Annotated in this window: 49 protein-coding genes, 1 tRNA gene and 2 pseudogenes (1 of these 52 only partly in view); 24 read left to right on the forward strand and 28 right to left on the reverse strand. The window is 41.9% G+C overall.

What is annotated here, in order from left to right; all coding sequences use genetic code 11:
• Window positions 1-258: 258 nt before the first annotated feature.
• Window positions 259-1,773 (reverse strand): thioredoxin-like domain-containing protein, encoded by a 1,515-nt coding sequence (locus V7K46_RS04695; RefSeq protein WP_335111470.1) that lies wholly within the window; start codon window positions 1,771-1,773, stop codon window positions 259-261.
• Between the two features lie 591 nt (window positions 1,774-2,364).
• Between V7K46_RS04695 and glsA the strand changes: the two genes are divergently transcribed.
• The gene (gene glsA, locus V7K46_RS04700; protein ID WP_335111471.1) at window positions 2,365-3,279 is read left to right on the forward strand and encodes a glutaminase A; all 915 of its coding nucleotides are present in this window, start codon (window positions 2,365-2,367) and stop codon (window positions 3,277-3,279) included.
• A 16-nt stretch (window positions 3,280-3,295) separates the two neighbouring features.
• Here glsA and V7K46_RS04705 read toward each other — a convergent pair whose 3' ends face one another.
• Window positions 3,296-5,083 carry a hypothetical protein gene (locus V7K46_RS04705; RefSeq protein ID WP_335111472.1) on the reverse strand — a complete coding sequence of 596 codons (1,788 nt, stop codon included), beginning with the start codon at window positions 5,081-5,083 and terminating at the stop codon, window positions 3,296-3,298.
• 1,168 nt (window positions 5,084-6,251) lie between these two features.
• On the opposite strand from V7K46_RS04705, the gene psaA reads away from it, so the two are divergent.
• The 5 genes from psaA (at window position 6,252) to V7K46_RS04730 (ending at window position 13,465) form a co-directional block, all read left to right on the forward strand.
• On the forward strand, window positions 6,252-8,510 hold the full coding sequence (gene psaA / locus V7K46_RS04710) for a photosystem I core protein PsaA (RefSeq protein ID WP_335111473.1): 2,259 nt from the start codon (window positions 6,252-6,254) through the stop codon (window positions 8,508-8,510).
• 167 nt (window positions 8,511-8,677) lie between these two features.
• A complete protein-coding gene (gene psaB, locus V7K46_RS04715) occupies window positions 8,678-10,909 on the forward strand; it encodes a photosystem I core protein PsaB (RefSeq protein WP_335111474.1) in 2,232 nt (743 codons plus the stop codon).
• A gap of 137 nt (window positions 10,910-11,046) precedes the next feature.
• Window positions 11,047-11,811 carry a hypothetical protein gene (locus V7K46_RS04720; RefSeq protein WP_335111475.1) on the forward strand — a complete coding sequence of 255 codons (765 nt, stop codon included), beginning with the start codon at window positions 11,047-11,049 and terminating at the stop codon, window positions 11,809-11,811.
• A 40-nt stretch (window positions 11,812-11,851) separates the two neighbouring features.
• The gene (locus V7K46_RS04725) at window positions 11,852-12,166 is read left to right on the forward strand and encodes a hypothetical protein (protein WP_335111476.1); all 315 of its coding nucleotides are present in this window, start codon (window positions 11,852-11,854) and stop codon (window positions 12,164-12,166) included.
• 393 nt (window positions 12,167-12,559) lie between these two features.
• Window positions 12,560-13,465, forward strand: coding sequence for a DNA-methyltransferase (locus V7K46_RS04730; protein ID WP_335111477.1), 906 nt, complete (start codon window positions 12,560-12,562; stop codon window positions 13,463-13,465).
• 73 nt (window positions 13,466-13,538) lie between these two features.
• Here the strand turns inward: V7K46_RS04730 and V7K46_RS04735 are convergent, their stop codons facing one another.
• Both V7K46_RS04735 and V7K46_RS04740 read right to left on the reverse strand, forming a co-directional pair.
• Window positions 13,539-13,751 (reverse strand): hypothetical protein, encoded by a 213-nt coding sequence (locus tag V7K46_RS04735; RefSeq protein ID WP_190728355.1) that lies wholly within the window; start codon window positions 13,749-13,751, stop codon window positions 13,539-13,541.
• A gap of 514 nt (window positions 13,752-14,265) precedes the next feature.
• Window positions 14,266-14,472 (reverse strand): helix-turn-helix domain-containing protein, encoded by a 207-nt coding sequence (locus V7K46_RS04740; RefSeq protein WP_335111478.1) that lies wholly within the window; start codon window positions 14,470-14,472, stop codon window positions 14,266-14,268.
• A gap of 515 nt (window positions 14,473-14,987) precedes the next feature.
• Here V7K46_RS04740 and V7K46_RS04745 point away from each other — a divergent pair.
• Both V7K46_RS04745 and V7K46_RS04750 read left to right on the forward strand, forming a co-directional pair.
• Window positions 14,988-16,055, forward strand: coding sequence for an SGNH/GDSL hydrolase family protein (locus tag V7K46_RS04745; protein WP_335111479.1), 1,068 nt, complete (start codon window positions 14,988-14,990; stop codon window positions 16,053-16,055).
• Between the two features lie 69 nt (window positions 16,056-16,124).
• On the forward strand, window positions 16,125-16,487 hold the full coding sequence (locus V7K46_RS04750) for a DUF4864 domain-containing protein (protein ID WP_335111560.1): 363 nt from the start codon (window positions 16,125-16,127) through the stop codon (window positions 16,485-16,487).
• 25 nt (window positions 16,488-16,512) lie between these two features.
• Here the strand turns inward: V7K46_RS04750 and larE are convergent, their stop codons facing one another.
• Both larE and hrmK read right to left on the reverse strand, forming a co-directional pair.
• On the reverse strand, window positions 16,513-17,343 hold the full coding sequence (gene larE, locus V7K46_RS04755; RefSeq protein WP_335111480.1) for an ATP-dependent sacrificial sulfur transferase LarE: 831 nt from the start codon (window positions 17,341-17,343) through the stop codon (window positions 16,513-16,515).
• A gap of 133 nt (window positions 17,344-17,476) precedes the next feature.
• Window positions 17,477-19,336, reverse strand: coding sequence for a hybrid histidine kinase/response regulator HrmK (gene hrmK / locus V7K46_RS04760; RefSeq protein WP_335111481.1), 1,860 nt, complete (start codon window positions 19,334-19,336; stop codon window positions 17,477-17,479).
• Window positions 19,337-19,551: 215 nt separating this feature from the next.
• Here hrmK and V7K46_RS04765 point away from each other — a divergent pair, with 215 nt between their 5' ends.
• Entirely contained in the window at window positions 19,552-20,418 is an 867-nt protein-coding gene (locus V7K46_RS04765; protein WP_335111482.1) for a branched-chain amino acid ABC transporter permease, read from the forward strand.
• Between the two features lie 21 nt (window positions 20,419-20,439).
• Here the strand turns inward: V7K46_RS04765 and V7K46_RS04770 are convergent, their stop codons facing one another.
• Entirely contained in the window at window positions 20,440-20,577 is a 138-nt protein-coding gene (locus V7K46_RS04770) for a photosystem I protein PsaX (RefSeq protein ID WP_104907558.1), read from the reverse strand.
• 199 nt (window positions 20,578-20,776) lie between these two features.
• On the reverse strand, window positions 20,777-21,697 hold the full coding sequence (gene lipA / locus V7K46_RS04775) for a lipoyl synthase (RefSeq protein WP_335111483.1): 921 nt from the start codon (window positions 21,695-21,697) through the stop codon (window positions 20,777-20,779).
• A gap of 358 nt (window positions 21,698-22,055) precedes the next feature.
• Here lipA and V7K46_RS04780 point away from each other — a divergent pair, with 358 nt between their 5' ends.
• From V7K46_RS04780 to V7K46_RS04795, 4 genes are all read left to right on the forward strand, one after another.
• Window positions 22,056-22,757: a response regulator gene (locus V7K46_RS04780; RefSeq protein WP_335111561.1), complete on the forward strand. Its 702-nt coding sequence runs from the start codon at window positions 22,056-22,058 to the stop codon at window positions 22,755-22,757.
• A gap of 1,311 nt (window positions 22,758-24,068) precedes the next feature.
• Window positions 24,069-25,364: a hybrid sensor histidine kinase/response regulator gene (locus tag V7K46_RS04785; RefSeq protein WP_335111484.1), complete on the forward strand. Its 1,296-nt coding sequence runs from the start codon at window positions 24,069-24,071 to the stop codon at window positions 25,362-25,364.
• A gap of 42 nt (window positions 25,365-25,406) precedes the next feature.
• The gene (locus V7K46_RS04790; protein WP_335111485.1) at window positions 25,407-25,559 is read left to right on the forward strand and encodes a hypothetical protein; all 153 of its coding nucleotides are present in this window, start codon (window positions 25,407-25,409) and stop codon (window positions 25,557-25,559) included.
• A 20-nt stretch (window positions 25,560-25,579) separates the two neighbouring features.
• Window positions 25,580-25,804 (forward strand): ATP-binding protein, encoded by a 225-nt coding sequence (locus V7K46_RS04795; RefSeq protein WP_335111486.1) that lies wholly within the window; start codon window positions 25,580-25,582, stop codon window positions 25,802-25,804.
• Window positions 25,805-26,339: 535 nt separating this feature from the next.
• Here V7K46_RS04795 and V7K46_RS04800 read toward each other — a convergent pair.
• Both V7K46_RS04800 and V7K46_RS04805 read right to left on the reverse strand, forming a co-directional pair.
• Entirely contained in the window at window positions 26,340-27,773 is a 1,434-nt protein-coding gene (locus V7K46_RS04800; RefSeq protein ID WP_335111487.1) for an oligosaccharide flippase family protein, read from the reverse strand.
• A gap of 53 nt (window positions 27,774-27,826) precedes the next feature.
• Window positions 27,827-28,138 (reverse strand): hypothetical protein, encoded by a 312-nt coding sequence (locus V7K46_RS04805; RefSeq protein WP_335111488.1) that lies wholly within the window; start codon window positions 28,136-28,138, stop codon window positions 27,827-27,829.
• Window positions 28,139-29,402: 1,264 nt separating this feature from the next.
• On the opposite strand from V7K46_RS04805, the pseudogene V7K46_RS04810 reads away from it, so the two are divergent.
• Window positions 29,403-29,549, forward strand: a pseudogene (locus V7K46_RS04810) (transposase); the annotation flags it as partial.
• A gap of 315 nt (window positions 29,550-29,864) precedes the next feature.
• Here V7K46_RS04810 and V7K46_RS04815 read toward each other — a convergent pair.
• Window positions 29,865-30,574: pseudogene (locus tag V7K46_RS04815) on the reverse strand (IS1 family transposase).
• A gap of 72 nt (window positions 30,575-30,646) precedes the next feature.
• Between V7K46_RS04815 and V7K46_RS04820 the strand changes: the two are divergent.
• On the forward strand, window positions 30,647-31,591 hold the full coding sequence (locus V7K46_RS04820; RefSeq protein WP_334959439.1) for a glycosyltransferase family 2 protein: 945 nt from the start codon (window positions 30,647-30,649) through the stop codon (window positions 31,589-31,591).
• A gap of 145 nt (window positions 31,592-31,736) precedes the next feature.
• On the opposite strand, the gene V7K46_RS04825 is transcribed toward V7K46_RS04820, so the two are convergent.
• The 9 genes from V7K46_RS04825 to prfC form a co-directional block, all read right to left on the reverse strand.
• A complete protein-coding gene (locus V7K46_RS04825) occupies window positions 31,737-33,341 on the reverse strand; it encodes an NAD(P)H-quinone oxidoreductase subunit N (protein ID WP_334873926.1) in 1,605 nt (534 codons plus the stop codon).
• A 329-nt stretch (window positions 33,342-33,670) separates the two neighbouring features.
• Window positions 33,671-33,943 (reverse strand): hypothetical protein, encoded by a 273-nt coding sequence (locus tag V7K46_RS04830; protein ID WP_335111489.1) that lies wholly within the window; start codon window positions 33,941-33,943, stop codon window positions 33,671-33,673.
• A 79-nt stretch (window positions 33,944-34,022) separates the two neighbouring features.
• Window positions 34,023-35,084 (reverse strand): WD40 repeat domain-containing protein, encoded by a 1,062-nt coding sequence (locus V7K46_RS04835; RefSeq protein ID WP_335111490.1) that lies wholly within the window; start codon window positions 35,082-35,084, stop codon window positions 34,023-34,025.
• A 71-nt stretch (window positions 35,085-35,155) separates the two neighbouring features.
• A complete protein-coding gene (locus V7K46_RS04840; protein ID WP_335111491.1) occupies window positions 35,156-36,127 on the reverse strand; it encodes a CobW family GTP-binding protein in 972 nt (323 codons plus the stop codon).
• A gap of 449 nt (window positions 36,128-36,576) precedes the next feature.
• Entirely contained in the window at window positions 36,577-37,488 is a 912-nt protein-coding gene (locus V7K46_RS04845) for an alpha/beta fold hydrolase (RefSeq protein ID WP_335111492.1), read from the reverse strand.
• Between the two features lie 171 nt (window positions 37,489-37,659).
• On the reverse strand, window positions 37,660-38,100 hold the full coding sequence (locus tag V7K46_RS04850; RefSeq protein ID WP_335111493.1) for a SufE family protein: 441 nt from the start codon (window positions 38,098-38,100) through the stop codon (window positions 37,660-37,662).
• A 469-nt stretch (window positions 38,101-38,569) separates the two neighbouring features.
• Window positions 38,570-39,082: an RNA recognition motif domain-containing protein gene (locus V7K46_RS04855; protein ID WP_335027918.1), complete on the reverse strand. Its 513-nt coding sequence runs from the start codon at window positions 39,080-39,082 to the stop codon at window positions 38,570-38,572.
• A gap of 634 nt (window positions 39,083-39,716) precedes the next feature.
• Complete coding sequence (locus tag V7K46_RS04860; RefSeq protein WP_335111494.1) at window positions 39,717-41,981, reverse strand: M48 family metalloprotease; 2,265 nt, start codon at window positions 41,979-41,981, stop codon at window positions 39,717-39,719.
• Window positions 41,982-42,088: 107 nt separating this feature from the next.
• The gene (gene prfC / locus V7K46_RS04865; protein WP_335111495.1) at window positions 42,089-43,738 is read right to left on the reverse strand and encodes a peptide chain release factor 3; all 1,650 of its coding nucleotides are present in this window, start codon (window positions 43,736-43,738) and stop codon (window positions 42,089-42,091) included.
• 124 nt (window positions 43,739-43,862) lie between these two features.
• On the opposite strand from prfC, the gene V7K46_RS04870 reads away from it, so the two are divergent.
• Together V7K46_RS04870 and hemB are read left to right on the forward strand one after the other, a co-directional pair.
• Window positions 43,863-44,222 (forward strand): DUF4870 domain-containing protein, encoded by a 360-nt coding sequence (locus V7K46_RS04870; RefSeq protein WP_335111496.1) that lies wholly within the window; start codon window positions 43,863-43,865, stop codon window positions 44,220-44,222.
• Window positions 44,223-44,584: 362 nt separating this feature from the next.
• Window positions 44,585-45,565, forward strand: a complete 981-nt coding sequence (hemB, locus tag V7K46_RS04875; protein WP_335111497.1) for a porphobilinogen synthase — start codon at window positions 44,585-44,587, stop codon at window positions 45,563-45,565.
• A gap of 295 nt (window positions 45,566-45,860) precedes the next feature.
• Here hemB and V7K46_RS31935 read toward each other — a convergent pair whose 3' ends face one another.
• Both V7K46_RS31935 and V7K46_RS04880 read right to left on the reverse strand, forming a co-directional pair.
• Window positions 45,861-46,004 carry a type II toxin-antitoxin system HicA family toxin gene (locus V7K46_RS31935; RefSeq protein ID WP_442939801.1) on the reverse strand — a complete coding sequence of 48 codons (144 nt, stop codon included), beginning with the start codon at window positions 46,002-46,004 and terminating at the stop codon, window positions 45,861-45,863.
• A complete protein-coding gene (locus V7K46_RS04880) occupies window positions 45,997-46,224 on the reverse strand; it encodes a type II toxin-antitoxin system HicB family antitoxin (protein WP_335111498.1) in 228 nt (75 codons plus the stop codon). The genes V7K46_RS31935 and V7K46_RS04880 overlap by 8 nt, the downstream gene beginning before the upstream one ends.
• A gap of 46 nt (window positions 46,225-46,270) precedes the next feature.
• On the opposite strand from V7K46_RS04880, the gene V7K46_RS04885 reads away from it, so the two are divergent.
• The 6 genes from V7K46_RS04885 (at window position 46,271) to V7K46_RS04910 (ending at window position 51,592) form a co-directional block, all read left to right on the forward strand.
• A complete protein-coding gene (locus V7K46_RS04885) occupies window positions 46,271-46,417 on the forward strand; it encodes a hypothetical protein (RefSeq protein WP_335111499.1) in 147 nt (48 codons plus the stop codon).
• Between the two features lie 549 nt (window positions 46,418-46,966).
• Complete coding sequence (locus tag V7K46_RS04890) at window positions 46,967-47,950, forward strand: alpha-ketoacid dehydrogenase subunit beta (protein ID WP_012410204.1); 984 nt, start codon at window positions 46,967-46,969, stop codon at window positions 47,948-47,950.
• A gap of 198 nt (window positions 47,951-48,148) precedes the next feature.
• A complete protein-coding gene (secD, locus tag V7K46_RS04895) occupies window positions 48,149-49,567 on the forward strand; it encodes a protein translocase subunit SecD (RefSeq protein ID WP_335111500.1) in 1,419 nt (472 codons plus the stop codon).
• Window positions 49,564-50,541 (forward strand): protein translocase subunit SecF, encoded by a 978-nt coding sequence (gene secF / locus V7K46_RS04900; RefSeq protein WP_335111501.1) that lies wholly within the window; start codon window positions 49,564-49,566, stop codon window positions 50,539-50,541. The genes secD and secF overlap by 4 nt, the downstream gene beginning before the upstream one ends.
• 72 nt (window positions 50,542-50,613) lie before the next feature.
• Window positions 50,614-51,024 carry a hypothetical protein gene (locus tag V7K46_RS04905; RefSeq protein ID WP_335111502.1) on the forward strand — a complete coding sequence of 137 codons (411 nt, stop codon included), beginning with the start codon at window positions 50,614-50,616 and terminating at the stop codon, window positions 51,022-51,024.
• Window positions 51,025-51,121: 97 nt separating this feature from the next.
• Complete coding sequence (locus tag V7K46_RS04910) at window positions 51,122-51,592, forward strand: GNAT family N-acetyltransferase (RefSeq protein WP_335111503.1); 471 nt, start codon at window positions 51,122-51,124, stop codon at window positions 51,590-51,592.
• On the opposite strand, the gene V7K46_RS04915 is transcribed toward V7K46_RS04910, so the two are convergent.
• The 6 genes from V7K46_RS04915 to V7K46_RS04940 form a co-directional block, all read right to left on the reverse strand.
• Window positions 51,555-52,496 carry a sensor histidine kinase gene (locus tag V7K46_RS04915; RefSeq protein WP_335111504.1) on the reverse strand — a complete coding sequence of 314 codons (942 nt, stop codon included), beginning with the start codon at window positions 52,494-52,496 and terminating at the stop codon, window positions 51,555-51,557. The two genes, V7K46_RS04910 and V7K46_RS04915, sit on opposite strands and share 38 nt — an antisense overlap.
• A 98-nt stretch (window positions 52,497-52,594) precedes the next feature.
• Window positions 52,595-53,200 carry an L-threonylcarbamoyladenylate synthase gene (locus V7K46_RS04920; protein WP_335111505.1) on the reverse strand — a complete coding sequence of 202 codons (606 nt, stop codon included), beginning with the start codon at window positions 53,198-53,200 and terminating at the stop codon, window positions 52,595-52,597.
• Window positions 53,201-53,284: 84 nt separating this feature from the next.
• Window positions 53,285-54,172, reverse strand: coding sequence for a peptide chain release factor N(5)-glutamine methyltransferase (prmC, locus tag V7K46_RS04925; RefSeq protein ID WP_335111506.1), 888 nt, complete (start codon window positions 54,170-54,172; stop codon window positions 53,285-53,287).
• 25 nt (window positions 54,173-54,197) lie between these two features.
• Entirely contained in the window at window positions 54,198-55,016 is an 819-nt protein-coding gene (locus V7K46_RS04930; RefSeq protein WP_335111507.1) for a Tic22 family protein, read from the reverse strand.
• A 615-nt stretch (window positions 55,017-55,631) separates the two neighbouring features.
• Window positions 55,632-55,705 (reverse strand) — tRNA-Pro (locus V7K46_RS04935).
• Window positions 55,706-56,010: 305 nt separating this feature from the next.
• Window positions 56,011-56,562 carry a GNAT family N-acetyltransferase gene (locus V7K46_RS04940; protein ID WP_273763853.1) on the reverse strand — a complete coding sequence of 184 codons (552 nt, stop codon included), beginning with the start codon at window positions 56,560-56,562 and terminating at the stop codon, window positions 56,011-56,013.
• A 435-nt stretch (window positions 56,563-56,997) separates the two neighbouring features.
• On the opposite strand from V7K46_RS04940, the gene V7K46_RS04945 reads away from it, so the two are divergent.
• Window positions 56,998-57,671 carry the 5' portion of a hypothetical protein gene (locus V7K46_RS04945; RefSeq protein WP_012410214.1) on the forward strand. It continues 46 nt past the right edge of the window, so 674 of the gene's 720 nt are visible here — the first part of the coding sequence; the start codon lies at window positions 56,998-57,000; the stop codon falls past the right edge of the window.

The following is a 57,671-nucleotide window of genomic DNA, read 5'->3' on the forward strand; positions in this document are numbered from 1 at the left end:
GTATTCAAGCCATTAAAGATAGTTTATATAACGATCCTAAATAAATTACGAACAAAAAGATCCCCGACTTATTCAATAAATCGAGGATCTGAGCCTCTTGGTGGAAAGAAAATCAAATAGGATTGCTATAGTCCATCTGTAACCTTTGACTGGCTTGGTTGATTCTCAAAATTTAGTAGCACTATTTAATTAGTTCTCTTTTAAATCTCACGCAGAGACACACAGCTTTTCTTTACACCTTTGCGTGAGGTAATCATTCTATAAATTCGGCGGAATACAAACATCTGGCGCACATAAACCAGGAAATTGCAACGTCGTCACCTCAAGAGTATTCAAATCTACACGGCGGATGGCATGATTATTGGTATCGGCAATATATAAAAAAGAAGCGATCGCACTCAATCCCGAAGGTTCAAAAAAGCGGTTATTCTTACCCTGGCCATCTTGTAAGCCACTAGTACCATCTCCTAAAACTGTTTGGCAATTCCCACTGGGACTCACTAATTTAATTTTGTGATTGTAGGTATCTGCTACCCACAGGTAATTCTGGACGTATTCCACCCCTAGACAGTGTTGTAAACGAACATCTTCACCTTGTCCATCAACATCGCCGAAACCAAATAAACTTCCATTACCACAAACGGTTCGGACTTGGTACGGTTCTACAATTCCAATACTACGAATTGAACTAACTTCACTGTCAGCAATATATAATTCTTGCCCATCTGTGGTGATACCGCTGGGTTGAGCAAAGGCAGATTCAGCAAGTGAACCATCAATGCAAGCTTCTGCACCAGTACCAGCATAAGTTTTAATGATGCTAGTTTCTAAATCCATTTCCCAAATCTGATGGGGCCCAGCCATTGCAATAAACAGGGTATGTCCCACTTTCACTAAATCCCAAGGGGAATTCAGCGCAGTTTCTAAACCAGCACCGCCATGAGGACGGATATTGCGGCTTTGTTCACCAGTTCCGGCTATAGTTTCGACTACTTGGCGCTTCAAGTCAACTCGCCGCAGGGCATGATTTTCTGTATCAGCAACATAAAGAATCTGATTTTCTGCATCAAATGCCATTCCCTGTGGTGCAAAAAATTGCGCTTCGCTGAACGAACCATCGGTTAAGCCAGATTTTCCAGTACCAATCAAATGCAAAATTTCCCCGTCAAAGCTACTCATAATCAGGCGGTGATGTCCAGAGTCAGCAATGAATAAACCTGCTTGCGTAGCTAGAACTTTACCAGGAAAGGCTAGAGGTGTGATTAATGGTTGGCGCTGTTTTTCTAAAGTCAAGCTGATTTCTTGGAAATTAATTGTGCCTTTTTCGTGGTGTTGCTGAATTAACTTTTGAATCAATTCGTCTAATGTGTCACGGTTTCCTTCACCAGAAATCTGGCCAATCACATAACCTTCTGGATCAATAATTATTAACGTAGGCCAAGCACGCACAGTATACTCTTGCCAAATCTGAAAACCTCTGTCAACGACAACTGCATGTTCAATGTCGTAGCGCAGGATAGCTTGGCGAATATTTTCTATTTCTTTTTCGTTATCAAATTTGGCGGAGTGAACGCCGATAATGGTAAGGCTATCTTTATATTTTTGTTCTAAATATTTTAAATTTGGCAGAATATGCAGACAATTGATGCAACAATATGTCCAAAAGTCTAAAATTATGACTCTACCCTTAAGTTGTTTGAGAGACAAAGGTTTATCGGTATTGAGCCAAGAGTAATTTTGCGCTAATTCTGGCGCTCTGACACGGGGAATCATAAAGTCTACTTTGCTCTTAAAGAATGTTTATACTAATTTTCTGAAATAAGCCGATGAAAAATAATCATACATATATTACCGTGTGTTGCTACTAGGGGCTTAGACAAAACCAAATCTAAGTTTAATTGCAGGAGAGTTAAATATTTAACCAGTCAATATGAAGTCAGAAACCCGCAATCTATTATTACAAGTTACGCACAATTACAAAAAATCATTGATGAGTTGTACGAAGCTGATGACAGAGCGATAGCAAACAATGATTTTAATGATACTAGCTTGCTGGCTAGTAGAGCAGATATACTTTATGAAGAAGCCGAAAATTTGGAAATTGTGATTTCAGAACAAAAGCAAAGATAAAAACAATTGAAGAATTAAAGACTCGGATTCATGAACTCAGTAAGCAAGCTGTTGAACTCAGACAAAAAGCATCTGAAGTATATTTAACTAACCAAGAGCAAGCTAAACAGTTCAGGCAACAGGCAAGAGAAGCCAGTAAGCGCTGCCAAGTATTGATACAAGAGTTAAAACGCCAACAAGGTTAAAGCTAAAGTAATTGCTATTTAATAAATAAACTTTTAGAAAACTTAAACTTTGAAAGGACTTGAAAAACTAACTACTACGAAGTTATCAGCGTGGGTGCAACTAGCCAAAACCCAAGCTGAACGAGGACAAGTTGCCGATCGCATTCCGCAATTAGCTTTGGCTGATCCTGGTTGGTTTGCAGTTGACATCTGCTGTGAATCGGGGAAAACTATCAGCTTTGGGGATACAGCTTGTGTGTTCCCACTAATGAGCGTTATTAAGACATTTTCTCTACTTTATCTACTAGAACATTTTGGCGTAGAAACAGTTTTTGGGTGGGTTGGGGTTGAACCATCGGATACACCTTTTAATTCTTTAGAACAACTCATTGCCGATCGCGGCCGCCCCCGCAACCCGATGATTAATAGTGGGGCAATTACCCTCGCTGATAAATTACCAGGAAAGGACGCAAGCGTTCGCACTCTTTTATTTTGTCAATGGCTTAACCAATTAGCAGGTTGCCAACTCAGGTTAGATGAGGTAATGCTGGCTTCAGTGCGATCAACCCGCTCAACAGCCAATGAAGCGATCGCTAATTATCTCGCCCAAGCTGGCCATCTAGAAAATCTGGAAACAGCACTTGACACTTATGAGCAAATATGCTGTATATCTGGGCGAGTTGAAGATTTAGCCCTTTTGGGAAAACTCCTAGCTTGTGAAAATAGCTATTTGTCAGCACAAAACCGTCAGATGGTCAATGCTGTAATGTTAACTTGTGGACTGTACGAAGCTTCTGCCCAGTTTGCGGTCAGAATTGGTCTACCGATGAAATCAGGGATTGGTGGTGGACTTATAGCAATAGTACCAGGTGAGGGTGCGATCGCTTGCTATAGTCCTGGGTTGGATAATATCGGTAATCCTGTAGCAGCGATCGCATTTGTTGAAGCTTTAGCGCAAGAGTTACAGTTGAGTGTCTTTGGTTAAGCTAATCATTATTTTTTTACTTCTCTTGTGGTGTAGTTTGTGGAACTGCTGGGGTAGGTGTAGCTGGCAAACCGAGAGATGGTGTCGCATTTGGGAACTGACGCGGGTTGAAATATCTTTTTAATTCTGGTTTTTCTGAATCAGGAGCGATTTTTTGGGGTAACAGGGTTGATTCAGGTGTTGGTGTTACCTCTGGCTGTGCTTCTGGTGTTGGCGTAATTGTTTCTGGTGTAGGAGACTCGATAATCTCTGGCAGCGTGGGTGGCAAACTAGGAGATGGTGCAACTGTTTCTTGTGGAGTGGGAACTTTGCCCGCCCGACGGTTAAAAAATCCACCAAATCTAGGTTTTGTTGGCTGAGGTATAGCTTTTTCGGGTAACGGCGTTGATTCAGGAGTTGGTATTACCTGTGGCTGTGGTTCTGGTGTTGGCGTAATTGTTTCTGGTGCAGGAGACTCGATAATCTCTGGCAGCGTGAGTGGCAAACTAGGAGATGGTGCAACTGTTTCTTGTGGAGTGGGAACTTTGCCCGCCCGACGGTTAAAAAATCCGCCAAATCTCGGTTTTGTTGGCTGAGGTATAGCTTTTTCGGGTAACGGCGTTGATTCAGGAGTTGGTATTACCTCTGGCTGTGCTTCTGGTGTTGGCGTAATTATTTCTGGTGGTGTCGGGGACAAGCTGGGAGATGGTGCAGCCGTTGGAACTTCTAATTTTGGTTGTTCTGGCTGTATTTTGGATTTTTTTGGAATTTGAGTTTCAGGAATAGGCTGTTTTTCTACCTTCGGTTGTATTTGGGGTGTTTTTTCAACAGAAGGCGTGGGTGTAGGTTTAGGTACAAGTTTATAATTCAGGTCTACAACGGGGCGCACCTCATCTGCTGTGAGTTCCCCTCTGACAATTCTCGACAGAGTATCTTTACCTTTTGGCTGGTAATCAATCAATCTAACTGTGGTATTAAAGGCATTTTTGACAGGATTTCCCTGGTTATCGAGAAATTCCAGTTTTACCCAGTTTTTTCCTGGACGGAAGCCTTTAAGATAAACTGCTTGCCAGCGATCGAAAATAAAGCTTTCACCATTAATTGTGGAGCGGATGCGCCAATCACTGAATTCATCGTTGGCGTTTTCCTTGCCGACGAGGTGCAGAGGAGCGTTAGTTAAGTAAAAGTCCAGTAAGATTGGTTCTGCTCCGTAGCTGCTTTGAGGACGGCTGTAAGTTAGCAGGGGTAATTTGGGATCTGGGTTGTTGTCGTCGGTTTTGGTGAAGACGTGAAATCTTGTCTGAGCATAAGCGCCTTCATTCTTAAAGCTTTCATGCCAAGGACGGGAGGCAAAGACGCGCAGGGTATGAGTCCCTGGAGATAAGTCTGGCAAAAGCAAGGGCTGATTCAGGTCGTAAATAGCTATATAAGGTTGGTTATCCAGAATTACGTGTAGATGGGGACCCAGTTGTAATTCTGGGTCTTTAAATATTGGTAGATCCTTAACCTGAAAACTGGCTGTGATTTTATTGTCTTGAAAAACTTCATCAGGTTTTGGAGTAACAATTGTCACTTGTGGCTGATAAACTTCCAAAATTGTCCGCAGTTCTTGGATAACAGCTGGTGGGGAAACTTCCGAAAATTGCTTTGAAATTTGAGAAATCTGTGCAGGGTTTTCTCTATAGCCAGTCGATACTTCCTGGCTTGCGACTTTCTCCCCACAACTGGTCAAGCTTAATACCAGCACCAATGTCATTACCCACCTCAAAATTGGGAACCTCTTAGGGAGGAGCTTCTCTAACACCCTTTTCTGCCACGAGTTCATGCGTTGCACCCAGTGATAGTCTTCGACAATTGACCATATCAATTTTAGATTTTAGATTTTAGATTTTAGATTTTAGATTTTAGATTTTAGATTTTAGATTTTAGATTATTTTGGTTCATGCCCTGTCCTAGCGTGGGCGGAACAAATCCACTCATTCGCTCGATAGCGTAGCTTTAGCGTTAGCGTTCGTGCAGCGTCTCGTAGAGAAGCGGTAGCGATAGCGCAGCATTAGCGACGTAGGAGCGTCGGAACGAGCATCTGTAGGAGTGTATGACTAGCCATTGGTGTCAACTTAAGCTACAACCCCTTTAAAATCTCGTTAAGAGCCTCTGGCTGGAAATGCTCTTTCATTGCAGTGCCACTAGTCTTCGGAGCCTCTTACTAGGCATTCCCAGTCAGTGACAGGGAAAGAGACAATCTCTAAAAGCAAGTTCATGATAAGCTTTCACGTTAAGTTGACACCAATGATGACTAGCTAACGCCTATCAAGATTGGAAATCCAAAATCCTCAGAGCCAAGTACCCGTAATTCGTCCCGCTACGTTGGCGGAGCATCTCCTAGAGAAGATACTGGTCGGGGTCAGCACTGAGCGTTCGTGCAGCGTCTCGTAGAGAAGCCGAAGTGTCAATCCAAAATCCAAAATCCAAAATCCAAAATTGATTGACAGATTATTTTGGCTCAAACTGTCCATAGGGAACTATAGCCCAAAAGGTGAAATCTGCCTCACCTCCCATAAGTTTTCCTGTATATTTCAGGAAATTTTAAAACAAGTCATATTCATTACAGCTTTTTACTTGTAACAATTAAAACATGATACAAATATTCACGAGTAACAGCAGCAAAAGCTGGAACATCCTCTATATACAGCCAAACCATAAATTTTACGAATTGTTATTCTTTGTAAATTAAATAGATAATCTATTGACTTTTGTACAAATAGTTTGCAGTGAAAAACCAGAACAGGCAGGAATTCCAGCAATATTTCCACAAGTTTGAATTATTGTTAAAATATCTCTAACAAAGTACAAGTGAAGACTCTATAATTCAACGAGAAACAACTTTCCACATCGGGTCTTCATCGCGGCTTCAGTAAAATTCTGGAGTATGTGGTAATGGTTCATTTTGTGGTATCCATAAATCCTCATTCCTTATCAAGAGAGGAGGTCGAATGACAATAAGTCCTCCGGAGCGAGAGGAAAAAAAGGCAAGAGTAATCGTCGATAACGATCCGGTTCCTACCTCATTCGAGAGATGGGCACAACCTGGACACTTCGACAGATCCTTAGCCAGAGGTCCCAAAACCACCACATGGATTTGGAACCTGCACGCACTCGCCCATGATTTTGATACACATACAAGCGATTTAGAAGACATATCCCGCAAGATATTCTCAGCCCACTTCGGCCACTTAGCCGTAGTGATGGTTTGGTTGAGCGGGATGATTTTCCACGGCGCGAAGTTTTCTAACTACGAAGCTTGGTTAACCGACCCGTTAAACGTTAAGCCTAGTGCCCAGGTCGTTTGGCCCATTGTGGGACAAGACATATTGAACGGTGATGTTGGCGGTGGTTTCCACGGGATTCAAATCACCTCCGGTTTGTTCCAAGTATGGCGTGGTTGGGGGATTACAAACTCCTTCCAGCTTTACGTAACTGCGATCGGTGGCTTGGTATTAGCAGGCTTATTCCTATTTGCAGGCTGGTTCCATTACCACAAACGCGCTCCTAAACTGGAATGGTTCCAGAATGTGGAGTCGATGCTGAATCACCACTTGCAAGTATTGCTAGGTTGTGGTTCCTTGGGATGGGCAGGTCACATAATCCACGTGTCCGCACCGACCAACAAGCTTTTGGATGCAGGCGTTGCTCTCAAAGACATCCCCTTGCCCCACGAGTTCATCTTGAACAAAGACTTGTTGACCGAGTTGTATCCCAGCTTTGCTGCTGGTTTAGCACCTTTCTTCACCTTGAACTGGGGTCAGTATGCTGACTTCCTTACCTTCAAGGGCGGTCTGAACCCAGTAACTGGCGGCTTGTGGATGACTGACATAGCGCATCACCACTTAGCGATCGCAGTTGTCTTTATTGTTGCTGGTCATCAATACCGTACCAACTGGGGTATTGGTCACAGCATTAAAGAGATCCTAGAAAACCACAAAGGTCCTTTCACCGGTGAAGGTCACAAAGGTCTTTACGAAAACCTGACCACATCCTGGCACGCTCAGTTGGCTACTAACCTGGCCTTCTTGGGTTCGTTGACCATTATCATCGCGCATCACATGTACGCGATGCCCCCCTATCCATATTTGGCAACTGACTATGCCACGCAGTTGTGCATATTCACTCACCATATTTGGATCGGTGGCTTCTTGATCGTTGGTGGAGCGGCCCACGCTGCTATCTTTATGGTGCGAGATTACGATCCAGTTGTGAACCAAAACAACTTGCTGGATCGGGTGATTCGTCACCGTGACGCGATTATTTCTCACCTGAACTGGGTATGTATTTTCCTCGGCTTCCACAGCTTTGGACTTTACATCCACAACGACACAATGCGTGCATTGGGTCGTCCCCAAGACATGTTCTCTGATACAGGAATTCAGTTGCAGCCAGTATTTGCCCAATGGATACAAAATATCCACGCCTTGGCTCCTGGTACAACTGCACCCAATGCCCTAGAACCAGTTAGCTATGTCTTTGGCGGCGGTATTTTGGCTGTTGGCGGTAAAGTGGCAGCTGCACCCATTATTTTGGGTACAGCGGACTTCCTAATTCACCACATTCACGCCTTCACCATTCACGTCACCGTCCTAATTCTGCTCAAAGGTGTGCTATACGCCCGTAGCTCTCGTCTGATTCCAGACAAGGCAAACCTGGGCTTCCGCTTCCCCTGCGACGGTCCTGGTCGTGGTGGTACCTGTCAAGTGTCTGGTTGGGATCACGTATTCCTCGGACTTTTCTGGATGTACAACTCCCTGTCAATTGTAATTTTCCACTTCAGCTGGAAGATGCAATCAGATGTGTGGGGAACCGTAGATGCAGATGGTACTGTGACTCACATCACTGGTGGTAACTTTGCCCAAAGCGCCATCACCATCAACGGTTGGTTACGGGACTTCTTGTGGGCACAAGCTACACAAGTCATCAATTCCTATGGCAGTGCGCTGTCTGCCTATGGTCTACTCTTCTTAGGCGCTCACTTTGTCTGGGCATTCAGCTTGATGTTCCTGTTCAGTGGTCGCGGCTACTGGCAAGAACTAATTGAGTCCATAGTTTGGGCGCATAATAAACTGAAGGTAGCACCAGCAATTCAGCCTCGCGCTCTGAGTATTATTCAGGGTCGGGCTGTAGGGGTAGCTCACTACCTTTTGGGAGGGATTGCCACAACTTGGGCGTTCTTCCATGCACACATCCTTTCAGTAGGGTAGCAATCAGCAAAATTTTGGGTTTTGGTGAGGCAGCGCGGTCTTGGGGGTTTCCCCCATGAGCGACTGCCGAACCCGAAGGGATTTTAGATTTAATCCAAAATCCAAAATCTAAAATCCGAAATTGAACTGATATTTGATGGCTAAAGGTCAGAGGATTTATTAAACCTATGGCGACAAAATTTCCGAAATTTAGCCAGGATCTCGCACAGGATCCGACGACTCGTCGGATATGGTATGCGATCGCTACAGGCAACGACTTTGAAACCCATGATGGCATGACGGAAGAAAATCTTTACCAAAAGATTTTCGCAACTCACTTCGGTCACTTGGCAATCATCTTCCTGTGGGCATCCAGCCTCCTGTTCCACGTAGCCTGGCAAGGTAACTTTGAACAGTGGATTAAAGATCCCCTTCACATCCGTCCCATCGCCCACGCGATTTGGGACCCCCACTTCGGTAAACCAGCGATCGAAGCTTTTACCCAAGCTGGCGCTAGCAATCCGGTAAACATTACCTACTCTGGTCTCTACCATTGGTGGTATACGATCGGAATGCGGACGAACGGCGAACTGTACAACGGTTCAGTGTTCTTGCTGTTATTCGCGGCTGTAATGTTGTTCGCTGGTTGGCTGCACTTGCAACCCAAGTACCGTCCTAGCTTGGCATGGTTTAAGAGCGCTGAACATCGCCTAAACCACCACTTAGCAGGTTTGTTTGGTGTTAGTTCTTTGGCGTGGGCTGGTCACTTAATTCACGTTGCTGTCCCCGAATCTCGCGGTCAGCACGTAGGTTGGGATAACTTCCTATCTACTCCACCCCACCCAGCAGGTTTGACACCATTCTTTACAGGTAACTGGGGTGTTTACTCTCAAAACCCTGACACTCCTGGACATATATTCGGGACATCACAAGGTGCAGGAACTGCGATTCTGAGTTTCTTGGGTGGCTTCCATCCTCAGACAGAAGCTTTGTGGCTGACTGACATAGCTCATCACCACCTAGCGATCGCGGTTATCTTCATAGTTGCCGGTCACCAGTACCGGACTAACTTCGGAATTGGTCACAGCATCAAAGAAATGCTGAACTCCAAATCTGGTTTAGTACCTGGTACCACCAGTGAAGGTCAGTTCAACCTGCCTCACCAAGGGTTGTACGACACCTATAACAATTCGCTGCACTTCCAGTTGGGTATTCACCTAGCTGCTCTGGGAACCGTCACCTCTCTGGTAGCGCAGCACATGTACGCCATGCCTTCCTACGCATTTATTGCGAAGGACTACACGACTCAGGCAGCGCTATACACGCACCATCAATACATTGCTGGTTTCCTGATCCTTGGTGCTTTTGCTCACGGAGCAATATTCTGGGTACGTGATTACGACCCAGAGCAAAATAAGGGCAACGTCCTTGAGCGCGTGTTGAAGCACAAAGAAGCGATTATTTCCCACCTTAGCTGGGTATCCCTTTTCTTGGGCTTCCACACTCTTGGTCTGTACGTACACAACGATGTAGTAGTTGCTTTTGGTACTCCTGAAAAGCAAATCTTGATTGAGCCAGTATTTGCTCAATTCGTCCAAGCTGCTAACGGTAAGGTACTGTACGGTTTAGACACCTTGCTATCTAACCCAGATAGTATTGCTTACACAGCATGGCCCAACTACGCTAACGTCTGGTTACCAGGCTGGCTAGATGCGATCAATGCTGGTACAAACTCCCTGTTCTTGACAATAGGCCCTGGCGACTTCTTGGTACACCATGCGATCGCTTTAGGTCTGCACACCACCACCTTGATCTTGGTCAAAGGTGCTTTGGATGCCCGTGGTTCTAAGCTGATGCCCGATAAAAAGGACTTCGGCTATGCCTTCCCTTGCGACGGCCCCGGTCGTGGCGGTACTTGCGACATCTCAGCTTGGGATTCCTTCTACCTGGCTACATTCTGGATGCTCAACACCCTTGGTTGGGTTACGTTCTACTGGCATTGGAAACATTTAGGTATTTGGCAAGGCAATGTGGCTCAGTTCAATGAGAACTCTACATACCTCATGGGCTGGTTCCGCGATTACCTCTGGGCTAACTCTGCTCAGTTGATTAACGGTTATAACCCTTACGGCGTGAATAACCTGTCTGTCTGGGCTTGGATGTTCCTGTTTGGACACCTAGTTTGGGCTACTGGCTTCATGTTCTTAATCTCCTGGAGAGGTTACTGGCAAGAGTTGATTGAAACCCTTGTTTGGGCACACGAACGCACTCCTCTGGCTAACCTAGTTCGCTGGAAAGACAAGCCCGTGGCTCTGTCAATTGTTCAAGCTCGTGTAGTTGGTCTAGCTCACTTCACTGTTGGCTACATCGTGACTTACGCGGCATTCTTAATTGCTTCTACTGCTGGTAAGTTCGGTTAATTCGGCTGCTAGTTTTGTAGATAAGTAATAAAAATCCCCTGCCGCAAGGTGGGGGATTTTTTGTGAAATTAATTTTGTAGCTGGATGAGGTTAGGGATATAGTATGTATTAATTTGTATGTTTTGAAATATTTTTTGATGCAAGATTCGGAATTGTTAGAAAAATTACATCGAACTTGGGTTCAAGCTTTAATTAATGATTACTGGAACGACTATGCAGCAATTATTGTTGATGCTGAATTAGAATTTGATGTTGAATGGTATAAATATGATAGTTATAATTCAGGTCTTATAGTATATTTGCCACTTAATCTCAGGTTAATAGTCTCAAATAGTGACGAAATTCAACAAACTTTGAGACATTATTTTGTATCCATTGCTACTGGTCATATTTGGAATGATATGGCTAAATTTCCCATATACTACAAAGTTAAGTTACTAGAGGTAGAAGAGAATTGGCAGAAGACTATTAAATTTCTAATAGCCAAATCAAAAGAGTTGAATCAAGGACTTGTTACAGAGAAAGCTTTTGCTCGAAAAGGTATAGAGCCGATCATTTACAATGAGATGAAATTTGCGTCACAGTCTGAAATTAGAATTGCACAAGAGTTAGAAATGAAAAGTGTTTTATTCTTTCCACTACCTCTAGCTGTCAGACATGAAACAGGTAATATTTATGAAGATCACCGAGAAGTAGATTTTTTAGTGTGTTTAGACGGAACATTTGGGATATTAGAGATTTCTTTTCACCCAGACAGGTATGAGAAGGATAAAGAAAAGGATGCTTGGTTTAAAAAGTCAGGAATTCTCTGCGTTGAACACTACCCTGCGGAGAAATGCTACAACCAACCAAGGGCAGTAGTAGAAGAATTTTTGAGCTTTCTGTCTAAATACAAAAGGTAGACTGTGATCGCCTAAAATTAACTTAGTGATCAGCAGCAACATGGAAGAACTGCAAAACTCAGAAATAGAAGCTACCTTTACAGCGCTTGTTAAGCAATGGCGTGAAGAAACTTTTGGGATATCATCTACTAACCAAATGCCGATACACCCTGCATACCAGCAAATTATTGGTATGGGAAAACCTGTAATCCCACTTTTACTTAGGGAACTGGAAAATAAATCTGGACACTGGTTTTGGGCATTAAAATCCATCAGCAGAGAAGATCCTGTACATCCAGAATATAGAGGAAAGGTAAAGGAGATGACTAAAGCTTGGCTAGAGTGGGGTAATAAAGAGGCTACAGGTGGTAGGTAATAACGCTTGGGTTAAGTTTCACTATAAAATATAGAGCATAATAATTTACAAGGGCTAACTGGAAGTCCTAGTTATGGTGAGGTTGCCTATATTATGAAAAAATCAATTCCAGTCTAGAAAAGATTTAGCACAATCTAATTATCAGGCTAATCTAAAGAGCGATCGCCTAACCATGACAAACTGGCAAGAACGCATTACTCAAAACCCAAATATATGTTATGTATCGGAGACGCTACGCGATCGCAAAGCGTGCCGAAAGTTAATATAGTCCTCTGCGTAACTTTGCGCTTTGCTCTGTGTCCCCCTGCGTTAAAAAAATAACTTTTAAAATTAAATAGTTGGATAATACCAAAACAAGTTATAACTATAAAAAACGAAATAATCTTATCACTCTTGCAAGAGAAACCAATAACGCCAGCAAAAGAAATAATTTTTAATCCCTTTTATACCCAGCAGAACGGAGCAGCATATTTAGGTGATAGCCTTAAACTTATTAAATTTATTGATGATAATAGTATTAATTTAATTATCACATCATCCCCATTTGCGCTGACACGAAAAAAAGAATCCGGTAACGAAACTGCTGAAAAATATATTGAGTGGTTTCTACCTTTTGCCTATGAATTTAAAAGAGTACTGACAGAGAATGGCTCATTCGTACTAGATTTAGGCGGTGCTTACCTTCCTGGTAATCCTGTGCGGAGTATCTACCAATACGAAGTTTTAGTTAGATTATGCAAAGAAGTAGGTTTCTTTCTTGCTCAAGAATTTTACCACTATAATCCGGCTCGACTGCTAACCCCTGCTGAGTGGGTGACAATTAGGCGGATTCGTGTGAAAGATTCTGTAAATACAGTTTGGTGGTTGTTTAAAACACCTAATCCTAAAGCAGATAACAGAAAAGTTTTAAAGCCCTATAGCCAAAGTATGAAACAATTACTCAAAAATGGCTATAAGGCCAAAATACGTCCTAGTGGACATAATATTTCTGATAAATTTCAAAAGGATAACCAAGGTGCAATTCCGCCAAATTTGCTAGAAATTGCTAATACTGAATCTAATAGCGCTTATTTACAACGCTGCAAAGCAGCAGAAATTAGACCCCATCCAGCACGTTTTCCTCAAGGGTTCGCCGAGTTCTTCATCAAATTCTTAACTAATGAAGGTGATATGGTATTAGATCCATTTGCAGGTTTTAACACAACCGGGTTTGTTGCTGAAACTCTGCAACGCCGATGGATATCTTTTGAAATTAATGAAGATTATGTAACGGGAAGTCGTTATCGATTTAGCCAATAAACAAATTAAGTAAAGAGTCAGGACTGAGGAGTTAAAATATATAATTTATAACTCTGAACTCATAACTACTCACTCAAATTTCTCCATTCACCTGCATTTGATGAACTTGATCCGCAAGCTCTTGACGACCTTGATCATCTAGTTTGTCAATTGCTAACATCCCCATGAGAATAACTTCTTTCAGGGTCAAACGTGTTGAATGTGCCTGTTTTTGCACAATCTCTTTAATAATGGGACTGACACCAATCGCTGTACTAGCTCTAGCCACGGAAGAAAAGGAAAACACTAATGATTCAGCCTAAATCTTAGCACTTCCAATGAAGTTATTTTATATAGTTAAAACTTAATTTAAATGTGTTTAAACTCATACTTCAATGAGTAAACATAAATTTTTAATTATGTATATATATAACTACAACAGGAATACAGGTAATTTTTCTACTACTGGACAATCTGCATCAAATCCTTAATCATCGCATCAAAGGTAAGAGGCAACTTTTAGATGAAAATAAATTTAACTTTTTTAATCTCAGCGTAACGTGTATAGTGTTTAACAACGCTGTAGATTACTCCAGAATTCTCCCAAACCAATTTGAGAGTCTAACCTTTTTTGAGCAAGTTCTCGAACTCTCAGTAGGACTAACCTTTTACTTGCTCATTAAGGGCACATCATCGTATGATAAGCTAATCGTCATTCATTTTTCCAGACTGATTCGCTTGTAGTAAGCGGCTATAACCCTGGTTTTATGCAACTTAAATGCTCATTAGCTTATTAACATCCTCAACAGTTAAACTTTTGCCTATTCCTCTATAATTTCCACTAAGTCTTCAATCGTCACATCAAAGGTGTGAGCTAATCTGTGGATAGCAGTAAAGTCAACTGTTGTCATTCCTAAACGACGGGTATAACTTCTAACTGTGCTGTAAATTACCCCAGAACGGTCAGAAACTTGTTTTAGTCTCCATGCTTTCTCTTCTGCTAATTCTGGAATCTTTAATAATTTCATATTTGATAACTGATGCATTTGCACCGCTCAATTTCATATGAGATATTAAAAAGCGTAGATGATAAGCGCTTTGTCGTCAGACATCGCCTAGCAGTTTAGCAAACTATCATGCGATCGCCACAATTTCCTGAGATATGGAAACCTGAAATCAAATGGTTATTTCCTATAATAGCAACATCAAAAGCAAAAAACTCTGTCCTGAGATAATCAAAAATTATCCACTAATGACGGAGTTTACATCCAATTGCAATATTTGTGACCACTAGTTATTAAAAAATGGTCAACTTATAAAAATAGTGCTTTTAGGAGAAGTATCCTCACAAATAAGACTTGTATACCACCGAAAAAACCGTAGTTTAAAGAGATCGTGAATTGTCTAATATAATCTCGTTAATAGGCTTTACAGAACTATACAGTGTAAATAAGAATAATACTTAACCGAAGTAAAATTTTCCTGAATACAGGCAACTAATGCTGTCATAGGGAAAAGCAGTGAGTAGAGGAGAGACAAAGCGATGAGGGACCCTTATCTGTTGGCAATAGGCTTGTTAACAGGATTAGCAATACCAGCATCGGCTCTTCCACATTTGTCGATTGTCCTGCCAGAAAATTCTGGATTCCTGTGGGATTTAAAACAAGGCTCGCAGACAATAGTAAGTAGACAAATCATCCCCAGTGTTGATCTCCCCTTACCAGAACTCAGTGGCCAAACGTTCCAACCCCTAAAAAGTTCGCAGCCAACAACAGGTGAGAAAAATATCAAAAGCTTTGATCTCTCCCTACCAGAACTGATTAGTCAGGGATTACCAGTCCCAACAGAATCATTAGTCAACCCCAGCGCCCAAGCAACTGGTATCTCACTGACATCTGGTAATCAACTTTACTACCAAAGATTGGCGGCTTTGAAAACAGGTCAGATTTATACACGCGTAGATAGTGATAATTTGCAATCATTGTGGGAGTCGATCAAGAAGCGTCAACTAACTTATGATGACTGGAAAAGTTTACTAGCTTTAGAAGCTAGAGCGATCGCTCAAGGTCAAGGTGCAAATCATCTAAGTATTTTAGTGGGTGATTCTTTGAGCATGTGGTTTCCTAGAGAAAAACTACCTGCTGGGAAATTGTGGCTGAATCAAGGCATATCTGGAGATACTTCCAGTGGAGTTTTAAAAAGATTGGGGGCATTTTCGGCAACGCGGCCGGATGTGATTTACGTCATGGCTGGGATTAACGACTTACGAAAAGGCGCTAGTGATGACACAATTTTGCGTAATTATCGCCGGATTATCCGTCGTTTACGGCAGACTCACCCAAAAGCTCAAATCATTGTCCAATCAATTTTGCCAACTCGCCTAGCAAAACTTTCCAATAGCCGCATTCGTCACATTAATATACAACTAACCCAGATTGCCAAACAAGAAGGCGCTAATTATCTAAATATTTATAGCTGGTTTACAGATATGGAAGGCAATATGCGCCCAGAGTTGACCACAGATGGGTTGCATCTGTCTCAAGAGGGTTATGATGTGTGGCGCTCGGCACTACAGCAGATAGAATACAAGCTCACTCAGCGCGAAAATTGAGCGATCGCTACGCCGACGCTTGGAGCAATGTCTACGACGGGCTGCGCCTACGCAATTATTAGATTTTTTATGGAAGTTACCGACAACGATGCCATCACCATCCGTTCTCTAATTGAACACCAATTGGCAGCCTTTAAAAAGGATGATGCCCAAGGCGCTTTTGCCTTCGCCAGTCCGGCAATTCAGGCGCAATTTGGAACCTCAGAAAATTTTATGCAGATGGTGAAGATAAGCTACCCAGCAGTATACCGTCCTCGTTCTGTCTTTTTTGAGAAGATAACAACCATCCAGGGAAACATAACTCAACCAGTGCTACTACTTGCTCCTGATGGAGTTCCCTTGAGGGCTTTATATTTAATGGAAAAACAGCCAGATAATACCTGGAGGATTAACGGTTGCTTTCTAGTTTCTCTAGAAGGTAAAGAAGTATAAATTTTATCTGTATACAACTAAAATCTTATAATTTAACGCTCAAGGCTTCCCGATTCAAAACCTGATTCAACTTACCACTGCGATAACCTTCTAAATCCAGGGTTACGTAGATAAATCCAAAATCTTGAAATGCCGAAACTACTTTCTGTAAATCGTTAGTCAACACAAACTCTTTAATTTGTTCTGCTGGTAATTCAATCCGTGCTGTATCCCCTTGTGATCGCACGCGCAAATTCTGCCAACCTAGCTTTCGCAGGAAAATTTCTGCTCTACCAACTCGTTGTAACTTAGCTACAGTAATCTCTTCACCATAAGGAAAGCGAGAACTGAGGCACGGTTGAGCGGGTTTATCCCACCAAGGTAAACCGAGTTGTTGCGAAAGTTGCCGAACTTCAACTTTGGTAACACCCACTTCCGCTAAAGGCGATCGCGCCCCTCTTTCTTTCGCCGCCTGAATTCCTGGGCGATAATCATGCAAATCATCGGCATTTACCCCATCCACCACATAGGGATAACCTAACTCTAAAGCTAAAGGTTTGAGAGTGTCGTGCAACTCACTTTTGCAAAAATAACAGCGGTTGACCGGGTTAGAAGTGTAATTGGGATTTTCCATCTCGTAAGTCTGGACAATTTTATGAGGAATCCCAATAGTTGCGGCTTGAATTTTGGCATCTTCCAACTCTTCTGGCAATAGCGAAGGAGAAACAGCCGTGACAGCCAAAGCGCGATCGCCCAGCGCATCATAAGCAATTTTGGCAACCAAAGTGCTATCAACACCCCCTGAGTAAGCAATCAACGCCTGCTCCATTTCTATAAATAAGGCTCTTAATTGCTCAAATTTTTCTGTCAGTATCATTTCCCAATCCTGCCCAAACCCTATAGCACCCAACAAATTCCATTCTAGGCACAAATTCCGAGGGTGTGGAATTTTGCACAGCAGTTAAACACAGATAATTATCGGACTTACGCATCATACATATGTACTATCTCTACTCTATCTCCCCATCAACCTCGGTTGATGTTTTGCTGTACTTGGCTACCAGACTGGCTAAAAGTGGTAAATCAATCGGTTTAGAAATATAGTCATTTACTCCAGCTGCTAGACAAGTTTCGCGATCGCCTTTCATCGCCATTGCTGTTTGAACAATTATCGGAATTGTCCGATATTGCTGATTTTCTCGCAGTTGCTGTACCAAGTTAAGACCATTTGCATCTGCCAGATAAACATCCATTAAAATCACTGCTGGGTCTAACTGTGTTAGAGCTTCCCACATCTGGGCAGCATTCTTAACCCAAGTCACCTGATATCCCAATTGATGTAGATAAATTTGCATCAAATCAGCGTTGGGTAAGTCATTTTCTACCAGCAAAATGTCTACAGAGGAACTAGGGGTGAAAAACAAAGGAGATGAGGAGTATTTTGCTCCCCCTGCTCCCCCTGCTCCCTCATCTCCTTCATCTCCTCCCATTCCCGCCTCTTGCTTAAGGGGAAGTATGAGGGTAAAACGGGAGCCGCGATCTACTTCAGATTCCACTTTTACGGAACCACCATGAATTTCGGCGAGTTTGCGAGTCACTGCTAAACCCAAACCTGTACCTTCAACACCACCAGCGACAGCCTTGGCAATTTGGAAATAGGGTTCAAACAGTTGAGCCTGGTCTTGTTGGGAAATGCCAGTGCCAGTATCCCAAATTGTAAAATGCACAAATACACCTTTGGGAGCAACTTGTAAGCCAACACTTCCTTTACTAGTAAACTTTAGGGCGTTAAAGAGTAAATTCAACAGCATTTGCTTGAGTCGTAAGGAGTCGGCTACTAAGGTTGTAATATCAGGTTCAAGTTCTAGGCACAGTCTCAAACCTTTATTAGCGGCTTTCTCTTTCACCATTGCCAAAACATTGATACACAGCAGTGGTACATCTACTGTTTCCCACTGCACTTCCATCTGATTTGCTTCAATTTTAGACAGATCCAAAATATCATTAATCAGAGCTAGCAAGTGCTTGCCGCTAGACTGAATGATATTTAAGTACTCTTGCTGACGTTCTCTGGTTGGTTGATACCCTTGGGCTAAAAGCAGGTGGGTAAACCCAATAATAGAACCAAGCGGTGTGCGAATTTCGTGGCTGGTGTTTGCCAGAAACTGATTTTTGAGTTGATTGGTGCGCTCCAATTCTTGATTAGAGTTACTGAACTGTTGATACCGTTGCTGCCAAGATAAAATGTGTCTAAGTTGTACCAAGGCTGTAGTACAATGCTTGGCAGACCTTGCCATCAATTGTGATCTGAGTTTCGCTTGTAATTCTATGAGCGACTCACGATCAGAGCTTAGGGGCGCTGCGGCGATAATTAGCCAGCCTATGAGGTTGTCAGAATCATCAGCTAACCGCCAAGCGCTCGGTGGTTGTTGATTCTCAAGCTGCTGCAAATCTTCGAGTTCTATAACCTCTTGCAACCTCAACGGCAGCTTTTTCTCTGCTGTTAGCACTTCTAGAAATGGAGGTTGTGAGTTTGGGGATGGAGAACAAGAAACATAGCAAACTTTGGCAACAGTTTCTTGTTCTTGAAACAGAGCAATGCCTACGGCACAATGCGTGAAAGCCACATTACTGCTGTCCAAAGCAATGTTAATCTCTTGAACCACAGTTTGAAAAATTTCTGCTTCTGCGGCTCCTGTCGGTCGGACAGTGTTACAAGCAGAAAGTAGGCAATCATTAAGGCAACTTTGCAACTGGTTCAAGCTGCTCTCCAGCCACAACTTGGCGCAAAGTTGCTGAATTATTGTCAAAGGTTTTGGCCTTGCATCTATCTGTGAGTTCTGGTCTGGTAAGCTTGAATACTGCTGCATGGTCAACTAGACCGCTGAACAAGTTTAGCTTCGCATAAAAATCCGAATAGGATTCTCTGTATATTAGCGGACAATTCTTTTTTATTTATAAACCATAACTTATGTTGTTATCAACCATAACTTATGATGTCGAACGATGTCGAATTTAGCAGCTAGACCAAGAAAATTATTATATGAATCACTGACCTAAAATTTTTTAAAGCAACTTAAAACTTATGGATACACAATTCGCCCAACTAATCATTAATGGGATTGCGGTAGGGAGCATTATTGCTCTAGCCGCAGTTGGACTCACTCTTACCTATGGAATTTTACGGCTATCTAACTTTGCTCATGGTGACTTTCTAACTTTGGGAGCCTATCTAACCTGGCTGATCAACACTATTGGAGTTAATATTTGGCTATCGATGATCCTGGCGGCGACGGGAACTGTAGCAGCAATGCTGTTATCGGAAAAGTTACTCTGGTCAAAGATGCGCTCTATCCGTGCTACTTCCACTACGCTGATTATTATTTCTATCGGGCTTGCCTTATTTCTTCGCAATGGGATTATTTTTATTTGGGGTGGCAAGAACCAAAATTATGATTTACCTGTTACCCCAGCTTTAGATATTTTGGGTTTAAAGATACCGCAAAATCAATTATTGGTATTGGGGTTGGCGGTGCTAGCAATTTTGGCGCTGCATTACCTGCTGCAAAATACCAAAATTGGTAAGGCGATGCGAGCAGTTGCTGACGATCTGGACTTAGCCAGGGTTTCAGGTATTAATGTTGACCGAGTAATTTTCTGGACTTGGCTAATTGCCGGCACTCTTACGTCATTAGGTGGCAGTATGTATGGGTTAATTACAGCCGTGCGCCCGAATATGGGATGGTTTTTAATTTTACCTTTATTTGCCTCAGTGATTCTTGGTGGCATTGGCAACCCTTACGGTGCGATCGCAGCAGCTTTTATCATTGGTATCGTCCAAGAAGTCAGCACCCCTTGGCTGGGTTCACAGTACAAACAAGGTGTAGCATTGTTGATCATGATTTTGGTGCTGCTCATTCGTCCCAAAGGTTTATTCAAAGGAACGATTTGAGCAGCACCACTCCACTTCTAACTATTGAATAATGTGGAAGTAGTAGGCTGCTACCAAGAAATTGATAGCTAACAATAACAGTGCCCAGCCTGTGCGAAAGGCGTAGGGAGGTTTAGCTCCACTGTCGGCAACTGGGGAATTCTTAGCTTTAGCAGTCATAATGCGGTTCTCCTAATGTCAGGACTTTTTAAGAAATACCAAACTGGTGTACCAAATATCCAAATTCTTTAAGAATATTTGTAGTGAAGTTGGGAATTGAGCATGGGAATAGGCACAGGGGCAGTTCTTGCTGGGGGCAAGGGGGAGAATTCAAATTACCTGTTTTCCCTCTGCTCCCTGCTCCCCGCCTCTTCTTTCCCTACTCCCCACTCCCTACTCCCTCCTCTCCAGCATGATAGGAACTGCGAACCAGAGGTCCAGAACGAACGTGGTTGAATCCCATTTCCCATGCTAATCTGCCGAGTTGATCGAATTCCTCTGGAGTCCAATATTTTTGGACTGGCAGATGTTCAAGAGTTGGACGCATATACTGCCCAATAGTCAAGCGATCGCACCCCACAGCCCTTAGATCAGCCATTGCTTCGACGACTTCATCGGTAGTTTCTCCGTGTCCCAGCATCAAACCTGATTTGGTGGGAATTGTTGGATCAATTTCTTTGACCACAGCCAGTACTAAAAGCGAGCGATCATACTTGGCTCCCCGGCGCACTGGCCCAGTTAACCGTCGCACTGTCTCGATATTGTGATTGAAACAAGCTGGTTTAGCTTTTACGATCATGGCTATCCGCTGGCGTTGACCTGAATCCCCAACACCAGCACCACCCCAAAAATCTGGGGTCAGCACTTCAATTTGAGTCTCTGGGTTCAACTGGCGGATAGTCGCGATCGTCTTCACAAAGTGGACTGCGCCCTGATCGGGCAAGTCATCACGGGCTACAGAAGTCAGCACCACATAGCGCAATCCCAAAAGCTGCACCGCCTGTGCTACCTTTTGGGGTTCCTCTAAATCAACAGGCATTGGTGCATGACCTTTATCTACTTGACAGAAAGCACAAGAGCGTGTGCATGTAGGCCCCATTAGTAAGAAAGTTGCAGTTTTTTGGGCATAGCACTCTCCCCGGTTGGGACAGCGTCCTTCTTCACAAATCGTGTGAATTTGGCGCTGCTTAATAATGCGTTGTACGGTAGAGATTTCACTGGCTTTGCCAATAGGGCGACGTAACCAGCTAGGCATTGCCGTAATTTCAGACTTTAGTTTGGCTTGTTGTGACGAAATCATAGACATCCAAGCAAGATGCGGATATAGAGTAGTGGTATGTCAATTAACAAATGATAGATAAGAATAGACGCAGGAAGCGCCAGACGCGGGAACGCTCTTAATGAAGTCACCATGTCTTTGTGTCCTCATGTCCTCATGTCCCTTATGCCCTAGATCAAAGCTAAAGCTTTAAATATCACCATGACACAAATTGAAAAGAGCGCAAGCAAAAGTTTTGCAAAACACCTCTAGCAATGTCATTTATACCGAAATATACTATCCCCCAATTCATAGAAATTTTGTATATAGTGGGAGAATTCTCAAGGACAATCAGCAAAACCGCTATTTACACTTAAAGTTTCTGTTAGAGCAAACAGTCGTGGCAAGCAACAAGATTTTAGTTATCGATGACACTACAGTTGTCAGGGTAAAAGTACGAGAAATGTTGCCTCCGGGCAATTTTGAGGTACTGGAAGCAAAAGACGGTGTGGAAGGACTAAATTTCATCCTTCAGGAAAAACTCAGCCTGATTATGCTAGATTTCCTGTTGCCTAAAATGAGTGGCTGGGAGGTTTTCCAGCAAGTTCAAGCCCACCCGGAGTTAAGAAAAATTCCTTTGGTGATCATGTCTGGTCGCAAGGAAGAGGTGACCGAGAAAATCACAGAACCTTTTGAATATTTTGAATTTCTGGGCAAGCCTTTTGATCAGAAGCAACTAATTAGTGCGATTAAGTTAGCTATGACCAAGGCGAAACAGCCACGCCCCGAATTAGTCCCAGTAGCAGCAGGAATTGCTGTAAAAAATGGCACAAATACAACTTCTGGTGTCACCAATGGTACGGTAGCAGCCCCTAGCGTCGTAAATACTGCGATGCCTACGGCGGCAAGCAACGCAACTCCTACTGCTGCAAATACTGCGATGCCTACGGCGGCAAGCAACGCAACTCCTAGCGCTGGAGGAGTCTCTGACACAGAAATTAATGCATTGAACGAGAAAATTGTCAAAATGCAAGCAGAAATTGATGGTTTGAAGAAACAGCTAACTCAGGTTGTGACTTTTATTAAACAAAAAATCAAGTAGCATTTGTGCTCGTTATTATTATCACAGCCAAAATACCCCGTCTCTAATAACGGGTGTCCCATTAAAAGCGGGTAAAAATGGTTAGTTCAAAAACACTTATCTTGACAAATCATGGTTGACAACAAAATTCAAAAACAGGGAAAAATAACTAGTACACTGTGGCGGAAGTTTGACTACCTTTAACAAGGGATTTTACCCCATGTTAAGCTCCAAGTATTGTTAATTGAGATAGTAGGTGGATTTACGCCATGTTGTACTAGCAATTATCTGCGCCTCTATAAATTTTGAATTTTGAATTTCCCGTTTATGCAGCGTCTTCGCAGGAGAAGAGGTTGACAGTTAAGCAAAGCAGTTCTAAACTCATTAAACCTGCCACAGTTTGCTCTTAGACTAAAGAGAACGGCAGGCTTTTTTGTTGTTTAGTCTCTTGCATCCAAAATCTGCATCAAAACTTAATAGCTAGTCCACAGATCGAAAGCAGCAAGAGCCAATATTTGCCAGATAAATTTGGTAGTAATAATTCATTGACCAAGAGGTTAAAGTGAAGTACCCATTCCAGAGTGTGCTTTTTAAAAATATCAACATGGTTATTGATCTGGGGTGAATATGGGCATTATAAACTCGGTAAGAAGTAATTTCTTCATCAAAAATGTATTAGTTCAAAGCAACAAACATGAATTACAGGAGGACAAAGAGGATATATTTATTAAAGGTTGATAAAAGACATTTTTTAAAACTTTACTCTAACCACATGTTTTTTCAGTAGATAAATATGATTTACATCTCTATCATTGATATGTAAATATATGAATATTTCAAAGCTTACCTACTTATTGTTCAACTTTTTTAGAAAAACTAACCTAAATTATCCGGAATTCTAATTTTTTTTGAAAAATAGTTATGGTTGTATAAACTCATAATAAATACTCTTTATTAACTGAAAAATTTAACTTATGGCATCAACAATATTATTCTGGATTAACACTACTTTTATAAAAAGACAAGGGTAATAATCACTAATATCAGAGCGAACGCCTTCATGAAAGAGGATCTTCAACTTTAGTGAAAGCGCAGATTGCTGGTTAATTTCCACCCTGTAGCGATCGCCTCCGTGGTTGCATAGGGCAATTTAGTGTGAAAATGTTGCTGTTATCAGAGTTTTTGGGAACTATAGGATTGTCAGACTATAAATTTATCAATCAGTCTGCCAATAAAATAGAGGTGACTTAGCTGCGATCGCAGGGTGAATAGTGAACAAGTAACAAGTAGTTAAATTAATTTAAATACATGAATTATAAGAGAGTTATAAAAATGCCAAATGTACCAGAAGATAGTTTAATTTTAGTGGTAGATGATACTACTACTAATTTAAAAATGGTCTTTGAGATATTGACTAATGTAGGCTTTGAAGTGGCTACAGAGATGGATGGCACAAGAGCACTTCAACAGGCTGAATCTATCCTACCTGATTTGATTTTATTAGATGTAATGATGCCGGGAATAGATGGATTTGAAACCTGTAAAAAGTTGAAACAAAATTCAGCAACTTGTGATATACCAGTAATTTTTATGACAGCCAATTCTGATACAGATAGTAAGGTAACGGGTCTAAGTATCGGGGCAGTTGATTACATTACAAAACCCTTTCATGAAGAAGAGTTATTAGCTAGAATTAAAACCCATCTTCAATTACGAAATCTCACAAAAACTTTAGAAAAACGAGTTGTAGAAAGGACAGCAGCGTTGTCTAGGGCATTAAAAGACCTACAAGAGTCTCAACTTCAGCTTGTACAGACAGAAAAAATGTCTGCCCTTGGTCAATTAGTAGCAGGAGTTGCTCATGAAATTAATAATCCAGTTGGTTTCATTCATGGCAATCTCAGATACGCTTCAGTATATTTCCAAGACATGATTAACCTCATTGATCTCTATCAGCTGCACTATCCAAATCCGGTTCCAGAAATTCAAGAGGAAATTGCAGCGATAGATTTGAAGTATATGCTTTCTGATCTACCTAATTTAATTTCCTCAATGAAAGAGGGTGTTCAGCGTATTCGCAACATTAGTACTAGTCTGAGAACCTTTTCTCGAGCAGATAGCGATCGCAAAGTTTCTTGCAACATTCATGATGGCATAGACAGCACAATCATGATCCTCAAATACCGCTTAAAAGCATCTAAGGATCGACCCGATATTCAAGTAATTAGAGATTACGATAATTTGCCAGAATTAGAATGCTTTCTCGGACAACTAAATCAGGTATTTATGAATTTGTTAGCTAATGCTATTGATGCTTTAGAGGAGTCTAATGTAGGACGCACCTATATTGAAATTGAAGCAAATCCCAACCAAGTTTTGATTCAGACTACCCTCAATGAAAACAAAAATCATATTTTGATTCGCATTAAAGATAATGGCATGGGAATGTCTTCTGATGTCCAGCAAAAAATCTTTGACCATTTATTCACCACCAAGCCTGTGGGTGAAGGTACAGGATTAGGATTATCAATTGCCCGTCAAATTGTTGTCGAAAAACATGGAGGAACTCTAGAGGTAAATTCAGCAATAGGACAAGGTTCAGAGTTTATTATCAAGCTTCCCATTTAAGAATCATAGCAAATCACGTTCATCAATATAATAGGTAAATTTATGTTCAAAGCAGTAGTAAGTCACAGTAACGATCCAGATTCTCTATCAGCAGTTGAAGAAGTTCTTCAGCAATGTACCAATTCTCTTGCAGGAGATATACCAAAAGCTGGGATTATTTTTGCTGCAATTGACTTTAAACTCATACTGCCCTAATTAAGGATACAAATCACGCATTGATTCGGATTCAAGATAATGGTGTAGGAATATCGGGTGATGTTCGGCAAAAAATTTTTAACCATTTATTCACAACCAAACCTGTGGGAAAAGGAACAGGATTAGGATTATCAATTGCCTATCAAATAATTCTTCAAAAACATCAGGTAACTCTAAAAGTAAATTCTGTGCTAGGTAGGACAAGGTTCAGAATTTGTAATCACCATTCCAATTTTTTAGACTAGTAGGTCTACTAAACTATTTCAAATGATTTTAGAAAAAATTAATGTTCAATGTGGTAAGCTAATCGCCATTCATTTTTGCAGAATGATTCGCTTGTTGTAAGCGGCTTCAGCCTTTATTTTATACAACTTAAATGCTCATTAGCTTATGATGTCATAGTGACCGAATAGTTCGTAATTCGTAATTAATTACGGTTTCAGAGTTGCTAAGTTTATTTAAGGAAAACAGGGATTTTTTATCCTTATTGTGAGCAGCGGATTTATCCGTCAGGGTAAACGCACGTGATTTATGAAATGCTTACTGGATAAAAATCTTGATTAAAAAATAGTCTTTGATGCTCAAGATTGGAACTCTTGCAGAAAAATGATTTTTATACTTTAGATGCGTTTGCCCTAGATGGTTTGGTTAGTTTCATTTACCGTTGCTAATTTTTTGGTTGCTCCTTTTTCTGGTTGAAGATATTCAATATTCATTAGTTTAGTTATTTTAAGATTTGGCAAAATTGCTATTTTCTAAGTAGGATCAAGCATTGAAACTTCATCCCTTTTTTAGCTTTTTTACCAACTTTTCCCAGATAATATGAATTCCACCTAAAACATGAATACTCATCAAAATAACAAATAAAATATAAAAGGAAGTCGCAATAATCAGAGTTAATAAAAAGTCTAAATTAATATTCTTTAAAATTAAAAATATAACTAGCATCAAAGTGCCGATTATAACTGGACGGCGAATTATTCGCCAAAAATTTAATGGAAATAAGAGAGTATAAGTAAAGTAAACATACTGGCTAAAGCCAAGAACAGTCATTACCAATGTCATTATAGCTGCACCTAGTAAATGATATTGCGGAACTAATGCCACACCTACCAAGCTTGCTAATATAGTTGTAATAAACACTTCACGCAGGTTCACTATCTCAAAATGATTGGCTATAAGTAGATTGCACAGTGTGCGTATAAAGGGCAAGAAAAGCAGTGATACAGCAGTTATACTCAGAGCTAAACTTCCTTGAGCAAAACTAGGGGTATAGATAAAAACCAGTAAATCTTTGCCAAAAAATAACAATCCAAGGAATAAGGGTAATCCCATAGTTAGTATAATTTCAATAAAGCTTTCAGCGATCTGCTGCTGCTTTTCCTGTCCTTTATCTGCTGCTTTTGAGAGTGTCGGGAACATTCCTACACTGATACTGTTGGCAATAATCAAAAAGGGTTGTAGCACTTGTCCTATTCCACCAAAAAGACCAACTAAAACTTCATTTCCTAACAATGAAAGAATCAATATTTGCATTCTACTACTGACTACAGCCATTGCTTCAATAGCAACAAATGTCCGTACATTTTTAATTGTATCCCATACAAAAATTCTATCAATTTGCCATTGGATTTTGACTGACTGTGTGATAAAAATCCATTCAATTACCAGAATTAGTGTTTCTGAAAAAAATAGAATTGCCCCCACAGATTCAATTCCATATTTCAGTTGCATCGCCCAAATCATTATGATTACGCGTCCAATGTATACTGGCACTGTAGCGATGGCAATCAGATGCATCTTTTCTTGAGCTTGAAAAATTGCCTCAGTGATATTGGAAAGTGCAAAAGGAATGATCGTGAAGCCCATGATGTAGCAAATAGTCGAGGTTTTAGAACTATAGGGAAGTAAAAACACTACAATCACCAAAGCCCCATAACTGAAAAAACTAAATATTAATTGCAACCAGCTACCACTTATTAAACAAACAGATGTTTTTTCTGGTTCACGGGCTATTTCTCTGGTAAACAATACTTTTAGCCCTTGTGAAGCAATGCCCATAAACATATAGTAAAAGCTATACGCTAGTAGATACTGCCCTAAAGCCTCAACTCCTAGAGTCTTAGCAATAGCAGCGGTTAATACAAAGGCTGTAATACTTTGTGCTAACCGATTGACCATCATTGAGAGGGAATTACTTATAGCAGTAAACATTTGGATCAGATACGAACGTGTGTACTATGAAGTTAATTTGCTGGAATTAAGAGTTATATATAATACTCGCTTACTGACTCTAAATATTCAGTAAGGTACTGTTGCTCCCAGAATAGAATAGCTATCGAAGCAATAACACCTCGCAATGCGATTATACTTATATAGCGGTGTGCAGTTGAGTGAGATACAAAAACTTTGCTGAAATGATTTGACAGCAAGGATTTTGGTGTTCTCATCCAATCGACAACCGCTATAAGACTCACATTTTTACCTCGTTGTTGAGGACGTGTCCCATAAGCTGTTTGTGCTGATAATGCCCGTCCAAATTGACGAGTCATTCCTAAATTGACTCCAGCTTCATCCACAAATACCAAATCCTCTACTCATAAGGTGGTTATTTGTTTGCCGTACTCTCTTGTAAGTTTTGAACTCGCTCTGTCTGCCTTTGAGTGGCATGGAATATTTTTTTTCGGGTTAATCCCAAACATTTCAGTAACACGACTGATAGTGGATCTACTCACCTCAACCATGGGTCTGTTTTCTCGAATACTATTTCTCCCAAAACTATACAAGCATAAAAGTATTCTGTTTTTTAGAGCATCCTAAAGTATAAAAACTTCTGTTAGAGCTAATTGATTAAGTTAATTCAAGGTTTGCTGACGTTAATATCTGTCTAATGAATTAGCATTCGCCGTTCCAGATACAATATAATGCTTTTCTTTTTTTATAAAGCTAGCAATCTGCTCATGATCTTAAGGTTCACAAATAATGAATACAGAAGAACGAACTATTTTTTCCGGCTTGTGCAGATATTCAAGAGTAATATTTACAGCATATATTATACCGACATAAATAATAACTTAGCATCCCAGATAAAATATTAATTTGGGACATGTAATATCAACAACTGGTTTATACAATAAACAAGCAATAAGTATTAATCCATGAGCAAAAGTTAATGATTTGATAATATTGAAATAGTCATAGCGTTTTTGACCTTCTCGATAAATACCTTGGACAGGTAGTGATCCTATTTGAATCCCAACTGTAGCATGTTTAGCTAGACTAAATTCAGTCTTGCTTATAAGTTCTTTGTTTATTTACGCATAATTACTGATTAACAAAACTTGCAAATATATAATAGGAACAAATGCATCAAAAGTTAAATTATCGTTACAAAAATTTACACATAGTGTTTCCCGATCCACTGAGGTACAGATAGAGAATAGCTCAATCGTATTTCCTTCAGTAGAAATAAAAGCATACTCACTTGACCTACGCCAGAAAATTGTTGAGACATACGCTGAAGGGAAGATTTCTCAAAGGCTGCTAGCCAAGCAATTTTGAGTTGCGTTAAGTTTTATTGAAAAATTACTCAAACACGACAGATGGGAAGTATCGTAACTAGCGCTCTCTTATGTCTCTACCAAGAGAAAAAAGATGCTCACCTAGAATCTTGTTCAAAGCCTTGTTTTATCAAACCAAAAAAAATCTTTGCTCGTAACCAAGCATAGAAAAACAAGGCTTATAATATTCTCTAACGAGAGTAATAAAACAACGCTAGGGCGTGTCATCAATTACGTAAACTGAAATCAGAACTGCTAAAGAAGAATAGACAACAAAAAAACGATGACGCGCCGATACGCACTACGAGATGACCAGTGGGAGAGAATCAAAGACCTGCCACCTGGGCGAGAGGGCGATGTGGGAGTTACCGCTAAAGACAATCGATTGTTTATCGAAGCAGTTTTATATCGTTACCGAGCAGGTATCCCCTGCGTGACTTGCTCTTTCCCGATTCGGGGATTTTCGGGTGTGAATCGCCCGTTTCAGTCAATTAATATTTAATTTCTCAAGATGTCAGTGAATGTCTGACAATGTGCTAAGTTTATTTTATAAGTAAAAAAGACGACCGTATAAGAGGATATTTTAAAAGTCCTCTTGTCGGTATCAAAAGTTCTAGTTCTCTCTAAATCCACCTTAAAAAGGTGGATTATTAGGGAATTTAAAAGTGCCTAAAGTTACAGCAAAACACTTTTCAAACAACTTCTAACAATCCGAATCCTGAAGTGATTCGGATTGTTAGAAGTACTAAACAAGTAATGATGTATTGTAGTAATGAATGAAATACCAAATGGCACCAATGTGATTCTCTAACGACGTAAGAATTGGACAGGGTTTTTCGGACTAATCGGCACACACATTGTCTCAATGTTGTATTGTTAAATCGCTCAATGTAGCTCGTTTTAGCCGTCTTTTTTCCCACTGTTCGATGCCGCTTGCTCTGTAACACTGCCGCATACACAAAACAAAGATCGATGTAAGATCGCACACTGGCGATAGACCGTATTGTAAGGTATTCCATAACTGACGGGCAGAGGCTTGGTCCCGCGCCAATATAAATACCAACAATTTCGCGCGTGTCTGCATCGAGCGTTAACTAAACCCATTGCTTGTTACTCAAATTGTCCACAAATGACCGCAATTCATCGCATTGAATCGTTAAACTCCCCTTTTTTTGAATGCCACTTGTACGCTTCGGGGCATTAACGCATATTTCTCATTCACGTAGTTTTCAGCCCTGGCTCAGAAACCTGCGTGGCACGAGCAATTCCTGCAAGTGAGATGCGTGAGAGCAGCAGTTGGTCAATCAATTCTCGTGTCCCGAAATCAATCACTTTCTTTGGCGAATGCTCAACGAATTGCCGTCTGCATTCATGACACTTGAATCGTTGTTTCCCGTTGTGGATGCGACCATTTTTAACCGTTTTACAAGAAGCACAGTTTGGGCAGACAGGCATGGGTAAAGAGTAATAGCAATCACCTTTACTCTATCTATCATTACATCTTAATCACTACCCAAAAAATTAGCAATGGTAAATGAAACTAACCAAATAATAGTCAGCGTCGTGATTCCTACACGCAATAGACCACAAATTGTTGCAAAGAGTGTCATGACTGCATTAACTCAAACGCTGGAATCAATTGAAGTGATTGTGATCATAGACGGTCCCGATCAGGAAACAGTCAATGGACTATCTCAGATAGCTGATCCAAGATTGAGAGTAATAGAACTACCAAAAAATGTTGGTCCATCAGGGGCTAGAAATACTGGAGTGAGAGAGGCTAAAGGCACTTGGATAGCCTTTTTAGATGACGATGATGAATGGCTTCCAGAAAAATTGGAGCGTCAACTTGAAGTAGCAAATAATTCCCATTATGATTTTCCAGTTGTCGCCAGTCGTTTCATTTCCCATACTCACAAAGGTAAGTTTATTTGTCCGAGAAGGCTACCTAACCTCTCTGAACATTTAAGTGAATATCTTTTTGCGCGTAACTCTTTTTTTAAAGGAGAGGGCTGCATACAAACCTCAACTCTTTTCGTGAAAAAAGAGTTAATGCAAAAAATGCCTCTAGAAGAAAAATTTTACAGACATGAGGATTGGGAGTGGTTGCTTCGGGTTAGTGCTATCGAAGGTGTAGGAATAGAGTTTGTGCCTGAGCCTATGTCAATCTGGCATTCAGAAATGGGAATCAAGCGCTTAAGCAACATCAAGGACTGGCAATATTCCTTGGATTGGATTCGTTACAACCGCAATTTAGTAACACCAAAAGCTTATTCAGGCTTCATTGCAACAATTATCGCTCCTTCTGCATCCTTTGTAGGTGATTGGAAAGCCTTCTTTCCTTTATTAGGGGAAGCTATACGATGGGGCAAGCTCCGACCGATTGACATATACTTGTACTTAACTATGTGGCTATTCCCTCAGCAGTTACGGCAGCAAGTTCGCTCTATTTTAGCCAAGAAGACAACTTAGGTGTTTTTCTGCTCCAGGAATATGCACTAACGAAAATTGGTCGTTTCAAGCTTTTCTCAATATTAAGTTAAAAGATATAACGCCTGTCTGCTAATTAGCAAACAGGCGTGTCCTGTAGCACAAAGTTCTATTGAGTGAGACTCAATTAAATCTTAGTAGTAGAATCAACTGAGGGTTGAGACTGACTAACCGAATCTAACTTTGGTAAAAGCAGTAGATTTTGTGCTTTCAGATTACTGTTGATTGTTGCTTGCAAAATTGGGGTATGGGAGATGGAATTATTAGCCAATGTAAACAGTGGATTTGACAAAATTCCTGCTATGGAAGTAGCAATTAATGTTACTACCAACCCAACTTGCAAAGGTCTTAGCCCAGGCAAGTCCCAACGCACTTGTGGATAATTCTTCACCGCGTCGGACATTTCATGGGGTTCTTTGACTACCATCATCTTGACTACGCGAATGTAGTAGTAGATGGAGACGACGCTGGTAACTAAGCCCAGCAAGACTAACCAATAAAGTCCTGCTTGCCAACCAGCCCAGAATAAGTAAATCTTGCCGAAAAACCCAGCCAATGGTGGAATACCACCCAAGGAAAGCAGGGCAATACTCAACCCCAATGTTAGGAGTGGGTCTTTTTGGTATAAACCAGAATATTCGGCAATCTGGTCAGTTCCTGTCCGTAGTGAGAACAGAATGATGCAGGTAAAGCCGCACAGATTCATGAACAGGTAAACCAGTAGGTAAAATATCATACTGGCATACCCTGCCTGTGTACTAGCAATCAAGCCAATCATCACAAACCCAGCTTGGGCAATGGATGAATAAGCTAGCATCCGTTTCATGCTGGTTTGAGCTAGGGCGACTACGTTACCCAAGATCATGCTGAGGACGGCTAGAGCGGTGAAGACAAATCTCCACTCGTCAGCAACAAGGGGAAAGGCTGTTGTCAGTAAGCGGATGGCTAGGGCAAACCCAGCTGCTTTGGAACCGACAGATAAAAAGGCGATTACTGGGGTGGGAGCGCCTTCGTAAACGTCTGGTGTCCACTGGTGGAAGGGTGCAGCGGAGATTTTGAAGCCAATACCTGCGATCGCAAAAACCAGGGCAATCACTAAAGCTAAAGATTGACCGGCTTTAGCTGTGGCAATACCATTAGCGATCGCACTCAGTTCCGTTTGTCCTCCAGATAGTCCATACAGCAGTGATACGCCATACAAAAATATTGCCGTACTGGAAGCTCCAATTAACAAGTATTTCAGCGCAGCTTCATTGGAGCGAGGGTCACGCTTGGTATAACCTGTCAATAAATAAGAGGAGATACTCAGGGTTTCTAGGGAGATGAAAATCATCACCAACTCACTAGCCCCAGATAAAAACATCCCTCCTAGAGTAGCGCTCAACAAAATAGCGATGAATTCTGCTAAAGCAGCGCCACTCTGTTCAATGTAGCTGATTGACATCAGTATAGTGGTAGCGGCAGACAAAGCAATGATGCCGCGAAAGACGATACTGAGGTCATCACCAATGAAAGCACCAGTAAAGGAGATGGGATTTGGCGCATCCCATTGGAAGTATAGGGCGATGATCGAAGTCAGTAAACCTGCGATCGCTAGATATCCAATCCAGCGTGCGGATGTACGCCCCAAAATCAAATCAACAATCAAAACCCCCAAGAGGGTGAGAATAACAATCCCCTCTGGTAAAATCGTTCCAGCATTTAACTGGGATGCAATATTAGCAAAATCCATGAGATGTATAGGTTTTGGCGATTAGACATTAAGGCTAACTCTGTTCACTCTAGCAAGTTTTCTAATTCCGGGACTAGCTCTTTTAACAAGAGCTTAACAGCTTGGGTGCAGATGGCGAACGCACCAATTTCACTGGCTTACCAGCAGGTTTCTCAGTATCTAGGAATTTACCTAACAGTTTTCTTACCTCGTTTTTTAGGCGTGACCTTCAGTGAATATCATAAATAATTATGCCGCAACGAGTGGAATCAGTATGTGCAAAAAGCTCATAAAATTAATAAGGGCACAGCAATGCTGTGCCCCTACAATATTCATAACTCCTAACTTTATTAAAAATCGACGGATGGCAGTTTGCCTTGTAGTGACTGAAATTTAGACTGAACACAGTTGGCACAATTGCAACCAAGTTGATCAATAATCGGATTAGATATTTGAGTCAGCTTTGGTGTTGCCAGATCAGGAATTTGTTGTGTAGATGCTACCGTAATAATTTGTGTAGCATATGCAGATTTCAGGCTGGATGCGTGTGCTGGATTGACTACCAGCAGCATAAATGCCAGAAGGGCAGGACAGGCAAGTAAAATCAGTTTGACTATTTTCATAATTCTCACAAAGATATTGCTGATACAGGATAGCTAATAAATTGCCGGGGTTCAACTTCAACAAGTAGTGAGTATGTGCTTAACTACGGCCAAATCCTTGACCCCGCAAAACCTTTGACCAAACAACTAATTCGCCCTTCTCACCACCTGCGGCTAGTAACTTGCCTTGGGGATGCCAAGCTAGGCTAGAAAAGCCTCCTGAGACACCTGTGATAATTTGGGATACTTCCTTGGCTTGGTTCCACAAACACAACCAGCCGTCAGCAGCAGCAGAAGCGAGAAGGAAGCTTTTGGGTGCAAAGGCGATCGCATTGATCACATCTACATGATTAGTTAAGACTCGCGCTTCCCAACCTAAGGAATCATCCTCTTGCTTTTCCCACACCACAATACCTTCAACGCTAGAAGATGCCAGTATCGGCGCACCCACTTTGGTTGTAGCTTCTGACCATGCCAATTGGCGAATTTTACCAGGGAAGCCACGCATTACCCAAGGGTCAGGGTTGTTCCATTCCAAAACGGTGACACTACGATCCATGTTCCCAGAAGCCAGGAATTTGCCATCGGGCGACCAAGCCATCGCTAGACTGACAGTAGTCGTATCCAGGCTGTATGGTTCTTCATCCCAGTTTTGACTATGCCAAATCTTAACTCCCTTATAACCACTAATGGCTAAATATTGTCCGTCAATGCGCCAATCTATACCCAATACTGAAGAGTTGTCGAAATTCAGCGTCACGACAATTTCATGAGTATCTGCATCCCAGACTTGGACGTAACGCCCTAAACTAAAAGCCAGTTGGTTACTAGTGTAATTCCAAGCTAGCTTGTCAACCCATGCGGGGGCATTTTCTAAAGTGGCGATTAATTCAGTATTCTGCCAAATTTTTACTTGTCCATTCTGTCCACCAATAGCTAAAAATTTTCCATCTGGCGAAAAGGCAATACAGTCTACTGATTTACCGTTACCAGTTTGTAAGGTTGTGAGTTTGCCATCATTCCACAGAACTACTTCCCCGGCAGCGGAAGTTGCTGCTAAAGTTTTACCTTGTGGCGACCAAGCGATCGCAGTTACATAATCTGAAAGTGTCCCCGAATAATGTTGTTCAAATTCCTTAGATTTGCTGGTTGTGGTGTTCATATTTTCTACAGAAGTTAGAAGTTAGAAGTTAGGAGTTTTGAATTTTTAACTGATAACTCCTAACTCGCTTTTTATACCAGACAGGCGAGAAAATCTTGTTTGAGTTGGACTGCATCAAGATTGCGACCGATGAAGACCAGTTCGTTTTTGGGAGTTTCACTTGGTTTCCAGGGGCGATCGGGTTTGCCATCAAATATCATATGCACTCCTTGAAACACAAATCGATTATCTTCTCCAGCAATATTTAAAATGCCTTTCATCCGAAAGATATCTGGGCCTTGGGTACGCAGTAACTCGGAAATCCAAGCGTTTAATTTTTCTCCATCGACTGCGCCTGCTTCTACTAAAGCCACAGAAAAGACAGTTTCATCGTGTACGTGGGCATCTTCGCCTAAGAAATCTGGATCAATTTCTAATGCCCGATCTAAATCAAAGGCTTTTACACCTAATAAAGCATCCATTCCTAGTTCAGAATTTTGGGTACGGTAGATTTTTGCGATCGCATTCATCGCCCGAATCCGTTTTTCTAATTCATCCAACTCTTCTGGCGCTACTAAATCAGTTTTATTAAGTAAAATTACATCGGCAAAGGCAATCTGTTCTTGTGCTTCGTCTGCATCCCAATGCTGCAAAATATGCTTGGCATCTACGACTGTCACCACCGCATCTAGAGACAGTTGGCTTTGCAAATCTTCATCAACAAAAAATGTCTGAATCACTGGTGCTGGATCGGCTAATCCAGTCGTTTCAATTACTAAATGGTCAAATTTATCACGCCGCTTCATCAAGTTGCCAATGATCCGAATTAAATCACCGCGCACTGTACAACAGATACAGCCATTGTTCATTTCAAAAATTTCTTCATCTGCATCGATAATCAATTGATTATCAATACCCACTTCCCCAAATTCATTGACAATCACAGCAACTTTTTTGCCGTGTTCGTAAGTAAGGATGTGATTGAGTAGAGTCGTTTTACCTGCTCCCAAATAGCCTGTAAGAACAGTAACGGGAACTGAATTGTTGATTACGTCAGCCACCATACTCTAAATTCCCCTTGTCTCACCTTATGGATAATCATTATCGCCTATGATAAATCTTTTTATATTTTTGTGCGAACTTGCTGTTATTTTGGGCTTCAGCAAAATAATTACATAATTTAATCGAGAAGCACTTTATTTTTGTGCATCTATAATAAGTAATAAATATTCATAAGTTAGCATAGCTTGGTAGGAATATTGCATCCAAGCGGACTCATTATGCGGTCAATACGGTTGGGTTAAAGTTGGCACTCTTTGTCAAAGTCATTTTTTTAACGAACCGCAGAGGCGCAGAGAGCGCAGAGAGAAAAAATGCGAGAACTGCATTTGCTTCTTTCTCTGTGTCCTCTGCGCCTCTGCGGTTTAAAAGAATTTATTGACCAATATTTTTACCCATCTTGAAAGGGCTAGTTCTATAATCTTAGTCTTGCACCTTGGTGCAAGACTAAGATTTAATTTTCTGGGGAGAATAAAAAATATTGAACTGCTTCTAAAACAACTGCTGGGTATTCTTCATGTAGTCCCAGAGAACCAGGAATGACAACGCTTCTTACTTTTGGTAAGGCTACCAAAGCATTCATTTCTTCTCGTGATTTCGGGGGACTGGATTCCCCAATTACTACCATGAGCGGTACGGTTAAAGACTGCACAAGTTCCAAAAAATCAGATTGTTCGTGTACAGCATCGAGATTACCAGTTACAAAGGCGGCAGATGCAAATCGCGCTCCTGGTTGTTGAGTCGTGTGCCACTTTTTCTCAATAAAACTGGGTGTAATTTTAGCCGCGTCAGTAAAGACATGACGACGGTACATAAAACTTAAGAAAGATTGGGTAGTGTTGAGTTTGTAGAGAGCTTGACCAAGTATAGGCGATCGCACCAATTCTCTCACCATGCCAGCTATCTGTTGACTTGCTCCCATTGTCGGCAAAGGCCCACGCCAAGTAGGAGCTAACAACACAATCCGTGAGAAAGCAGCCTGCTTCACAGCTAATTGTAAAACGTAACTAGCAGCATGACCAGCCGCTACCACAGTAATTGGGGTATTAAAAATAGCTTTGACAAAATCTTCCAGAAATTGCTGATATATTTCCGGTCGGTAATTCAAACTAGGGCGAGAAGATTGTCCAAATCCAGGCCAGTCTATGGCTACAACTTGAAAATGGGGAGCTAGTAACCTGGCGAGTTCGCCCATTTCCAAACGCGTCGAAACAGTGCTGAAAGCTGGTAGTAGCAATAGCGGTGAACCTTTACCGAGGGTTTCATAAACAACGCGCAATTGCTGATTTTCCCAATTCCAGAGATATTCTTGAACTACTCCACCAAAGCCAATAGCAGCAGAGGTAGATAATAAATTTGTTGACATTTGACTAAATTTATTATTCAGAGTTAGGAGTAGAGACGCGATTAATCGCGTCTGTACAATAGTTAGGAGTAGAGACGCGATTAATCGCGTCTGTATAAGAGTTAGGAATTCAAAACTCATCACTCTTAACTTATAACTCTTCACTTTTGAGATTTATTTGCACTTATCTGTTTAGCTAGGCAAATCTAACTTACATTCCAATGCTTTTTTTTGCATGGTTTTAAAAATGTTGTAAAACCCATTAGCACGGGAAGGTGTCAGACTAACGTTTAAACCTGTTGCTTGAATAAAATCTGGAGTAAGTTGGACAATCTCAGTTGGCGTTAGTCCATCCAATCCTTCAACCAGAAGTCCTACTAATCCTTTGGTTAACTGGGAATCGGAATCGCCCTGAAACACAACTTTCCCATCATTCAAGGCTGCTGTGATATAAACTTGAGACACGCAACCAGGAACTTTATTTTCGGGTAATTTTTCAGCTTCTGGAAACTCATTGAGCTTCTGAGCATACCAGATTAGCTGTTCATAGCGTCGCTTCGGTTCGGAAGCGCGTTGAAAGCGCTGGACAATTTTAGCGAGCGCAGGTGGCAAAGAATCTAGAGTTGAGGACATAACAGAAGCTGCAAATGATCGGTATCACTTTGAGTGTAAATTATCTTTAGAGCAATCGCGCCGACCGTTCACTTGGCAGTATGAAGCTAGCCATTACTGACTATAACTTGTCAAATCCAGATAATTACTGCGTAGGCGCAGCCCGCCGTAGGCATCGCATTCACTTCGGTCAGGTTTTTGAATGCGCCTAATCACAAAAACTTAATTTTTTTATAAGCAGTTTTGACAATAACTCTATAGAAGTTACTGTTCTATCAGTATAGACTTATTGCTATTACGTAAGTATGGGAAATAAGTGAAATTTATGTGTCGTTTGATTTGACTATGCGATGCCTACGGCGGTAAACTACATACTTACAAAATTAGCTGCAAGTAGCTTTTAACTAAGCAGCTAGGTAATAATCGATAATTAAAAATTAAAAATCAAAAAAATTCTGATTTTTAATTTTTAATTTCTCTCCCTTAGGGATTAATTTGTAGTTTGTGCAGCTAGCATCTGCTTCAGCTTTTCTAATTCTGAAGCCCAACGAGGATCTGGACGAATAGCGTCTGAATCTGTAGTTGTGGTGGTACTTTCACGAGAAGCTCCGCCACCGCCGCCACGACGAGGCTTCTTAGAACCTTTCTCACGACGGCTACCTTCTCTACCTTCTCTATTAACGCTAGGAATGGGGGTACTCGTAGTAGCAATAGCTGCTTTAGGAGCTTGCTCCTCGCTCTCCTCACCCTTTGTCCGAGGTAATGCCTTCTCTAGCTTAATGGGAGTGTCTTTGAACATCTGACCATTGTACTTTTCAATGATTTCGTCAGCTTGTTCGTCGTTGTTGACGGTAAGAAAACCGAAACCACGGCATTTGCCAGTTTTGCGGTCTTTAATTAATTTAGTAGTTACAGCATCACCTTCTGCTGCAAAAACTGCTTGCAGATCTTGACGATCTATTTCTTCTTTAGGCAAATTACCTATATATAGGCGAACGGGCATGAACTATACCTCCAGAGTTAAATGAACATGGCAAGGGGAGAAAACAATCACTTGGCTTTGGCTTTTAAATAGATGCTATTGACAAAGACTGCCATCAACCAATTTTTTTGCTCGAAACTGTCAACCTATACAATACAGTTTTTCGTCGGGATCAAGCTTGTTTAATCCAAAGGCTCACACTATTGTGAGCTAATTACACCTTAATTCTAAGAATTGTAAATTTAATAGCCTAGTGCCTGCTAAAATACACGCTTTCTTCCATGCCTTTTTCGCAGAATCAAATACCATTCCTTACATTACCACGGTATTTTCTACGTAGCTAGTTTAGCGCATACTTTTGCGACGTTAGTATTATTGCATCGTAACATAACATAAAACCCATTTTTTTATTCAAGGGAGAATATTTTGAAACAAAAACCAGCCAGTGGCTGGTTAATTTCCTGCTGTGTTGGGAGGATAAAAAGGTATAGAGTGGGGGATAAGCATCCGAGTTAATAACTAAGCTGTAATGCTGAGTTATGTAGGTTGCTATTGTTTGTGTAAATAAATGTAACACTTTTTCAGAAAACCTGCAATTTTTGTTTACATTTCGGTTTGTCCTTTGGTCAGTTGTTTATTTTATTCTGACCAATGACTAACCACTGAGAAAAACGTATGCGCCCCAAGCCTGTGCTGCAACTGCCAAAAAAATAGACCAAATGGGATGAGGGCTATGAATGGTTTTACCACTTTGAGTTTCCAGGGTTTGGATATCGATCCAAGGTGTTGCTCCTCGTCGGAACCAACCTGTGACGATAATTTGCCGACCGATCAGATCCTGGTGATTGACTGAGTGTCCTAGCCAAGAAACGTGGTGTAATTTCACTAAACCTGCACTGGATTGGAGAATTAAATCTTGCGCTAGGGAGTTGCTAGTGCCTTGACGACCTAATAGTTTACCCACAATCCGCACGCTGATACTGTCAATCGGTAAGGCACAAGGGTCAGCTAACAGGTTGGGTAGGCAGTCAGTTTGCACGGTGGCAGGTTTAATATCGGGGAAGAAAGAATTAATCCGCATCACTGTACCGATGCTAAAGCCAATTAGAAGGCAGCCTGTAATGAAAGACCAATCTTCATATATCCACTTTAGATTTAAAAACTTAAGTGCAAATGCTAGTTGCCACGTTAGCCAGACCAAAGCTGCAAACACAACCCCTAGAGGAATTCCTAACCAGGGAGCGATTTGTAATAAGAAAGACTGACGCTTAACCTTTGATGGTTCACTAGGAAAATGTAGTTCGGTGTCTAGATGCCAGTGACGGGCTATTTGGCAGAGGCGTTCGATGCGATCGCCCATCAGCGGATGGCTATTGTTGATTGTAAACCATTGGCGATAGGGATTAGCAGTATCCCACTTCAAAAAGGATTCAAAAGATAGATTGCTGGCAATAGTGCCCAAAGACAGGCTTTGTTGGTGACTCACTGGTGTCAAGAGATTTAAGCTTTCCAGTTGCCAACTGGTGTGTTCTTGTTTTTCGATATCAGCTGCAATTCCAATGGCAATTTTGAGTAAGGCGCGAATCAGGGCATTGGGATTACCAGTAATTTCAGCGGCGACGCGATCGCTATAATAAAGCCGCAACCGCGACAACCACAATGCAGTCCCAGTCAGCAAACACCAAACGCCATAAATTAGACTAGCCAGAATTGTCACCGGCCAGCGCCAAATTTTCCCTGATATTTTGTCTCCTAACGCCGACACTTGCTGATATAGCTTATGAGTTGGTAGTGTCACCAGCAGCAACAAAGACATCACAGCAAAATCCCAGTGAGCAATATGCCCTAGCTGTGTGGCGTAGATAGTGGCAATTTCATCATCTGCCAGTTGCTCTAATAGCCCTTTACTCACAACAATCCTGGCATTACGTGGTAAACTACCGTAGGTCAGGATAATTGGTGCAGCCATTGGTAAAATCCGCAGTTTGGGTAAGGGCCAGTGCCGCTGTTGGCAACAACGTTGTAGCACCCTAACGGCTTCGCGGCTATGGGCATTCAATACATCCTTAGGAAATTCTCGCTGACCATACAAGTTCGCCAGTAGCAAATCCAGCAACCAAGGTGATACTCCGATGAAAATCACCAATACTACTAGCAACAATTGAGTAGGGTTGCGGTATAAAAACTGTACAGGCTCCACATAGGGCAGTTTGACTAAAGTCAGGTTGATCAATCCCAGTGCTAACTTGAGGATTTCTCGCATTACCCAAAACAGGGCGATGAATGTTCCTGCTGCCAGCAACCGCAAGGGAATTAATTTCGGTTTACGTAGGGGTTGCCATGCTCTGGCGCGTTGGGCTTGCCGCCAATAAATAACGCCAAATAATTTGGCTTGGGTGCGGGTAACGGAACCCATGAAACCGCTTAGGGGTGCAGTTGGTGGAGGTAGTGGTGTCGCTACTGTAGCTTTGAGTCTACCTAGTGCCACCATCGGCGGGGTGTCGTCGCTCTTGGTTTCGATTACTTGATCTTCTGGCTTTTCCTCTAATGTAGAAGTTACCGGGGGGGTAACTGGAGGAGAATCTGGGGTTGAATTCTCAAAGGCAACAAATCCAGTTTCGACATTTTTTGATTCTTGATCAGGTTTTTTACGTTTTGTCAGGTGTTCGAGAGCGCGTGTTGCCCACTCTTGAACTTGCGGATTGTTACTTTCAATGAGATTCTGGGAAATAGCGATCGCTTTGGGAACTTCGCCACAGCGAGCATAAGCCATCACTAAACCAACCTGGGCTTGTAAGCTAGCAGTCGCATGATTTTGGCTGCTAGCAATAGGTTCTAGTTGAGCGATCGCTGTTTGATAATTTCCCTGCTTGAGGGCAACTAAACCAGCCTCCAAAGACGATTTGGCATGTGAAGGCATACAAATTCTGGCACTCCAATCTCTTCTAAATGATCCACGTTTGTGTAAAAGCGCGAACCTCGGATGCCGTGGAACTCAACCGCGCCAAGTTTTGCTTGTCAAGTGAATTATTCCTCCACTAGTTGTTGACTAGAAAATACTGGAGCGATGCCTACGGCGGGCTTTGCCAACGCGCTTAATTTTAACTCTGGATGGTCGCCAAGTAACTGTTGACAATTCCATTCATTTCGGAATAGCAACACTGGGCGTCCCATACTGTCTTTAACTGTAGTGGTATTGAATATCCGTCCCACCTGTTCTAATGCTTCCCAACCACCCTCAACCCAACGGGCGACACTGTAGGGCAATAACTCTAGTAAGGTTTCTACACCATACTCGTTTTGTAAGCGAAACTGTACCACCTCGAATTGCAACTGACCCACCGCCGCCAAAATTGGATCGCGCTTGGCTTCATCAGTTGAATACATAATTTGCACAGCACCTTCTTCTCGCAATTCCGCAACGCCTTTTTGGAATTGTTTAGACTTCGAGGGGTTGGGATTCCTGAGAGTCGCAAACAGTTCCGGCGAGAAATACGGAATCCCCTCATATTCGAGCTTTTGCCCCGTGTAAATTGTATCCCCGATCGCAAAAACACCGGGATTGTTCAAACCGATCACATCGCCAGGATAAGCCACATCAATCGATTCCCGCTCTTGGGCAAAAAGTTTTTGCGGGCGAGACAGACGGATGAGTTTACCAATGCGGGCGTGATTCACCATCATATCTTTTTCAAACTTACCAGTGCATACCCGGATAAATGCGACGCGATCGCGGTGCTTCGGGTCCATATTCGCTTGCAGTTTGAAGACAAACCCCGAAAACTCCGGGTATGTAGGAGCAACTTCGCCAACACTGCTGTAGTGAGAACCGGGTTTAAGGGCATAGTCGAGGAAGTACTTGAGGAATAACTCTACCCCGAAGTTAGTCATGGCGCTACCAAAGAACACTGGCGTCATTTTGCCTTGGTGTACCAACTGCAAATCTAGCTCTGGTCCAACACCTTCTAACAGTTCTAAATCATTTTTCAGTTGGTAGTAGAGGTCTTGTTCTAGCTGCTCTTCTATTCTTGGATCACCTAATTCTATGATCGTATCACGGGCTTCTCGGCTCCCGTGAGCGCTGCGTTCAAACAGATGAATTTGTTGCTTGTGTCGGTCAAAAACACCTTTAAAGCGATCGCCCATACCAATCGGCCAGTTTACTGCATAGGTTTGCAATCCCAATTCTTGTTCAATTTCATCCAACAGTTCTAGAGGTTCCCTTCCTGGACGGTCGAGCTTGTTGATAAATGTAAAGATCGGGATACCCCGCAACTTACAAACTTCAAACAATTTGCGGGTTTGGGTTTCCAAACCTTTTGCCGCATCAACCAACATCACTGCATTATCGGCGGCGGCAAGGGTACGATAAGTATCTTCACTGAAGTCTTGGTGTCCAGGGGTGTCTAATAAATTGATTTGACAGTCCTGATATTCAAATTGCAATACTGTGGAGGTAATGGAAATGCCCCGTTGTTGTTCCATTGCCATCCAATCAGAGGTCGCCTTACGCTGTGCCCGTCGCGCTTTGACCGCACCAGCTTCGTGAATTGCGCCTCCGTACAGGAGTAGCTTTTCTGTTAGTGTAGTTTTACCTGCATCCGGGTGAGATATAATCGCAAAGTTGCGGCGAAGTTCAACCGCTTGAAGAAGTTCAGACTGAAGTTCAATTGACATAACTGTATTTGTTTGTAACTTAACTTAATTTTTTTCGACTCTGGCAAGTCTTTTAATCTTAAGACAACGATGCTCGTGATAGGGTCGTAATATAATCAACAAGCTAACTAAATAGGAGAAAGGAATGTACGACACAGACAAGCGAAAGCTTCTATCTGCCTTGTCTCATGGAGCGATTTTTTTCAGCACAACGTTGGTATCTGTAGGTATACCTATTGCCATATTGCTGGTATCAGATGATCCTGTTGTTAAAGAAAACGCCAAAGAATCCATCAATTTCCACTTTAATGTCTGGCTTTATGGAGCAATTCTGGCAGTGCTGTTTTTTCTATTCGGTTGGTTGGTGTTACCTCTATTATTGCTGGGGCCACTAGCCGGTCTGGGATATCTATTGCACTGGGGATTAACAATTTGGGCGCTCGTCGGAGTTTTTAACAATCCTGATATACCCTTCCGTTATCCCTACATTTTCCGATTTATTTAGCAGAAATTAATATTGGGCATTAGCTAACAGGCATGAGGCATTGGTAATTGTGAGTTATTTTCTATTAAGCTGTTGTGCCTTGAGTTTACTCTAGACGCGATCGCCAAGATTTTTACCAACAGAGGGTCTTACCATTTTGAATGCGTGAATGCGTGAATTGCTTACTATGTTGTTTTTTTTCTAGTCCGTCGGATAAATGCAAGCAAGCTGTAAAATACAAAATTGCCCCACAGTTTGATTAAGAGTAGGGCAAAGGACAGTTAAGCACTGTTTGTAGTCTGTCTGACGGCAGGAAAGTTTTAGCCTGCTTTTGTGACGCTTTATTTTGTGTCCATTTGCGTTGTTTTTCATCATAAAATTTTATGTTTCCTATACATCGCCCCCGTCGTCTGCGTACCCATCCCCAACTGCGCCGGATGGTTCGTGAAACTGTTTTGACAACAAGCGATTTAATTTACCCACTATTTGCCGTACCAGGTGAGGGAATCGCTAATGAGGTGAAATCGATGCCCGGAGTCTACCAACTTTCGGTAGATAAAATTGTCGAAGAAGCAAAAGAAGTTTACGACTTAGGAATTCCTTCGATTATTCTATTTGGTATTCCAGCTGATAAAGATGTGGATGCCACTGGCGCTTGGCATGATTGCGGTATCGTCCAAAAAGCAGCGACGGCGGTAAAAGCAGCAGTGCCAGATTTGATTGTAATTGCTGATACTTGTTTGTGTGAGTACACCAGTCACGGTCATTGTGGTTATCTGCAAGTTGGTGATTTAACAGGACGAGTTTTAAATGACCCAACTCTGGAATTGTTGAAGAAAACAGCAGTTTCTCAAGCGAAAGCCGGTGCCAATATCATCGCGCCTTCGGGAATGATGGATGGCTTCGTCCAGGCAATTCGTGTGGGTTTGGATGAAGCCGGATTTCAAGACACGCCGATTTTGTCTTATGCTGCTAAGTATGCTTCGGGTTATTATGGCCCATTTCGGGATGCAGCAGACTCGACACCACAATTTGGGGACAGAAGAACTTATCAAATGGACCCAGGTAACGCCAGAGAAGCAATTAAAGAAGTTGAATTGGATATCGCTGAAGGTGCTGATATGCTCATGGTTAAGCCAGCTTTGGCATACATGGACATTATCTGGCGGGTGAAGGAAGCGAGTAACTTACCAGTAGCGGCTTACAATGTTTCTGGTGAGTATGCGATGGTGAAAGCTGCGGCTCTGAATGGTTGGATTGATGAGGAGCGGGTGGTTATGGAAACTTTAACAGGGTTTAAACGGGCTGGTGCAGACTTAATTTTGACTTATCATGCCAAAGATGCGGCGCGATGGTTAAAGTAGGCTAGGCTTATTAAATAATAATTTAGTGGCAAATCTCACGCAGACAGAAGTCTAAGCGCCGACTTTCGGCGCTCAGAACTTCGGTGGTTGCAAAGACGCAAAGTTGTGTTTTGGTGTTTTGGCGTGAGATTCTTTGTATTTTGGCTATTGCGATGCTTGCGGTAAATGCTCGCCTATGCAAGTTCAATATAAGGCTAAAAAGACTTTTTCGGTTTAAGTAACTTCAAATAAAGCACGAGGTAATCCTGACTGACGAATAATAGATCGCAAAGTACCGATGCGTAACTCTTCGTAATTAGGGACAGGAACAGTAATTGTTGAGTCTTCGGTTTTGCATCTGCATAATAATGTGACTACCACGCTGGCGCACTTGTACAAAGCCGTTCTCTTCCAGAATGCGGCAGACTTCTCTAGCAGAAAGAACACGAAGTTTACCCAATATTTACCTCTAAGCGTGTAACAAAAACTTCTGTGTGCAGCCTTTGCTGAATTTCAGAAGGATCTGCTGTCTCAAAGAATAATTCTAATGCCTCAATTAGGTTATTCTGTGCTTCTTCAATAGTGTCACCTTGGCTGGCAATATCGAGTTCGGGACAGAGGGATACATAGCCATCCCTTTCGCGCTCAATGATAGCAGTGAATTGTGTTGTTTGCTTCATTTTTATCTTTAGTAGAGTAGGTCTATCAATCTTGATAGTAACTGCGATGCTTGCGGTAAATGCTCGCCTACGCAACTTTGGAGAGCATATCGTCAAAAACCTTTCGAGTGGGTGTTATGGGGATAGCGATCGCAATACGGAAGCCATAACTCTAAATGATATGTGTAATGTCTCCCGCAAAGCTAAAGATTAGACCTCTTGCAAAAGTCTCATGAGCGTGGGAAAAGTAGGTTAGAGCTTTATTGACATATATGACCTACGAAAAGGTAAAAAACCTCAAGCCGGAAGAATTCAAACGCTTGTGTGGTGTGCATCCGGAGACTTTTACTCAAATGACAGAGGACGGGCTTTCGCGTTCAAAAACAAAGCTGAAAACAGGGCGACCGGGTAAACTGAGCTTGGAAGACCAATTATTGATGACATTGGAGTATTGGAGGGTTGCGAGGGCTTAAGCTTGCTTTCGTAGTCTTTCTAAGTTCTGTTGATGCAATTTCATTTTATACATTAGCTCTAAGTTTTATTACATAAATAAATCAGCCACATTTGCCAGAGGGGGAGGCGATCGCTCATAAAACCTCTAAAATCTAAATTAAATAGCTTTGATATAGTTATGGCAATTACTCGCTCTATGTCTTGGGGCGGCTCGTTTAAAAAACCAATCTCTAACTAGTGCGATCGCTCACCGTATTTGCGACAGCAGCACGATAAAATTCTAAAACCATAATCATGCTAAAAGGTCTAAATGGCAGAAACACTATTCTTCAACGCCTTACGGGAAGCCATTGATGAAGAAATGGCGCGTGACTCCAGCGTATTTGTTCTCGGTGAAGATGTCGGACACTACGGCGGTTCCTATAAAGTTACCAAAGACCTGTACCAAAAATATGGCGAACTCCGCATTCTAGACACGCCTATTGCTGAAAACAGCTTTACTGGTATGGCAGTAGGAGCAGCGATGACTGGGTTACGTCCCATAATCGAAGGTATGAATATGGGCTTTTTACTGCTCGCCTTCAACCAAATATCCAATAATGCTGGAATGCTGCGCTATACTTCTGGCGGTAACTTTAAAATTCCGATGGTAATTCGCGGCCCTGGAGGTGTGGGAAGACAGCTAGGAGCAGAACATTCCCAGCGACTAGAAACTTACTTCCAAGCTGTGCCAGGGTTGAAGATTGTTGCCTGCTCCACACCAAGAAACGCCAAAGGACTACTAAAATCTGCTATCCGCGATGATAACCCTGTGTTGTTCTTTGAACACGTTCTGCTTTACAACTTGAAAGAAGATTTACCAGAAGAAGAATATTTACTACCCCTAGATAAAGCAGAGGTTGTGCGCCAAGGGAAAGATGTCACAATTATTACATATTCTCGGATGCGGCATCATGTGCTGCAAGCGGTAAAAACACTTGAAAAACAAGGTTATGATCCAGAAGTTATTGATTTAATATCCCTCAAGCCATTAGATTTTGATACTATTGGTGCATCAGTACGTAAAACCCATAAAGTCATTGTTGTGGAAGAATCCATGCGAACTGCGGGCATTGGAGCTGAAGTCATCGCCTCAATTAACGATCGCTTATTTGATGAATTGGATGCGCCAGTACTACGACTTTCTTCCCAAGATATCCCCACACCTTATAACGGCAATCTGGAACGACTAACAATCATCCAACCAGAGCAAATAGTGGAAGCTGTAGAAAAAATGGTAGCTTTGCGGGTTTAAAAGTTAGGAGTGAGGAGTTAAGAATTTTAAAGTATGAGTCTTAACTCTTAACTCCACCAATTTTGGATTTTAGATTTTAGATTTTTCCTTCAATCTAAAATCCAAAATTCAAAATCTAAAATTGAATGACTCCCAACTCATAACTCATAACTCCTCAAAAGAGCGCTATTATAGCGTTTGTCAGTTGCGAGTTATGGTATGCAAAGACAGCGATCACTATTAATTTTAATTTTAGTCCTGATAATCGCCGCGATAACGGTGATTGCCACAATTCCGATACCCCTTGGACTGGACTTGCGCGGAGGCTCACAGCTAACAATTCAGGTGAAACCATCACCGGAAATTCCCAAAATCACCGAACGAGAATTGGAAGGTGTGAAGAAAGTTGTCGAAGGTCGGATTAATGGTCTGGGTGTTTCTGAGCCAGTCATCCAAACAGTCAGTTCAGATAAAATATTGGTACAATTGCCAGGGGTCAACGATCCAGAGCAAGCCGAACGGGTGCTAGGGGGGACGGCGCAGTTAGAATTTCGTAGCCAAAAGCCGAATACAGAAACCCAACTGTTTGCTTTCCAAGCATCTAGATCCGAATTGAAAGTCAAGCAAGAAGAATTAAGAAAGAGTACTGACAAAGCAGCAATTGCTAAGAATCAAGAAGATTTACAAAAAAATAATCAAGCGATCGCCCAATTGTTTGAAAGCACCAATCCACCCCTAATTGGCAAATACCTCAAGGATGCCTATGGTGAACCCACTCAAGGTAACAACTGGCATGTTGGCATTCGCTTCGACCAAAAGGGTGGTGAACTGTTTGCCAATTTGACAAAAAATCTTGCTGGTACTGGGCGGAGTATTGGTGTTTTTCTGGACAATGAACTGATTAGCGCTCCTACCGTAGGTATAGAATTTGCCGCCGCAGGTATTAGTGGTGGCTCTGCCGTAATTACAGGACGGTTTACTGCACAACAAGCCAATGATTTAGGCGTGCAACTACGCGGTGGGGCATTACCCGTACCAGTAGAAATAGTTGAAAACCGTACTGTCGGGGCAACTTTAGGTAAAGATAGTATTCAACGCAGTATTTACGCTGGTATTGGCGGATTGCTGTTAGTATTGATTTTCATGTTAGTTTACTACCGACTACCAGGATTAATTGCCGACTTTTCTTTGATTATCTATGCGCTATTGACCTATGCCACCTTCGCTTTGCTAGGCATTACTTTAACTCTCCCCGGTATTGCTGGGTTTATCCTTAGTATCGGCATGGCAGTTGATGCTAACGTATTGATTTTTGAGCGCACCCGTGAAGAACTACGTGCTGGTAAAACTTTATATCGTTCTGTAGAGTCAGGATTCTACCGAGCTTGGTCTAGCATTTTAGATAGTCATGTCACATCATTAATTTCTTGTGCAGCACTGTTTTGGTTAGGAGCAGGTTTAGTAAAAGGCTTTGCTTTGACATTGGCGCTAGGGTTAGGGGTGAATTTGTTTACTGCAATTACCTGTAGTCGCACACTGCTGTTCCTAACATTGGCGTTTCCCAAATTGCGTAAGCCAGAGTTGTTTTGTCCCAATCTCTCAACGTCAATTAAGTCTGGTGCGGAGGTGCATTCATGAAATTTAGTGTCGTCAAACAGCGGAGACTTTGGTGGGCAATTTCTGCCACTCTGATGATCATTAGCATCGTGGCGATGCTGATTTCTTGGCAACAACTAGGCGCACCGCTACGTCCCAGTTTAGATTTTGTTGGTGGTACGCGACTACAATTTGAACGCGATTGTACACAACCAGACAAATGTACTCAACCGATTAATATCTCTGATGTCAGAGAAGTAGTTGACGCCGAGAAGCTAAATAATAGTAGCATCCAAGTTGTTGGTAAAAACCAACAGGGAATATCCATTCGCACAAAGACATTAGATGTTGAGCAACGCACCCAGTTGCAAACAGCTTTGAGTGAAAAACTTGGAGCCTTTAACCCCAAAGCCACTCAAATTGATACTGTTGGCCCGACACTTGGTCGTCAGCTATTTACCCAAGGGTTATTAGCTCTGATTGTCTCCTTTGCTGGGATCGTTATTTATTTGAGTGTGCGGTTCCAGGTGGACTATGCCGTAATCGCAATTATTGCCTTGTTCCATGATGTTTTGATTACATTGGGTGCTTTCTCCATCTTGGGATTAGTAGCAGGTATTGAAGTTGATAGCCTTTTCGTAGTTGCTATTTTGACTATTACTGGTTTCTCGGTGACAGATACCGTAGTCATCTACGATCGCATCCGGGAAATACTAAATTTACATCCTAACGATCACATTGACAAAGTTGTTGATGATGCAATCAATCAAACTTTAACGCGATCAATTAATACCACGTTCACCGTTTTGCTAACATTGTTTTCCCTATTCCTATTTGGCGGCGAAACCCTGAGAAACTTCGCCCTTGCCTTAATTATTGGATTCACAATGGGTGCATATTCAAGTATTTTCATTGCCGGTTCTCTCCTAGCTTGGTGGCGAGAGCGCAAGAGTCAATACCAGGTGGTGGAGAACGCAGAGCCAATTGATACATCTGCTAGTTCCCAGGATAGTTAAACTTGTGTGCATTTCACAATTGGGTTAAAGCATTTTGAATTGCTCATCTATGCTTTGCAATTTTATTTCCCTATGGATCAACCTGAAGAACCATTAACTACTGACCCAGAATTTGAGAATGACGCATCCTTTATTCAACAAGTACAAAGGCTACACAAACTAACAGTATATGGAAGATGGCTGTTTGTCGGTTGTTTGTGGCTTAGCATTGCGCCTGTTAGCTTGTGGAATCTACGTGCAGAAATTTCTCTGTGGGAACAATATTTTACTTGGGTAGCGGTGCGATATGGACTTTTCTACCATCCACTGTCTACCTTCGGTTTAGCCTTTTGTATTGGGATGACTACTGCTGTTTTAGTTTGGCAAAGTCGAAATATCTTACTCGGACTACCACAGCAGGAAAAACAACGTTTAGAAAAACAAGTTTATCGGATACGTCAGCAGGGGCCTACTCATCCTCTGTGGAAGTGGGTTTGTGATTAATTTTTCTTTCTCGTTGCATATACATATACACGTACAGCAATTTCTAGCAAAATATGACTTAACTATACAAAGATACTGCCAAAAGTGGATGCCATACATGAACGAGTCTCAGATTCAATTTAGCGATCGCAAGTCTGAAATTGACCTTCACCAACTGCAAGAACTGTTAAACGTTTCAGCTTTCTGGGCAAAGGGCCGCAGTATTGAGGATTTAGGTATAGCTATTGCTAATAGTGAGCCAGTGATTTCCGTCTGCCTTGGCGATCGACTAATTGGCTTTGCTAGAGCAACATCTGATGGCATATATCGTGCCACGATTTGGGATGTTGTGATTCATCCAGAGTATCAAAGTAATGGGTTGGGAAGCAATTTAGTAAAAACAGTTTTGAGTCATCCCCGTATCAGGTGGGTTGAGCGTGTTTACCTGATGACTACTCAGCAGCAGGGGTTTTACGAAAAGATTGGTTTCCAGCCCAACACAACCACTACGATGGTGCTATACAACCTAGCTAACCTTGCTTTCCTTCCTGCTACAGAAGATCAGCTTCAGGAATCACTAGGGGGATAGAGATTTGTAGTCTGGTAACCTGCCCAGATGGTTCCTTCACAATGGTCGAAGGCAGGATTTCTAACTTTCCTCCCATAACTTCCATTAAAGTCTGATTGATTAATAGCCTCATTCCAGGCGAAAGAGCAGCGTTATTTTGGTTAATCTGGGTTGGCTGCTCTTCAGATTTGATCAAATCAATCGGCTCGCTCCAGGGTATGGCATGGGTTGGTATATCTAGCCAAATGTTAACAAAATTAGTTGTAGGCACAGTGCTGCTGGAAATACAAATACTGCCTTCCTGCATCTGAGTAATGGCAATGTCTATTAAACTTATCAATATTTGGCGGAGGCAGAGGTAATCTGCCAAAACATAAATTTCTGGGTTTGCGGGTAACAATTGCAAGGGAAAATTGCGATTTGCCGCCAGCATATAAGTTAAGTTATGAACCTCTTCCAAAATTTGGCCTAATGGTCTGGGCTGAATATCTAATTTATTGGTACCATGTTCAGTTCTAGCAACGTTGAGAATTTCATCCATCAGCTTGAGTAGCTTCAGCGTTCGCTCGTGAGCTTGGGCGATAAATTCTCGCTCTTCAGCGGCGTCTTCACACAGATCCGACAAAATTAACTGATGCAAGCCAATCAGACCATTAAGGGGCGATCGCAATTCATGGGTAGTCCGCGCCAAAAAACCAGCTTTAAACTGGCCCATTTCCCTTGCCATTTGGTATGCCAGCTGCGTTTGCTGTAGCTGTTGCGATACTGGTGGCATATCCTCTTGATCTAATGGTGCTGGTGGGGATGAGCTAAATGAAACGTTTGACGATGCCTGCTTTGGGCGTAGCCATCGCGCAAATAACCTATGAAAACTTATACCTAGTGCTAGTCCTGCTCCTAGATATATCCAGTTGCTCCAATTCATAATTTGGCAATTATTAAGTTATTAATTAACCACAACAGCACAAACTAAAGTTCCAGATATCTCTGTTGTTCAAATCAAGAAAACAATATTATAGCTACCTATATCTGGTTATCAGTTGAAATCTCTAACTTTATCGCACCTTGCCGTAAAATTTGCCAATTTATCCCTGTCCATTTAGCAACGGTGGAAGGTACACCCACCCCTAGTATTTCACCCTGGTATTCTGTCGTTGCTATCAGAACCTGGGGAAACTGAATCTCAATTTCTGCCATCGTTTGCAAAGGTGGCTGACCGGAAAAATTAGCGCTAGTGGTGGCAAGAGGGCCTGTTTGCGCCAAAATAGTTTGGGCGATCGCACTGTTTGGGACTCGGATGCCAATTGTTGTCGGGTCGATGGGGTTCATAACTTTTGGCAGGCGATCGCTTGCTGGTAAGACTAATGTCAGCCCTCCTGGCCAATATTTGCCTGCTACTTCTTGCCAAACTTTATACTCGTTTTCATTACCTTTAACATACAGCCACAAATCTTCAGCACTAGCAGCCATCAAAATCAAAGGTTTGTCTTGACTGCGTTGCTTCGCCAGAAAAATTAATCCTGCTTTTTCTGGTATCGCTGCAAGTGCAGGAACAGTATCCGTAGGAAAGCTCACCAAAAGGCCAGCGCGTGCGCCAGCTATTAAACTTGTTAGAGAAACTTGTGTCATGTTTACAAAGTTAGGAGTTAGAAGTTAAGAGTGAGGAGTTTCATAACTCATAACTCATAACTCATAACTCATCACTCATCACTCCTAACATTTATAAGCAAGGGCAAAGCGTTCAATTCCAGCTAAATCAGCGTGAATTTGAATTTTACAATAGCTACCTTGATTTTGCAAAAGTTCTCGGACTGCATCCGCCTGTCCTGCCATCATTTCAATCAACCACACGCCACCAGGTTGCAAATAGCTGGGAGAAATTTCTATCAAATGGCGAATGCAATCTAAGCCATCAGTGCCACCATCCAAAGCTAGATGTGGTTCATGGTTAACTACTTCTGGTTGCAAAGTCAGTAAGGTACTGGTGGGTATGTAAGGGGGATTAGATACCATACCACTGAACTGACCTTTGAGAAATGCCAGTGGCTCCCACCAGGAACCTTGATAAAATTTAATCCGGTCAGCAAAACCTAAATTATAGGCGTTGGCTTGGGCGATCGCCAGAGCTTCTAAACTGTAATCAACTGCATGAATTGTTGCTTTTGGCAAGACATCTGCTAATCCTACGGCGATCACTCCACTCCCAGTCCCCAAATCCGCCCAATGTCCTGACACACCGCTAGCAGCTGCTACTAAATCAATTAAGCACTCTGTTTCTGGTCTGGGAATTAATACCGCACTCGACACCGCGATTTGAAAGTGACGCCAAGGTGTAACTCCAGCAATATACTGCACTGGCAAGCGGTCATTTAATCGCCTCTGCCATAACTGGTCTAGCTCTTTTAAAGGCAACTGCATCTGAATTTGCGGCCAGTTTTTAAAAGACTCCAAACGCAGTGCCAAGCGGTCTAATCCAGCTACCTGTTGCAGCAACCAATCTACCTCCATTGGTGGCACATCAGTGGCGATCGCTGCTTGGTGAGCAGTATTGCGCCACTGCCAAAGTTGTAAACCAGAAACTATCAGATGTTTCTCCCCCATGCCTCAACCTTGGAGTGCATATCCGTTATTTTTTCGGAGCGGGCGCAGCAGCAGGCCTGGCAGCTGGTGATTGATTCGGGGTAAGCGATCGAATAAAATTGATCGACTCTCTTGATGGATACAGAAGAATTTTATTTATACCAGGATCGTTGCTGCTATTGAGAGCCTCCATAACACCGTACAAATCCACTACCTGAATCTCAGTGTTGTTTGCTTCCTTGGGCACGGCTTTTTTGAATTGGTCTAACAGAGCTACTGCTTGCTCTTTCTCAAAAAAGAATGGGATTAATCGCTCGTTGCCTTTGGGGACGGGAATGGTCAAATAGCTATTATCTTTCTTAAATTTGGGTACAAATAAGGGAATACCATTGAATTGCTGCCCTTTTTTACCATTTTGATTCAGCATACTAGTTGCTGATGCTATTTGTTCTTGCGTCGGTACTAAAGTATAAATTACAGAGTCTGATTTCTTTTTGCTTTCTTGGAGTATTTTATAGTAGTCTGCCAAGGACAAAGGTCTGACCTGTAGCGTGCTTGCCAACTGGGGGTTTTCTTTTTTGAGCCGATTGTCAAGGAATTTTTGAGCATCTTGCTTGCTAATAAAAAATCCCACTTGAGAGACAGGCTTCGATGCGTTGTTTCTCGAAAGAACTACGAATTCGCCTTTAGGATTGGTGAGCGTGAATATTGGTACTTCTTGGAGTGTTTTCACTACCTGATCTTGTGGCAACGCCATCGCCTCTAGATTGTCTATTCCTGGTAGATTGACTATTCCTGAAAGTCCTGCTAAAAATACACTGCCAGCTATACCCAATGTTGCGCCCAAGCGAATAAATGATTTCATGACTACTCCTCGCATCAATAATCCAATTAATTAAATGAAACAAATGGTTGGATTTGCACAGCACCAACTAGCTTTAGTTATATAGCAATCTATTTCAGTTGTGAAAAATTCGTTGTGCGCGTTGAGGTTAAATGTTAACCGTCAACGGTCTAAATCCAATATTCCGCAACTATTTAGGGTTGCTATAGTATAGTATTGTTTTCCCAAATTGACTCTGCTAAAGTTGTGTTTTTCTCGATTTCGCTTTGCTATTCATCACGAAATGCTGTAGATGCATATTATATGTATGTCTTTTCAAATAGTGAAAAGTCTCTCTGTCTCTCGACCTTGGAGATGATAAATGCCACTTTATCGGCTTTTTCTAATATCGGGTGACGCTATTAGTTAATCAATCGTTCCATCTACGCTTGCTTTAATATTTTCTCAAATCTATACAAAGCTCAGTGTCTGGAACATCTTACTGCTTAAGGATAAAATTTGCCTGTTAGGCTTTCATAACCAACCCAACATCATAACAGCCTGATTGATATACTGCCTAAAAAGGACAATTTAATTGCACATCTTAGCAAGAAAACTTTAGTTAATCCACCCTAACTGTTAACTATATTAATTAAATCGGGATGACAGGATTTGAACCTGCGGCATCCTGCTCCCAAAGCAGGCGCGCTACCAAGCTGCGCTACATCCCGGTTAGACTTATCTACTTTTTGGGTTGGGGTTTAGTTTTAATTTCCCACCAAAGCGATCGCTCTTTACCAAAAGTATTAAGTTAATTATATCAGATAACACGCCTCATGCCTAATATTTTTTATTTTATGTAAAGACGAGCAAGATTACATCCTTACACTGATAAAGGTTTTTTGCCGACTTAGTTTTACAAGATATATACTTGTGCGTTCGTCGGCTGAAAAAAAGCAAAACTATATCAAACTAATACAGTTTGACTATTGTACCTGATTTTCTTGGGCAAATCTGGTTTTATTTTGATTGAGCGCTAGTGAGGATACCAGAACATACCTTTAATACCTTCCGGATCAGCCATAAACCCCATAGTTCGGTAGAAATCTACAACATGGGGGTCGGCGAAGAGAGTGACATTACTAATTTCTTCACTCCTAAGTTTTTTGAGAACGTATTTCATCAGTGCCTTGCCCAGTCCTTGACTTTGAAAGTCTGGGTGAACCACCACATCCCAAATAGTGGCATTAAACGCGTGATCTGAGGTAGCGCGGGCAAAACCAATGAGCCGCTTTTGGTTTCCTCTCACCTGCCACATTGAGGCGACAAGAAAACTATGCTCAATAGCTTTTTTCACTTTTCTTAGAGGACGACGCGACCAACCAACTGCATCACAGAGTTCTTCTAGCTCATACAGGTCAATATCTCGCTCCGTGCTGAAGACGATGCGAGCCTCCTTTAAAGAAGCTTCGCTAATGCTGCTGGGGTTGGAGTTGCCCGCAGCATCCACTGTATGTTCTTCAAAGGGGTTTGTCCTACTTGTCGCTACAGATTCAGGAGTACTAAACCAAGTTTTCCAAAAACCCATGCCAACGTGGTTCGGGTAGTATAACTGAATTGGTTTCCACTCTCAGGAGTGTTGATTCACATTTAACATGGCTACCCCCATTTACTACCCCTTACACTCAAAGTTTTTCGGTTGTTTTCGGGATTTGCAATGGTAACAGCCAGTTAGAGCGTGTTTCACACCAATCATTTTCAACTTTAGCATTTTGTTGTAGAGGCTAGGAGAAATTCACCAAAAGGTAAGGATATAAGCAATTAAAAATTCACTCATTCAAAAACTAAAAACCTAATCATGGCAATTGCTCGTATAGAGCTTAAATGCACGTTAGCTTAGGAGTGAATTGTATACAAGAGATTGAGTATTTAGGAAAATTATTTCTAAATCCCCAGTCCCCAGCCCCCAACATCCAGCCCCTAGTCCCCAGGTGACGAAAGCAAGCGAGTCTTACCCTTAACAATGGCTTCTGGTTTAAAATCTTCGACACTGGAACTCCTAAAGCGCTTTAACCGAGCGTTTCCCCAGTTTTATGAGCAATTCGTCAGCAGTGAGATTCAACTGCAAAATTTGCGCCTAGCCTACCGTCTCTATAAAACTAGACGCGCTGTTATTGAGCTGAAACCGGAAGGTAGCAAAAGTGCCCTGCATTTTGCTTACCGCAACCAGTCTTTTCTCCTCAGCGATATTTTTGGTGTGCTAGCAGCTTATGGGTTGACTATCCACGGTCTGAGTCTATACGGTCAGATCCGTCCGCCGATGTTAGTTTTTATCAAACTGTTGGTGTCTCGTGGTAGTAAAGCCTTGACCGAGAAAACCGCAGAAAATGTCTGTCGCGCCATTCGCGAGGCTTTAGGAGGTCGGTTTGAGGTAGAAGAGATGCTGGCAGTGGAATTCAATCTTGACACTGGCTTAGAGCAGGTACAAACTGAGTTCTATGTCGATCCGGTCTTTCATCTCCCTGCCTTAGTGATTGAAGCCGATAATCAACCAGGATTATTCTACAAAGTGATGTACGCCATCTGGCAGGAAGACCTGCTGGTAGTCAATGCCAATTTACTGGTTTGGCGTGGACGTACACGCCTAATTCTTTACTTGTTGGGGCCGAATGAAAGCCTCATTCCTGAATATCTCGG

This window comes from Nostoc sp. (assembly GCF_036917395.1).
Lineage (GTDB): Bacteria > Cyanobacteriota > Cyanobacteriia > Cyanobacteriales > Nostocaceae > Nostoc.

Coding starts and splice junctions, on each gene's coding strand:
- V7K46_RS04930 (WP_335111507.1), bottom strand. CDS start 55,016: ATGAAATCATTTATTCGCTTGGGCGCAACATTGGGTATAGCTGGCAGT.
- V7K46_RS04750 (WP_335111560.1), top strand. CDS start 16,125: ATGGAAGTTACCGACAACGATGCCATCACCATCCGTTCTCTAATTGAA.
- V7K46_RS04770 (WP_104907558.1), bottom strand. CDS start 20,577: ATGACTGCTAAAGCTAAGAATTCCCCAGTTGCCGACAGTGGAGCTAAA.
- V7K46_RS04740 (WP_335111478.1), bottom strand. CDS start 14,472: ATGAAATTATTAAAGATTCCAGAATTAGCAGAAGAGAAAGCATGGAGA.
- hrmK (WP_335111481.1), bottom strand. CDS start 19,336: ATGCAGCAGTATTCAAGCTTACCAGACCAGAACTCACAGATAGATGCA.
- lipA (WP_335111483.1), bottom strand. CDS start 21,697: ATGATTTCGTCACAACAAGCCAAACTAAAGTCTGAAATTACGGCAATG.
- psaA (WP_335111473.1), top strand. CDS start 6,252: ATGACAATAAGTCCTCCGGAGCGAGAGGAAAAAAAGGCAAGAGTAATC.
- V7K46_RS04720 (WP_335111475.1), top strand. CDS start 11,047: ATGCAAGATTCGGAATTGTTAGAAAAATTACATCGAACTTGGGTTCAA.
- V7K46_RS04765 (WP_335111482.1), top strand. CDS start 19,552: ATGGATACACAATTCGCCCAACTAATCATTAATGGGATTGCGGTAGGG.
- V7K46_RS04725 (WP_335111476.1), top strand. CDS start 11,852: ATGGAAGAACTGCAAAACTCAGAAATAGAAGCTACCTTTACAGCGCTT.
- V7K46_RS04870 (WP_335111496.1), top strand. CDS start 43,863: ATGTACGACACAGACAAGCGAAAGCTTCTATCTGCCTTGTCTCATGGA.
- V7K46_RS04880 (WP_335111498.1), bottom strand. CDS start 46,224: ATGAAGCAAACAACACAATTCACTGCTATCATTGAGCGCGAAAGGGAT.
- V7K46_RS04915 (WP_335111504.1), bottom strand. CDS start 52,496: ATGAATTGGAGCAACTGGATATATCTAGGAGCAGGACTAGCACTAGGT.
- psaB (WP_335111474.1), top strand. CDS start 8,678: ATGGCGACAAAATTTCCGAAATTTAGCCAGGATCTCGCACAGGATCCG.
- V7K46_RS04845 (WP_335111492.1), bottom strand. CDS start 37,488: ATGTCAACAAATTTATTATCTACCTCTGCTGCTATTGGCTTTGGTGGA.
- V7K46_RS04855 (WP_335027918.1), bottom strand. CDS start 39,082: ATGCCCGTTCGCCTATATATAGGTAATTTGCCTAAAGAAGAAATAGAT.
- V7K46_RS04695 (WP_335111470.1), bottom strand. CDS start 1,773: ATGATTCCCCGTGTCAGAGCGCCAGAATTAGCGCAAAATTACTCTTGG.
- V7K46_RS04785 (WP_335111484.1), top strand. CDS start 24,069: ATGCCAAATGTACCAGAAGATAGTTTAATTTTAGTGGTAGATGATACT.
- V7K46_RS04905 (WP_335111502.1), top strand. CDS start 50,614: ATGGATCAACCTGAAGAACCATTAACTACTGACCCAGAATTTGAGAAT.
- V7K46_RS04885 (WP_335111499.1), top strand. CDS start 46,271: ATGCTTGCGGTAAATGCTCGCCTACGCAACTTTGGAGAGCATATCGTC.
- V7K46_RS04910 (WP_335111503.1), top strand. CDS start 51,122: ATGAACGAGTCTCAGATTCAATTTAGCGATCGCAAGTCTGAAATTGAC.
- larE (WP_335111480.1), bottom strand. CDS start 17,343: ATGATACTGACAGAAAAATTTGAGCAATTAAGAGCCTTATTTATAGAA.
- secF (WP_335111501.1), top strand. CDS start 49,564: ATGAAATTTAGTGTCGTCAAACAGCGGAGACTTTGGTGGGCAATTTCT.
- V7K46_RS04920 (WP_335111505.1), bottom strand. CDS start 53,200: ATGACACAAGTTTCTCTAACAAGTTTAATAGCTGGCGCACGCGCTGGC.
- V7K46_RS04800 (WP_335111487.1), bottom strand. CDS start 27,773: ATGTTTACTGCTATAAGTAATTCCCTCTCAATGATGGTCAATCGGTTA.
- prmC (WP_335111506.1), bottom strand. CDS start 54,172: ATGGGGGAGAAACATCTGATAGTTTCTGGTTTACAACTTTGGCAGTGG.
- V7K46_RS04835 (WP_335111490.1), bottom strand. CDS start 35,084: ATGAACACCACAACCAGCAAATCTAAGGAATTTGAACAACATTATTCG.
- prfC (WP_335111495.1), bottom strand. CDS start 43,738: ATGTCAATTGAACTTCAGTCTGAACTTCTTCAAGCGGTTGAACTTCGC.
- V7K46_RS04890 (WP_012410204.1), top strand. CDS start 46,967: ATGGCAGAAACACTATTCTTCAACGCCTTACGGGAAGCCATTGATGAA.
- V7K46_RS04790 (WP_335111485.1), top strand. CDS start 25,407: ATGTTCAAAGCAGTAGTAAGTCACAGTAACGATCCAGATTCTCTATCA.
- secD (WP_335111500.1), top strand. CDS start 48,149: ATGCAAAGACAGCGATCACTATTAATTTTAATTTTAGTCCTGATAATC.
- V7K46_RS04850 (WP_335111493.1), bottom strand. CDS start 38,100: ATGTCCTCAACTCTAGATTCTTTGCCACCTGCGCTCGCTAAAATTGTC.
- V7K46_RS04840 (WP_335111491.1), bottom strand. CDS start 36,127: ATGGTGGCTGACGTAATCAACAATTCAGTTCCCGTTACTGTTCTTACA.
- V7K46_RS04745 (WP_335111479.1), top strand. CDS start 14,988: ATGAGGGACCCTTATCTGTTGGCAATAGGCTTGTTAACAGGATTAGCA.
- V7K46_RS04860 (WP_335111494.1), bottom strand. CDS start 41,981: ATGCCTTCACATGCCAAATCGTCTTTGGAGGCTGGTTTAGTTGCCCTC.
- V7K46_RS04705 (WP_335111472.1), bottom strand. CDS start 5,083: ATGAACTCGTGGCAGAAAAGGGTGTTAGAGAAGCTCCTCCCTAAGAGG.
- hemB (WP_335111497.1), top strand. CDS start 44,585: ATGTTTCCTATACATCGCCCCCGTCGTCTGCGTACCCATCCCCAACTG.
- V7K46_RS04940 (WP_273763853.1), bottom strand. CDS start 56,562: ATGGGTTTTTGGAAAACTTGGTTTAGTACTCCTGAATCTGTAGCGACA.
- V7K46_RS04825 (WP_334873926.1), bottom strand. CDS start 33,341: ATGGATTTTGCTAATATTGCATCCCAGTTAAATGCTGGAACGATTTTA.
- V7K46_RS04820 (WP_334959439.1), top strand. CDS start 30,647: ATGGTAAATGAAACTAACCAAATAATAGTCAGCGTCGTGATTCCTACA.
- V7K46_RS04830 (WP_335111489.1), bottom strand. CDS start 33,943: ATGAAAATAGTCAAACTGATTTTACTTGCCTGTCCTGCCCTTCTGGCA.